Source organism: Microbispora rosea (genome assembly GCF_900156315.1).
Taxonomy (GTDB): domain Bacteria; phylum Actinomycetota; class Actinomycetes; order Streptosporangiales; family Streptosporangiaceae; genus Microbispora; species Microbispora rosea.
Map to the genome: position 1 here is coordinate 1 of NZ_FTNI01000012.1, position 55,655 is coordinate 55,655.

A 55,655-nucleotide genomic window follows, 5' to 3' on the forward strand; every position below is an offset into this window, starting at 1 on the left:
CTGAGTTCAAAGCCGACGCGGTCGCGTTGTACCTGTCGGACCCGACCCGGACGATCACGTCGGTGGCCCGGGATCTGGGGATCAGCCGGGAAACGCTGCGGTTGTGGGTGCGCCAGGCCCAGGCGGCGGGCACCGCGCCGGCGAAGGCGAGGCCGGTGCCGAAGCGCTCGCAGGCCCCGCTACCGTCGGGCGACGTGGAAGAGGAGAACAAGCAGCTCAAGGCTCGGATCCGGGAACTGGAGCTGGAGCGCGACATCCTGCGCCGGGCGGCCAAGTATTTCGCCGGGGAGACCAATTGGTGAGTCGCTTCCAGTTCGTCGCCGACCACGCCGGCGCCTTCGGCGTCAAGCGACTGTGCCGCGTCCTTTCGGTCTCCCGCTCGGGGTTCTACCGCTGGCGGGCCGCCGCGCCCGTGCGGGCGGCCCGCGCCGCCGCGGATGCCGAGCTCGCCGGCCGGATCAGGAAGATCCACGCCGAGTTCGACGGGACCTACGGCAGCCCTCGCAGCACCGCCGAGCTGCGCCAGGGCGGGGCTCGCGTCAATCACAAGCGGGTGGAGCGGGTGATGCGCGATCAGGGCATCGTCGGGCTTCACCTGCGTAAGAAGGTCCGTACCACCGTGCCGCAGCCGGCGGCGCAGAAGGTTCCTGACCTGCTCAAGCGGGACTTCACCGCAACCGAGCCGAACCGGCGCTACGTGGGCGACATCACCTATCTGCCCCTGGCCGAGGACCGGTTCCTGTATTTGGCCACGGTGATCGACCTGCATTCGCGGCGGCTGGCCGGGTGGTCGATCGCCGAGCACATGCGCACCGAGCTGGTGACCGACGCGCTGCGCGCCGCGGCCGCCACGAGGGGCGGCACCCTGACCGGGGCGATCTTCCACAGCGACCACGGGGCGCAATACACCTCTGCCGAGTTCGCCACCGTGTGCCGGCAGCTCGGGGTGCGCCAGTCGATGGGCGCGGTAGGCACCAGCGCGGACAACGCTGCCGCCGAGGCGTTCAACGCCACCTTGAAGCGGGAGACCCTTCAGGGCGCCCGGTGCTGGCCCTCCGTCCGAGCGGCTCGCCTGGCGGTCTTCTCCTGGATCACCCGCTACAACACCCGAAGGAGGCACTCGACCCTGGGCTACCTCAGCCCGATCGACTACGAGCAGCAGCCCGATAAGGTGCTGGCTGCCGCATAACAGTCGGTGTCCACACTTTGGGGGGAACTCCCAACGTCGGCTTCTACATGCTCGTGCCCTACCTCGCCGATCACCTCTCCGGTCACTTGGGCCTGGCGGTGTGGCTGACCGGGCTGCTGCTCGGCCTGCGCAATTTCAGCCAGCAGGGCATGTTCCTGCTCGGCGGCACCTTGTGCGACCGGTACGGCTACAAGCGCCTGATCATGGCCGGATGCGGCCTGCGCACCGTTGGATTCGCCCTGTTCGCCGTCTCGACCTCCGTTCCCGCCCTTATCGTCGCCTCAGTGCTGACCGGGCTCGCCGGAGCCTTGTTCAACCCGGCAGTGCGGGCCTACATCTCCGTCGAGGCCGCAGAGCGGAAGGTCGAGGCCTTCGCCTTGTTCAACGTCTTCTACCAGGCGGGCATCCTCACCGGACCACTGGCCGGAGTCCTGCTGATCTCGGTCGACTTCCGGCTCACCTGCCTTGCGGCCGCCGCAGTCTTCGCCGCGCTGACGGCACTGCAGGCCTGCTGGCTACCCGAACGCCACGGAACGACCGCGAGCTCGACGCGACCCGTGCTCACCGACTGGAAGGAGGTCGCCACCAACCGGCCCTTCGTGACCTTCTCGGACGCGATGTTCGCCTCGTACTCCCTGTCCTACCAGATCTACCTGGCGCTCCCGCTGGAGTTGCACCGGCTCGGTCACGGCCAGGCATCGATCGCGGTGATGTACACCCTCACCGCGCTACTGGCAGTGGCCGGCCAGGTCCGCCTCACCTCCTTCGCCAAGGCCAGGTGGCAGCCGGAACAGGCCATCACGCGCGGCCTGGCCGTCATGGGCATCGCTTTCCTGCCTGCACTGCTCGCCGCGCAGTTCCCGCATATGCCCTGCCGTACGGTGGTGATGACCACGGCTGTGCTCGTGTCCGCCATGGCCCTCACAGCCGGGGGCATGCTGGTCTTCCCGTTCGAGATGGCCATGATCGCAACGCTGGGGCGGCAAGAACTGACCGGCACTTACTACGGGCTCTACAACGCCTTCTCGGGGCTCGGCATTCTCCTGGGCAACCTGGCCAGCGGCTGGGCGATGGACCAGGTACGCGGCGCACCGGCACTACCCTGGCTCCTACTCGTGGCCACTGGGCTCGCCTCCGCGGTGACCATACGGAGGCTGGACCAGACAGGACGGCTCCGAACCAGACCGGCCCCGGTCTGACATTCACTGGCTGACCCGAAGGCCCGGCGTCGAAAGCCGCCGGGCCACACCGGCCTCGCTCCGAGCGGCGTGGTATCGCGTGGAAAAGTTCAGGTGTCTTCGCACGGGAAACGGTTCGCGCGACCGACCTGGCTGGTGGCCTTGCTGCCGATGCTTTCAAGGGCTGCGAGTTCGGCCGGCGTGAGCGCGTCAATGAAGAGGTTGCGAACGGCGACGACGTGCCCGGGTGCGGTCTTGACGACCTTGGCATACCCCGCATTGGTGAGTGTGGCGTTCGTCCGCCGACCGGCCTCCGGGCGGCGGACCCGCCGAAGAAGGCCCTTCTTCTCAAGGCGGGCGGCGACGTGCGAGAGCCGTGACAGGGATGCCGACGCGGCTTGGGCCAGTTCGCTCATCGGGAGGGTGCGGTCCGGCTGTTCCGACAGCAGCGCCAGAACCGTGTACTCGAAGAAGGTCAGCCCGGCGTCGCGCTGTAGCAGAAGCGAGCCAGGATGACACTCAGCAAGGCCGGGCGGCACTCCTGGCGCAAAAGATCACGACTGGGCCCTGGCACGGGCGAGCTGGTGGCGTTGGGGTTAGCCCCCCGGTCTTCGCAACATCGGAACGGCATGCACAATGCCGGCCAACGCTGTAAGGACCGTGGCCACCTGAGCTGGCAGGAGGCCGATTCAGTGATGGTAGGCGTGGACGACGGCGTGTCCCTTGCCCTTGCCGATGATCCACTTATTGATGGGTGTGGTGATGATGAAGGCGATGATCAAGGAGAGCGCCAGGGAAATCCAGAACAGTGCCGACGTCAGCGTGGCTTCCATGGCACCCGGGATCGCCAGCATAACGCCGTTGTCCACGATCTCCATGACGATGATGGACGCAGTATCGGCTGCCAGCGCCAGCTTGATCGATCCACCCCAACCTACCCCGGCCCTACGTAGGGGGAGCAGAGTGAGGAGGTAGCCGAAGAAGAAGGCGAGCACGACTGCCACGGCGATGGACGGGGTGTTGCCCCAGCCGAACGCGGTGGCGATCACCAAGCCCAGGATCTCGCCGATGGCGCAACCGGTCAGGCAGTGCAGCGTGGCCGATGCAGCCACGAGCCAGGATGCCTTCGCGGTGGGCAGGCCATGCTGAGCATGGTTGCTGTGGTCAAAGTGCTTCGCCGGGTGCTGTCCGGCGTGCTCGTGTTTGCTGTGGTCGTGGTGCTGCTGCTCCGTCACGACATCTCCATGGGCAAGTAGGGGAAAGCATTGATTACTTGCCGCAAGTTATACCCCCCTGGGGTATGGCGCAAGTCCCAGGCATCCGTGCCGTCCGGTGCACCCCCCAGCTACGGCGGCACGGTCGCGGTCTCCGCCTTCTCCCACAGCAGGCCCAGCGGACCTGCTCGCACTCGGGATGACGTGCAGCAGGCCCGGCACCACGGTACGAGGAATCATGGCCCTCCGGTCTGCTCGAAGGGAGACAGAGCGCTTTCTTGGCGCTCCCCTCAGGACCTACGGCAGGTGCGCAGTTGCCTGAGGACGGCCTGGGTCTCCGGGGTCGGCTCAAGATCGAGGCTGGCGAGGTGGGCATTGAGGTGCTGAGCGCGCAGGCGTGCCTCATCTCGGCGCCCGAGTCCGGTGAGCAGGCGAATGACGGCCGCTGCGGCGGCCTCGTTGATGGGGTCGAGCGTCAGCGCCTGCTCCATCACTTCCAGAGCCCGCTTGGGTCTGCCGGCCTTCTCGTGGATGCCTCCAAGCTGGAGGAGCGCCCGTACGGAGGCGAGGGTGAGGGGATCTCTGTGGTCGAGGTCGATCCAAAGATATGGTGCCCCGTCGGCGAGATGCCCCCGGCAGACCTCGGCGGCTCTGTCCAGAGCGGCGGCCTTGGCCTCGGAGTCGGTAGCCTTCCGCGCCTCGGCGAGAGCACTCTGGAACTCCCAGAGGGCGACGGCGCTCCGCGCCGCCGCCCACCACTCCGCCGCCGGCCCAACCGCTTCGCGGCCCTTCGGGCGCCTACAGCATTGCGCCGGCCGCTACGCTCCCCTGCTTGAGATACAGGGCCGAATAGGGCTGAGCATGAATGTGCCTCCGGCGGGGGCACTCCGGCCCCGAGGTGATCGCCGAGCAAGAGCACGCGCCGTAGGTGGCGGGGCTGATCGCTGGTGCTGTGACCGGAAACGTTCACCGGGGCGCACAGTTTTCGCGTGGGGGGCGAACCTCAACTTTTGACGGCCTCTGCGATCTGCAGTGCTACCTGGGCGGGTGTTAGGTGCGTGGTGTCGACGACCTCGGCCTCGCCGTGTAGCCACGTGCGGGCCGCCTCGGCGTAGGGCTCAAGGTATCTGAGACGGAAGGGGGAGGGGCGGGGGCCGAGAAGAGTGTCCCCCTCGATGCGCCTGCGGAGAGTGTCTTGGTCAGCGTGGAGGACGAAGTGCCGTACGGGGATGGCATGTTGGATGAGGCCCGTGCTGATCTCGCGCCAGTACTGCTCGACCAGGACAGTCATAGGCATCACCAGAGTGCCGCCGGTGTAGTCGAGTACGAGGCGGGCGGTCTCGACTACGAGTGGCCGCCACGGCGGCCAGTGCTGGAAGTTGTCGGTCGCCGGCAGCCCCGGCGTGATGTCCATGAGTGTCTCGCCTACCTTCTCGGCGTTGAACACCCGTGAATTCGGGATCAGTTGCTGCACGTGTGCAGCGGTCGTCGTCTTGCCTGCGCCGTGGGTGCCGTTGAGCCATACGATCACGGAGCCCGATGCCAGTGCTGTGCGGGCCGTGGGAACGGACGCCGAGAAAACAGGTCCTGCCGTACCCACGGTGAACGTTTCTGGTCACAGCACTAGCGAACTCGGCCCAGCAGGACCGAATGCCACCAGAGACGAGCCTCGCCAAACCGCCAGCCGCCCCGTCCTCTTTGCGCGTGATGACGATGGCGAGCGTTTGCCCGGGGTGATACCGGCTTCCGCAAGTCCCTGAACCTTGAGAAGGGGTTCGACGACCCTCGTCGTCTGGTCGACCAAGGACGCCGGCGCTCTGTCAACCGCGTCGGGGGCCCTGCCTATGTCCGAACCGCGTCCCATCGTGCCGAATCGACTGGACGTGCAGAGCTCGAATCCTGCCAGATCCACTGGCTGCTGGTGACCGGCGTGTTGTTCGCGAGGTCGGCGCTGGCCTGTGTCGTACTGGTGGGCTGGGCGTCAGGAAGCAAGCATCGGAGGGCAGATGTTACGAACCGGAAAACTGATCGTTAATTCGGCGTGCCGCCGGTAAGCATTCGGGCCGCGTGGCCACTAACGGACCGTTCGTCTTTACCCATCCTTGAACGAGGAGACCATGAAGACCACCGTCCGTGCCCTCAGCCTGGTCGGCGTCGCCGTCACCGCGGCCGCCGCACTCGCCGCCCCCGCCTCCGCATCGGCGCGGAGCGGGGACGCCCACCCGGTGTTCGTCCAGACCGACGACCCGCAGGGCAACACGGTCGTCGCCTACGACCGTGGCAGCGACGGCTCCCTCACCCAGGCGGGCACCTACGCGACCGGCGGCCTCGGCGGCGTACTCGACGGCTCCGTCGTCGACCACCTCGCCTCCCAGGGCTCCCTCACCTACGATCAGCAGCACGGCCTGCTGTACGCGGTCAACGCGGGCAGCGACACCGTCACCGTCTTCACCGTCCACGGCGACCGGCTCACCCGCACCCAGGTCGTGTCCTCGGGCGGAAGGTTCCCCGCCAGCGTCACCGTTCACGGAAACCTCGTCTACGTGCTGAACGCCCTGGATGGAGGGTCGATCCAGGGCTACCGCCGGATCGGCGACCGCATCCTGCGCGTTCCCTCCTGGAAACGCAGGCTCGACCTCGACCCCGCCGCCACCCCGCAGTTCACCACCACCCCAGGCCAGGTCGGCTTCACCCCAGACGGCGACCACCTCGTGGTCACCACCAAGGGAAACGGCCACGCCATCAAGGTGTTCGCCGTCGGCCCCCTGGGTCCCTCCGCCAAGCCGGTCACCACCACGGAGGACGGCACGGCCCCGTTCGGCTTCACCTTCGACGACGGCGGCCGCATGGTCGTCGCCCAAGCGGGGCCCAACGCCGTCGCGGCCTACACCCTCAGCCGCACCGGCACGGCGACCCAAATCCAGCAGATCGCCACCGGCCAGGCGGCGACCTGCTGGATCGTGAAGACCGGCCCGTGGCTGTACGCCTCCAACACGGGCAGCGGCACACTCTCCGGGTACCGGGACACCGGAATAGGCACGGTCAAGGCCCTCGGCACCACCGCCACCGACGCCGGCACCGTGGACGCCGCCGCCTCCTCCGACGGCCGCTACCTCTACGTGCAGACCGGCAAGGACGGGAACGTCAACGCCTTCCGCGTCAACTCCGACGGCTCCCTCACCCAGGTCGGCACCGTGACCGTGCCCGGCGCCGTGGGCGGCGAGGGGATCGTCGCGCTCTGAACGGCGCGGCTCCAGTGGTCCAGCACGTGAACCAGGACGCGATCCAGCACGTGATCAGACGCGCCCGCAAGATGTGACGACTCTCGGAAACGCCTCTAGAACCCCGCGGCGGGCGCCCTTCGTAGCCGGGCGTCCGCCGCGTCCACTGTCGTCTCCGCCGTCCGCTCGCGGCCTCGTCCGCGCAGCTCGCCTGGCCGTCGCCGCCGGGCAAGGATCGCGGCAACAAGATCCTCTGGGTTTCGCGGGTGTCCCAGGACGGGGATCCCCTGCTGATCGAGGCGCGCCTGGACGGCTCGGGCTCGCCTGTCACGCGCGAGGTGCCCGGCGGGCCCGGTCCGTCGGGCGTCGACCTGCCGGAGGCGGGCTGCTGGCACGTGACGTTGCGCTGGTCCGGCCACGTCGACACCCTCAGGCTGCGGTACGTCCAACAGTGACGGCGGGGCGGCGGGCGCCACCCGAAGCGGTGCCGCCCGCCGCCCCGCGCCGGGTTGTTACTGCGGGCCGGGCCGGAGCGCGCGGCCGCCGCCGTACGCCTTCACGCGGCAGTCATCCTGGATCTTGGCGATGTCAACGCCGGGTCCAGGAACGCTCTCGTACCGCCAGCCGAGCTTGGCGGGGCCGTCCACCTTGACAACCTGCCTCCGGCGGGGGGCCTCGACTCCGGGCTGCGCCTGGCCGGCAGCCCGAGGACCGCGAGGCCTACAGCGTCTACCTGGGCCAGTTGCCGGCGAGACAGCCGGTGCTGTCACCATGTCGTCGTGTCGTACGAGGAGACCACGCGTCGGGTCCACCGGTTCGCCGGCGGCTTGCGGACCTTCGCGGCCGCCGAGTCCGCCAGCGCCTTCGCCCTCGGCGCCGCCGTGGTGGCGGCACTGGTCTGGTGCACCGCCTCCCCCGAGGGCTATGAGAGGCTGTGGTCGACCCACCTCACCCTCACCCTCGGCGACCACGAGCTCGGAGAGAGCCTGCGGGTCTGGGTCAACAGCGGACTGATGACGATCTTCTTCCTCGTCGTCGGGCTGGAGGCGCGGCGCGAGTTCGACCTGGGCGACCTGCGGGAGCGCCGCCGCTTCCTCCTCCCCTGCGCCGCGGGCCTGGCGGGCATGCTCGTGCCCGCGCTGCTGTATCTGGTGATCCTTCGAGGTCACGACGGTGCCGGCGCCTGGGGCATGGTCATCTCGACCGACACCGCCCTCGCCCTGGGGCTGCTCAGCCTGGTCGGCCGCGGCCTGCCCGAACAGCTCCGCGTCTTCCTGGTGACCGTCTTCGTCGTCGACGATGTGGTCGCGCTGCTGGTCGTCACCCTCGCCTACACCGACCACGTGAACCTCCGCCTGCTGTTCTTCGCCCTCGTAGCGCTGGCCGCCGTGGCCGTGGTCCGACGGTTGGGGTCACGCCCCGTGCTCGTGCCGGTGCTGCTCCTCGCGGTCGCCTGGGTCGGCCTGCTCGAGAGCGGGGTCGACCCGATCATCCTGGGACTCGTCGTGGGGCTGGCCACCTCGGCCTACGCGCCGAGCCGGGGAGACCTCGAGGAGGCGAGCAACCTCTTCCTCGGCTTCCGCGAGCAGCCGACGGCGGAGTTCGCCCTAGCGGCCAACGCCGGCGTGATCCGGAGCCTGTCTCCCAACGCGCTGCTGCAGAGCCGCCTCCTCCCGTGGACCGGCAACATCGTCGTACCGCTGTTCGCCCTCGCCAACGCGGGCATCCCCCTCGATCCCGACTTCCTCGCCTCCGCCTACTCCCACCCGCTCGTCTGGGCGATCGTGGTGGCCTACGTCGTCGGCAAGCCCGTCGGCGTCGTGCTGGTCTCCTGGCTGGTAGAGCGGCTGACCGGCGGCTCGGTCAGGCCCGCGGTCGGGTGGACCGGCGTCTTGGGAAGCGGGACCCTGGCAGGCATCGGCTTCACCGTCTCCTTCATCGTCGCCGCCATGGCCCTGAGCGGCGACCGCCTGGACGAAGCCAAGCTCGGCGTGCTCACGGCGGCCGTGCTGGCGACCGCCGTCTCGGTCGTCGTCTTCGCCCGCACCTCCCGGATGACGGAGGAGCGCCGGGCCCGTGCCCTGCTCGGTCAGGCGGCCCCGTTGCAGGACCTGCGCACCGACGTCGACCCCGAGCACGACCATGTCCGGGGCGCCGCCAGCGCCACCGTCACGCTCGTCGAGTACGGCGACCTGGAGTGCCCCTACTGCGGGCGTGCCGAGCCCATCGTCCGCGAGCTCCTCGCCGACACCGACCTGCGCTACGTCTGGCGGCATCTGCCTCTCACCGACGTCCACCCGTATGCGCAGCTGGCCGCGGAGGCGAGCGAGGCGGCCGGAGCCCAAGGACGCTTCTGGGAGATGCACGACCGGCTCCTGGAGCATCAGGACCGGCTGACGCCGCACGACCTGCTCGAGCATGCCCGAGCACTCGACCTCGACCTCGACCGCTTCCGTGAGGACCTGGTCAACCACCGCCACTCCGCGCGCGTCGCTCGCGACGCGGAGTCAGCGGACCTGTCCGGCGTGGCCGGGACACCGACCTTCTTCATCAACGGCCGGCGCCACCACGGCTCGTACAACCTCGCGACGTTGTCGGCAGCGATCGCCGACGCGCGAGCGCGAGCCCTGATGCGGTAATGAGCGGACCGGCCGCCGAGGATCACTCCAAGCTGATCCAGATCCTCCGTACCGGCAACGGTGAGTCCTAGGCGATAGCCGCACCGGGCTCGCCCACCTTGATGGGCAGCGACCCCTATCGACGAGAACCGGGGGCGACGGCTGCCACAAACCATGCGCACCGCGCCGTAGCCGTGCCGGCTCGTCAACGGTGCGGGTTGCGCTCGGCGTGCTCGCGCCAGGCGGGTCGCTGTTGCTCGGGCCACTGTTGGTGCAAGGCAGGGAACCACAGGCGGGTTCGGGCCAACCTTGTCGCCGCGAATCACCACGTTCGGTGAAAGACACACCGGTATTGACGGTGACGAATGCCAGGTCGACTGCTCGCGAGCCGCCGCGGGCCGGTGGCAGCACGACCACACAGCGTCCCTGGCCGGCTTCGGCCGAAGGAGCGCCAGATCATCACCGAGGAACTACCTCCGACAGCACGGCGACAAACGGCTCACAGATAGTGCCCCTCGAAGCGAGCACCACGTTCTGTCTCCGTGAAGGTCAGCCCTGTGATCACGCCCTCCTCCACGACCCAGCGCACCACGTAGGTTGCCTGGTAGTCCGGGGGCCAGAAAGACACGAACTTCCCGTCGCCAAGCACCCACCAATCGCCCCGACTCGGTCGGCCATGCTCCGTGTAGGTAGTGTGTCCATCCGAGGTGAAGACCTGGGTCGCACCGTCGCCGAACACAAGCGTCCCGGCGGTCAGTGCAGCGGGCATGTGATCAGCGTCGACGAGCTCGTCGTTGCCGACCCGTAGTTCTTTAAGTGCCTCAGGCATAAGATGCGCTCCTTTCACGAGCCCTACGCTTTGCAGCGTGGTCGGTTGGCGGGTTTGCACTGTACGAGGTCAAGATCGCCACCTCTTAGTGCCCGACCTCATCGACGAGAAGCTCCGCCGCAGGGTCAGCCTCAAGCCGCTCGTCGGGGATCGGCCGGCCGCTGCGCAACGAAACTCCGTAGGTACCGGCCCGCAGGCGCTCGCCGGCCCGATCGAGTGCGGCCAACCGTGCGCTGAGTTGCTCGGCTACAGCATCGTCAAGAAGCTCTTGGGCGAGCGGGCTCGCCGAATCGAAGACCGAGGTCCTCGCGTCAGCGGCCGCGTCCAGGTCAGCCGCCCGCGCAGCGGCTGAGTACGTGAGAAGTTCCTTGATGCGTGCACGTTCAGCCTCGATCAACTCATGCGCGCGGTTTGGGTCCATCTGCAACTCCCTGCTGGTGTCGATTGATGATCAGCGTCGGTTGGCGAGACTCCAGCCGGCCGATCTCGCGGGGCGTTCGACACCACGTGTGCGGCACCGCCGCTCATCGGCCTCGTCCTCACTTCCGAGGTAGCGCTCGACCGCTCCGGGCCTTGCTGTCGGCTGGCCCAGGTCATGTCTGCCCCTGGCTCTCTTTCGATTAGTGTCCGGGAGGCCGCATCTCTTTCGTCCGGTGTCTCCGGCTCGCTGCGAGATCACCCGGTGCGGGACTAAATGGACGACTTCGTCCAATACGGCGTAATGTCATCAACCGCCAAGCGGCAGCTCGGAGGTCTCCCGGTGGCTGGCCCCGGCGATGGATCACGTCAACGACCTCGACCAGATGCGTGCGCTGATCACCGGATGGATCGCCACACCTCCGCGACCCGAAGGGCGCCCGAGTGGCCGGTGGGTGATCGAGGAGACCGAGAGCGGGCGCGTCGCCGGCTCGGGGCAGATCCTTCCGCTGCCGCCGGAGGGCGAGGGCCTGGAGCTGGGCTACCAGCTCGCTCCATGGGCGTCGGGTCGGGGGCTGGCGGCCGAGGCAGGTCATGCCCTGGCCCACTATGCGTTCAGCAACGGCGAGGAGGAGGTCTTCGCCGTCGTACGGCCCAAGAACGAGCGGGGCAGCCGCGCCGCCCGCCGCATCGGGATGGAGTGGGTCGGAGAAACGGACAAGTACTACGACCTGCGTCTTCAGGTCTTCCGTCTGCGGAAGGGCGACTTGGACACCTCCGCGCTCGAGCCGGGCCCCGTCGAACGCTGATCCCGGTTCACGCCTGGTCGTTCTCGAGCAAGATGGCCACACCCTGCCCCGAGCCCGCGCACACACCGAGAACGCCGTAGCGAGCGTTTCGCTCGCTTCGTGGACCTCCCACACACCGATCTCGTCGGGAGCGATACCTGCAGCCGTGATGACCTTGGTCATCGCCCACGCCGGCGCGATGCCCTCAGGCCAGGCTCCAGCGCGTGTAGCGCCGAACCGACGATCCCGGCCAACGGCGCAACCCCTAGCTCCGCAACTGTGGCACCGCCGGCGATGATGCCTAGCCAGAGTGCCCAGCCGACGAGAAGCAGTCCCCATCTTGTTGGAGTCGCGGGGTCTGCTCCTGGCCTGGCCGTTTCGGTGATGTCGATTGGAGCGATCTCGGGGTGAGGCATCCGAGGCGGGTGGTCATCACCAGCCGCGCTTCAATCAGCTGGCGTGTCCTTGGCGGGGCAGCTTCCACTGAGGCCGGACGTAGTGGCAGGTGTAGCCGTCGGGATACTTGATCAGGTAGTCCTGGTGCTCAGGCTCTGCCTCCCAGAACGTCCCGGCAGGGGTCACCTCCGTAACGACCTTGCCGGGCCACAGACCGCTGGTCTCGACGTCTTTGATCGTGGCGTTGGCGATGTCGCGCTGTTGCTCGTTCTGGTAGAAGATCGCCGAGCGGTAGCTCGTCCCGACGTCGTTGCCCTGCCTGTTCAGGGTCGTCGGGTCGTGGACCTGGAAGAAGAACTCAAGCAGTTCGCGGTAGGTGACCTTCAGCGGGTCGTAGACGATCTCGACTGCTTCGGCATGGCCGGGATGGTTCCGATAGGTGGGGTGCTCGTTCTCGCCGCCGGTGTAGCCCACCCGGGTCGACAACACCCCGTCCTTCTTGCGCAGCAGGTCCTGCATGCCCCAGAAGCAACCGCCGGCGAGGACCGCGGTCTCGGGCTGGTAGTTCACCCCGCACGTGGTCATGCGACACCTCCGCCGGATGCCGCCGGGCCGGGAGCCGCGTCGAACAGGTGCGCGTACTGGCCATAGCCTTCGGTCTCGAGGTCCTTTGCGGCGATGAATCGCAGCGAGGCGGAGTTGATGCAGTAGCGCATGCCACCCGCATCGGCTGGGCCGTCCGGGAAGAGATGGCCGAGGTGGCTGTCGCCGTGTGCCGAGCGAACCTCTGTCCGGACCATCCCATAGCTGGTGTCGCTGTGCTCTACGACGTTGCCCGGCTCGAGCGGGATGGTGAAACTGGGCCAGCCCGTGTGACTGTCGAACTTGTGGACCGACGCGAACAGCGGTTCGCCTGAGACCACATCGACGTAGATGCCCGGTTCCTTTGAGTCCCAGAACTCGTTTTCGAAGGGCGGCTCGGTGGCGTCGCCCTGGGTGACCGCCCGCTGTCGTGGCGTCAGTCGCTCGACCGCCTCGGGCGTGCGCTCATATGTCTGTGCCATGGTCCCAGCTCCTCGCTGTGAGGTTTGCCTTCTCCTGTTGTCTGCCAAGGAGTCCGTGCTGCTCAGTGCCGGACCTCGCGTGGCCGGGAATCTCTTCGAGGCCTAATTCCGGCCCGCCATGACACCGCCGTCGACGTTGAGGATCGCACCGGTGACCCAGCCGGCATCGTCGGAGAGCAGGTAAGTCACCGCAGAGGCGATGTCCTTGGGCGTTCCCACCCGGCCGAGCGGGTGGAAGCCGTTGAAGCCGGCGAGCGCGGTCTCGAGCTGGTCCTTGGGGATGAACCCCTCGTACAAGGGGGTCGCGACAACGGCAGGCGCCACGGCGTTGACGCGGATCTTGTGCTCCGCGAGCTCCATGGCCAGGTTGTGGGTGAGCGCGTGGAGGGCCGCCTTGCCCATCGAGTAACCGGACGAGGGGGTTACGGCGATGGCTTGGTGGGCCCACATCGAGCCGATGTTGACGATGGCGCCTCCGCCGGCACTGATCATGCCCCGGGTGACGGTCTGGGTGAGGAAGAAGGCTGACCTGGCGAGCTCGAGGTAGGAGTCGTAGTGAGACTCCTCGTAGTCGAGGTAGGGCCTGGGGATGAAGAAGCCGGCTGCGTTCAGCAGGAGGGTGGCGTCAGCATGCTCGGCCGCCAGTATGTCCTGGACCCGCCTGACGTCGTCGCGGTTGGCGAGATCGGCAGTGATGCCCCATGCCTCCCCGTTCTTCGACAAGGTGGTGACGGTGTCGTCCACGCGGGCCTGGTCGCGGCCGATGATGACGGCCGAGCCGCCGGCCGCGACGACGTCTTCAGCACTCTGCCGTCCCATACCGCTGCTGCCGCCGATCGCGATCAGTTTGCGACCCTCGAAAGAACCCATGTTTCTTCACTCCTTCGCGATGCGGCTCATGCCGCCGGTGGCGTCTGAACCAGAGATCCTGCTGGGTACGTCCTAGTGAGTGACAGGCTCGCGGCAGGTCTTACATGTCAGGTCGTCGGAGATCCAGAGGCCAGTCAGCATCCAGCTACGCGACGACCCGGATGACCGGAGACGACCCAGGGAAGAAGCCGGCCAGGCCCTTACGATCAGGCGGGCCCCTGCCCGACGGGACTGCGCAATGCCGACCACACGGCCGCCGAGAACGACACCATCCAGACGATCGCGCCGGTGACTGGGACGGCCCGTCACCTGAGTCGGACACGCGTCCTCGTCGATCAGGCGCCAAGGCGGCCATCGGGTCAGGATCCCGGCGCGGGCGGTACGAACCACCTGTCAGGCCCACTGGGTCCGGTTCAGCCTTTACGCATGTGCTGAATCGGACCCAGCTTGATGCCGGGGGCGGCCGGGAGGAGGTTAAGGGGCTCGATGAGTCAAAACCCGCTGCACGGGTCAGGACCGCACGCCGAGCACGACGGCGTAGTCGCCGCCGGCGTCGCTTTGGCCAGTGCCCTCGCTCTCGGCCCACCAGCCCGCGAGTGCGAACCCCGCGTTGTCGAACTCCCGCTCGAGGGTTGTGCGATCAAACTTTGTGGAGATCTCCGTGCGGATCTGTTCTCCCTCTTCGAACGCGACCGTAGTCCCCAACAGGCCGAGTCGGACCTTCATTGCCTCCCTCGCCTGAAGCCGCATCTCGATCCAGGAGTGCTCCTCATTCCACAGCGCGACGTGATCGAATCGGGCAGGCTCAAAGTCAGCCTCGAGGAGGCGGTTGAGCACGTTGAGCATGTTGAGATTGAACAGGCGGGTAGTTCCAGTCGCATCGTCGTACGCCTCGACGAGTCGCCTTCTGTCCTTCACCAGGTCGACGCCGAGCAGGAGACTCTCTCCGGGCGCCAAAGCGGCAGCCACGTTGTTCAGGAACATGGCCCGGCCCTCCGGGTCCAGGTTGCCGATCGTGCTGCCGAGAAGGGCCAGCAGCCGGTCCCCGTGCTGGGGCAGTGTGTCCAGCGGCTGTTCGAAGTCCCTCACGACTCCATGAATGGGGAGCAGCGGATAGACCTCGCGTAGATCCCCAACGGCCCCAGCCAGAGCGTGAAGGCTGACGTCGACCGGCACGTAGCTCACGTTCGTGCTCAAACGCCGCATCGCGTCGAGGAGGAGAGGGGTCTTCGATGACGACCCCGAACCAAGTTCCACCAACGACGTGAACCTCGGAGCCGTGGCAACGATCTGATCGGCGCGTTGCGACAAGATCCTGCGCTCCAGCCGCGTCGGGTAGTACTCCGGTAGGAGCGTGATGCGCTCGAACAGCTCACTGCCTTGCTGATCGTAGAAGTACTTCGGAGGCAATACCTTCGCAGACGCCAACAGTCCGCGGGAGGCGTCTGCCACCAAGGTCTTTCGTAGCTGCTGCTCGGTGAGGTCGATGTCGATCCGAGTGAGGGTCATGTGCGACTGCATCCTTGGTCACCATTGAACGGGCTGAGCGAACGTCGGGCGCTGACAACGGCCGTCACACACCGCCCACTCCCTCAGCTGTCGAAACAGCTCAGGGGCCATCGGGTGGCGTCCTGTCTGCACGACACCCGAATCGGCAGGGCGATCAGCGGCTGCCGTGTCGCCGTTGACGAACCAGGCGCGGAGACCCTGGTCGTGTCCCGCTCTGCTTAGTGACGCGGGATGCCCGTCCCTTACGTGCGGCCCGACCCCTCGTCCATCTTCTCGATGCCCTGCCACGTAAGACCTCGTGTGGGAGGCGCTACAGACAGACGAGTGAACAGGTCGAAGGGGTGCTCCCACTGATCGTGACTTTGGAAGGAGAGTCGAGAGCGAGATGACTTCGGTGGCTACGGCGATGTTGGAGAGCTACCCGGGCTCGACGATCGAGGTGCGACAAGAGCTCCTCACCAGTTGCATCAGCGCTTGCCTGAAGTGTTCCCTTGCGTGTACAGCCTGCAGTGATGCGTGCATGGCTGAGAGTGACATCTCGGCGCTCGTCAAGTGCATCCGAACCGACCTCGACTGTGCCGACATGTGTGACGCGACCGCCAAGGCGCTGACGCGACAAACAGCGTACGACCTGACGGTGATCCGATCGGTCGTCAGCGCCTGCCTGACCACCGTCATCGCGTGTGCCGAGGAGTGCGAACGCCACGCAGCCCACCACGTGCATTGCGCGATCTGTGCCGATGTTTGTCGGCAGGCCGAAGTGGCCTGCCGAGACCTCTTGGTCGCCCTGGATGCCCGGCAAACGGGATCAACGGTAGGTGCACCGAACTGAAACGGACCACATCACCTGAACCCGGAGACAGGCAAATGACGGACACCCTTGACCCCGCTTCACTTGACCCGGCTTCACTGCTCGGACGGTACGACGAGGTGCGCGCCTACACCGAGCGCCTCGCCGCACCGCTGTCACCGGAGGACCAGACGGTCCAGTCGATGCCCGACGTCTCGCCGACGAAATGGCATCGCGCCCACGTCACCTGGTTCTTCGAGACCTTCCTGCTCGCGGGGAACGAACCCGACTTCGCGCCCTTCCAGGATCAGTACTGGTTCCTGTTCAACAGCTATTACGAAGCGATCGGGCCACGTCATGCCCGCCCGATGCGCGGGGTGATCAGCCGCCCGGGCGCGCACGACGTGGGCGTCTACCGCGGCAACGTCGACGACCGCATGCGCGACCTCCTGAGCTCCCTCGATGAGAACGCGTTGGCGAAGCTCGCGCCCACGATCAACCTCGGCTTCCATCATGAGCAGCAGCACCAGGAGCTGCTGCTCATGGACATCAAGCACGTCCTGTCCCTCAATCCGCTGCAGCCCGTCTACGCCGGCCGGGCCGCCACACCCGGCCACGCGGGCCCGATGGGTTGGGTGGAGTACGACGGTGGCCTGGTGGAGATCGGCCATGCCCCCTCCAGCGACGGCGACTTCAGCTTCGACAACGAGCTGCCCCGCCACCAGCAGTGGCTGGGCCCCTACCGGTTGGCCGACCGGCTGGTCACCAACGGCGAGTGGCTGGAGTTCATGGAGGACGGTGGCTACCGCCGCCCGGAGCTGTGGCTCTCCGACGGGTGGGGCAGAGTCAACGCCGAGGGCTGGGCCGCGCCGTTCTACTGGACCGAGCGCGAGGGGGTCTGGTTCGAGCACACCTTGACCGGCACCCGCCCTGTCGACCCCTCCCTTCCGGTCTGCCATGTGAGCCACTACGAGGCCGATGCCTATGCCACCTGGGCCGGCAAGCGCCTGCCCACCGAGGCGGAGTGGGAGCATGCGGCCCGCCTCGAGGAGGACACCACGACGCCGGGATATGCGCCGAACCTCGCCGACACGGAGACCTGGCACCCGCGGGCCGCCGGGGCACCCAACGGGCGACTTCGCCAGCTCTTCGGCGACTGCTGGGAATGGACCTCCTCCTCCTCCTCCTACCTCCCCTACCCCGGGTTCCACCCCGGGGTCGGGGCCATCGGCGAGTACAACGGAAAGTTCATGTCGAGCCAGATGGTGCTCCGAGGCGGCTGTGCGCTCACCCCGCCGGGTCACGCCCGCGCCTCGTACCGCAACTTCTTCCCACCTGGCGCACGTTGGCCCGTCACCGGTGTACGGCTCGCCGACGATGGATGGAACAGGTGCTGCGAGTGACCTCCCCGAACGCGATTCCTCGACCGCCATCACATGATGGTGACCTCCGCACGGTTGACCTGGTGGTCATCGGTACCGGACCCGGCGGCGAGTCACTCACAGCCCAGGCAGCTCGGGCGGGGCTGGATGTGGTGGCAGTGGAGAAGCACCTGGTCGGCGGTGAGTGCCCGTACTACGGCTGCATCCCATCCAAGATCATGCTCCGTGCCGCGGAGACGCTCGCCGAGGCCAGGCGCGCCGAGGCGATCGCCGGAGATGTCGACGTCAGACCAGACTGGCGCCGAGTTGCGGAGCGTATCTCCACCGAAGCGACCGACGGCTGGTCAGACACGGCCGCGGTTATCCGTCTGCAACAGGCCGGCGCGACGGTGCTCCATGGGCACGGCCGACTAGCCGGTCCTCACCAGGTGGAAGTCGAGCACCCAGACGGCCGCACGACGCGGTATTCGGCGCGCACCGGAATCATCCTCAACCCCGGTACTCGCCCCGCGCTACCTACGATCGACGGTCTCGCAGCGACTCCCTATTGGACCAACCGAGACGCCGTCCAAACCCGTACCCTCCCCCGAAGTCTGATCGTCCTCGGGGGTGGGGCAACGGCCGCCGAGCTCGCCCAGGCGATCGCGCGTTTCGGCGCCGACGTGACCATCGTCGAAACGGGCACTCGCCTCCTGAAGCGCGAAGAGCCGGAGGCCTCTGAGGCACTTCGCATGGCGCTTGAGAATGACGGCATCCGTGTGCTGCTCGGCAGCCACACGATGCGTGTCGATTACGACGATGCCTTCACCGTCAGCCTGCGCGACGGTGCGCTTCTCCACGCCGAGCGACTTCTACTCGCGACGGGACGAACGCCAAATCTCGAGGACATCGGCCTGGAGACGCTGAATCTGGCCCCCGAGTCCGTGCAGGTCGGCGACGACCTCACGATCGGCGACCGGCTCTGGCTGATAGGAGACGCGGCCGGGCAAGGCGCCTACACCCATGTCTCGATGCACCACTCGGAGATCGTGCACCGCCAGATTCTCGGTCTCGCCGGCCAAACAACGGCATCTCCGGTGGTGCCTCGTGTCACCTTCACCGACCCCGAAATCGCCGCTGTCGGATTCACCGAAGACCAAGCCCGGGCCTCGGGCTTAGCCGTCGCCTCCGCTCATGCAGACCTGGGCTCACGCGGATTCACCCATGGCGAGGGTGCCAGGGCCGGTTTCGTCAAGCTGGTCGCCGACACCCAACGGCAGGCCTTGGTCGGTGCTACCGCCGTAGGTCCCTACGCAGGCGAGGTTCTCTCGATGCTCGCACTCGCGGTCCACGCGGAAGTGCCGATCGCGAAACTGAAGTCAATGATCTACGCCTACCCCACTTTCCACCGGGCGGTCTCTGCCGCGCTTACGGACCTGTGATGCCTCCCCATTGACATCAAACCGGGAAACTCCCGATCTCCGTGCAAGGCCGACTGCTTGAAGGAGCACGAAGTGACTTAGCGCGCGGTGGGACCAGTTCCTGACGGTGCTGCGTTGGAGGAGCTGATGTCGCGCTTGAGCATGGTCTCGGGGGACTACTCCGACTCCTGTCGGCGGACGTAGCCGGCGACCGCACCGCCCGCCGAGGAGGTTGCCCCGAAGGTCGTGGACCTTCGGTGGCGTCCCAAAGGACGTCAGGCTGTGTCCATGCCCTCATCATGCCCGACGGGTCCGGCAGTTTGCCGGACCTCAGCTTTGAGAACCGGGCGCAGGGAGGGCAGGGTCACGTTGACTCGGGGAACCGCTTGCTGGGCGTGATCCACCGGGCGGCCGAGGGCGTCGTCTGGCAGTCTGTCGCGTAACGCTCCGTCCCGATGAGCGATCCCCTGACGGTCCCGAGATCCTTGGGTGGCCCGAGCCCGTGCCGATCCGAGGTCGGGTATTCAGCGCCTGGTCTCGTACCTGGTCAGGAGAACGCCGTCGGGAAACGTCCGGGTCTCCACCAGGTTCAGGTTCACCCAGTTGTCCAGGGCCGTGAAGAACGGCGTGCCGCCGCCCACCAGGACCGGGTGGGTGACGATCGCGTACTCGTCGATCAGCCCGGCCCGCATGGCCGCCGCGGCGAGGGTGGCGCCGGCGACGTCCATGGGACCGCCATCCTCGGTCTTGAGCCGGGTGATCTCGGTGACAGCGTCGCCGGTGTCCAGGCGGGCGTTCCAGTCGACCGCGCTGGTCGTCGAGGAGAACACCACCTTCGGCATGTCCCGCCAGCGGCGGGCGTACTCGATCTGCGCCGGTGTGGCGCCAGGCTGCTGGTCGGCGGTCGGCCAGTGGGAGCTCATCGTCTCCCACAGTTTGCGCCCGTACAGCGCCAGGCCCGTCGCCCCCACCCGGTCGGACCACCACTGGAACAGCTCGTCGCTCGGTACGCTCCAGCCGAGGTCGTCGCCAGGCGCGGCGATGTAGCCGTCCAGGCTCAGGTTCATGCCAAAGGTCAGTTTCCGCATGGCGAGAGCCTCCCGTGACACGACCTTCGGGGCAACCTCGGCTGGCTACGTCCGCCGACAGGTCGGGCGGGCGAGCGGCCGACCCAGGCGCGGGAGATCCTGATCAACACGCCGAGCCCACGCGGGGAGAAGGACCGAGATCGAAGAGTGATCGCAAGGTTGAAGAACCGGCAATGGCCGTCAGGGGCACCGGCAGGAATACGGTCACCGCATGGACGAGGCTCACCCTTTGGTCCGCGAGCTCTTCCCAGAACTCATCGCGGACCTGATCGCATGCCTTGAGGAGGCCGGCGAAACCGAGCTTGCGATCGTTGCGTGGGATGTCCGTCTCTACCAGTGGTGCGAGTGCGGGGACGATTTCTGCCAGAGCTTCTACACAGCCCCACCTCCTGATGGGGCCTACGATCCCGGGCACCGTTGCGTACCGCTGATCCCCAAGAAGGGCGACCTGATCCTGGACGTTGTACGCAACCGGATCATGTACGTCGAGGTGTTGTACTACCCCAGTCTCCGCGGCGCAACGAGCCGCAATACGCGCCCGGATCAGGCCCAGGATTGAGTGACGAACTGCGCGTATCACGCCTCAGGTGTGCTAGGTTGGATGTAGTTGCAGTTGTGGTACCCATGATGAACTTGTGTGCACCTGACGGTATGTAGCCTCAGGTGCATTTTTTTGTTTGCCGGTCTTCTCCGGGTGGGCCTCTATCGCGGCAACGCGGAATTCGTGACAGTGCGGATTTCGGCTACACCCATCAAGAGGAGATCAACATGGCTTCTGGCACCGTGAAGTGGTTCAACGCGGAAAAGGGCTTCGGCTTCATTGCGCAGGACGGCGGCGGCGCCGACGTCTTCGCGCACTACTCCAACATCATCTCTCAGGGCGGCTACCGCGAGCTGCATGAGGGTCAGAAGGTGGCCTTCGATGTCACCCAGGGCCAAAAGGGCCCCCAGGCCGAGAACATCGTCGCCGCCTGACACTGACGCACCACGCATCTGGGGCCCGCGCCGTAAGGTGTGGGCCCCAGCGCGTTGCTTTCGTGGTACCCGATGCGCCGTGACGGCCTCGCAACCTGTCTGTTCTTCCGCCGCACACCGGATGGACCACTAATGGCTCCGGTTCGGGCATAAGTCCGCTCCAGCTCTCTGATCGGCATCTCAGCCGCCGTTCTTCTCGGCGAATGCCGACAATTTCGACACACGAGTGCAGGCTGCTTTCCGTCGGCTCGGCTCGTTTTTCTTCGGCTCGTGCCGCCATTCTTACGCCGCTCATCGCGCCGAGAATCCTTGACACGTGCCGCATCGAGGAAGGTTCTGTATGAACCATGCAACTCGCAAGCACGACCGCTACTCTCCCACCCGCACGGGCGGCTCTGCCGACCCCGGCAGGGGCGACCGATTCGGCTCGTCGGTTCTGGGTCGTTCAGGCACCCCCAGGCGTTCCGGTGGTCACGGGCGGCGTCCCGCCGCGCTCCAGGGGGAGTTCGCACTGCCTGTCACCGTCACCCCGGCCCTGCCGGCAGCCGCGACATTCGCTGAACTGAACATGCCGCCCGCGCTGACGAAGATGCTTACCAGCCTGGGTATGAAGGAACCGTTCCCGATCCAGGCGGCCACGCTGCCGAACTCCCTGGCAGGCCGGGATGTCCTGGGGCGGGGGCGTACCGGGTCGGGCAAGACGCTCGCCTTCGGCCTGGCCTTGCTCGTCCGCACCGCCGGGCAACGCGCCGAATCGCGGCAGCCGCTGGCCCTGATCCTCGTTCCCACTCGGGAGCTGGCCCAACAGGTCACCGACGCGCTCGCCCCGTACGCCCGGTCACTGAAGCTGCGGCTGGCCACCGTCGTCGGCGGTATGTCGATCGGCCGGCAGGCCCAAGCGTTGCGCGGTGGTGCCGAGGTCGTCGTCGCGACCCCGGGACGGCTCAGGGATCTCATCGAGCGCGGCGACTGCCGCCTCGATCAGGTCGGCATCACCGTGCTGGACGAGGCCGACCAGATGGCCGACATGGGCTTCATGCCGCAGATCACCCATCTGCTCGACCAGGTGCGCCCCGGGGGCCAGCGGATGCTGTTCTCCGCCACTTTGGACCGTAACGTCGACCTGCTGGTACGCCGCTACCTGGCCGACCCGGTGGTCCATTCGGTTGACCCCTCGGCGGGCACGGTCACCACGATGGAGCACCACGTGCTGCACATTCAAGGCGCCGACAAGCAGGCCACCACTGTGGAGATCGCTGCTCGCGACGGCAGGGTGATCATGTTCCTGGACACCAAGCACGCCGTGGATCGGCTCACCGAAAAGCTACTGGACAGCGGCGTACGCGCCGCCGCGCTGCACGGGGGCAAGTCCCAGCCCCAGCGAACCCGCACCCTCGCCCAGTTCAAGAGCGGCCACATCACGGTGCTGGTGGCGACCAACGTCGCAGCCCGCGGCATCCACGTCGACAACCTCGACCTCGTCGTCAATGTCGACCCGCCGAGCGACCACAAGGACTACCTGCACCGCGGCGGCCGCACCGCCCGCGCCGGCGAGTCCGGCAGCGTCGTCACCCTCGTCCTGCCCAACCAGCGCCGTGCCATGAGCCGCCTGATGGCCGACGCCGGTATCGTCCCGCGGACCAGTCAGGTCCGTTCGGGTGAGGCCGAACTAAGACGTATCACGGGCGCCCAGGCTCCCTCAGGGATCCCCGTGACCATCACCGCACCGGTTGTGAATCGTCGGGTAGGACGCAACGGCCGACGATTCGGGTAGCAGTTGGATGACCGCCCCTTGCGGCGGCCAGGCGCACAGCTCCCACATGCCGGTAACGCGATTGGAGACCAGGCGCAGGGGTGACAAAGCCGCCGGTATCAGTCTCCGGTCGTGCGGGATTCGTTGATGCGCAGCGCCTCGGCGAGCTGGTCTTCCAAGATGATGATCCGGCAGGCGGCTTCCACAGGAGTGCCCCGATCGACGAGTTCCCGGGCGCGCGCAGCCAGTCGCAGTTGGTAGCGGGAGTAGCGTCGGTGGCCGCCGCTGGAGCGTTTCGGCTCGATCAGTTTGGCGGCGCCGAGGGCCCGTAGAAACGACGGGCTGACCCCGAGCATCTCCGCGGCCGTGCCCATGCTGTAGGCGGGGTAGTCCTCATCATCGAACCGGTCTTCGGTGCTGTGTGTGGTCCTGGCAGCAGCGCGCTCGTCACCGGCTGGGTGCGTTTGATCCATAGATTCCTTTCATCATGCGAACAGGGGGCCCCGGCACCTGTAGCGCCGGGGCCCCGAAGAGTTCAACACCATCTACCGGCCATCTGGCCGGCTCACTGTTTTCCGCATCCGCCGTACTGAGCGGCGGGGGTGCGGGGATCGCGGATGCGTGACCGTAGACCACCTTCCCATCTGTGGAGCTGCGGTACCCGAGCGGCGAGACTCAGCCGGCAACGGGCGATCCTGATGGCGTCAAACACTCCCTTCATCTCTTTCCGGACCACTGTCCGGCTTCACCTGCGGCAGCGCATCCTCGATCAGGGCCCCTGACCACTGCGCTGGCCCGTCACGTCCGACCTGCTGCCATCAACTTCCAACTTCATCGTGCTCCGGGCAGTTCATCGTGTTGCCAGTACTTCCGCTGCCCGGCCGAACCGTTCCTTACGATGCGAGAAACACTAGCCCCGACAGCAACAAATGTCTACTGTCGCGAACACAGATTTTCGGTGTCGAGCGCGGCAGCCCTTCCGTGTCCAACGCGGCGGCGATCATCTGCGCGGCCAGGGCGGGTTCGGTGGCGAAGGCGGTCTCGTCCGGCACCCCGGCGGAACGGCACCGGCCCTGGTCGGCCCGCCAGGAGTGTTCGGGCAGGTAGAGGCGGCGATCGACCAATGCCCGCCCGCGCGGGGTGGCATAGGCCAAGAACACGCCGACCTGGCTGTTCGGGCGTGATCACGGTCCGGGGCTTCACGGCAACGGTCGGCGTTCTCACACCCCGGCGGGGGTGGATGTACGTCATCTGATCGTTGAGCGCGGTCGTGAAGATGACGCTGAGCAGGACCTTGGCGTACTTGATGGCCGGCGCCTTGACGCCGTCCTCCTTCAGCTTCGCGATCCATGCCCTGACGTGCTCGGGAAAGGACGTCGACCATTCGCGTGGGGCCGAAGGTCGGCAGGATGTGCCTGTTCAGCCGCAGGAGTGGCAGCGTGTAGTTCATGTGCGTCCCAGCCAGCCAGCCGGCTCACCCCTCGGTGGCGTTACGTGGAGCGGCCATCGCGTCTTGTCGATTTGGGACGGCGGCCCGGGGAGACGGACCGGTGGCAGGACCGACACCGCACCTCAGGCCGACCACACAACGCCGCTGTCCGGATCCCCGGCACCGAGCGCACAGCACGAGATCGGCACCGGGGAGGGACCGCGGATCCGCGGTTACGTCGAGTCGACCGTTAGACGGCCGTACGCGACCACTGCTGGTTGGCGCCGGTGTTGCACGAATACTGCTTGAGGATCACGCCGTCCGCCGTCGATGCGGACGGTACGTCCACGCATTTGCCGCTGTGTCGTGCCCGGAGCTGGAAGTAGCCACCGTTGGCGACCATCTGGAACTGCTGATTGGCGCCGGTGCCACAGGTGTACTGGATGAGCTCGGCACCGTCGGCGGTTGAAGCGCTCACCACATCAAGACACTTCCCGCTGTGGCGGCTGACGATGCGCCAGTAGCCGCTGCCGGCGTCCTGGAACTGCCACTGCTGCCATGGATTGCCGCCGTAGGTGTACTGGTCGACGCGCGCGCCGTTGTCGGTGCTCGCCTGCAGGACGTCCATGGCCTTGCCGCTGTGGCGCACGTTGAGCCTGTAGAACGTCTCCGGCTGCTGCGAAGGCGAAGGTGAAGGTGAAGGGGTGGAGTCGCGGACGGTGTCGCCCCAGCCGTAGCGGACCCGGTCGGCGCCGGATTGGTTGCGGATGGTCAAGGTGAGGTTGGTGCCGCTGCCGCCGAGGGCGTACATCGAGTACCAGTCGTAGCCGATGTTGCCCGGCTTGCCGCCGAGGGCGGGCCAGTAGGTGCCGCCCATCTGGTTGTCACGCATGACCTGGGCCATGGCGCGGAGGTAGCGCACGAAGTTGTCGGTGCTGTTCGGGTCGGCGTAGTTGAGGCCGGTGGACATCGGCGCGCCGAATTCCGTCGCGATCGCGCGGGAGGCGCAGTTGCCCAGAAGCGTCTGGATGTGGCTCCGGAAGGCGTCGTAGGTCATCGCGCTGTAGAAGAAGGCGTAGTAGTGGAAGGACAGCAGCGTCGAGTTGAAGCGGCTGTCGTTGCAGATGTCCCGGAGGTCCTGGCTGAAGCCGGTGCCGCCGATGAGCACCCGGCCGGGCACCGCCGAGGTGTGAGTGCTGAGCCAGTTCGCTGCTACGTTGCGCCACTCCGCCGATGAGTAGCCGTGCGGCTCGTTCATCGGCTCGAAGTAGACGTTGCCGTTCGAGCCGTACGTGTTGGTCACGGTGGACCACATCGCGTTCCATGCGGCGAGGTTCGTGATCCTGCCGCCGGAGGCTGCGCCGTCCTCCCAATAGGCCAGGATGACCTTGAATCCACGGTCGGCGGCGGCGTCGATGGCGCCGCGGTAGGAGTTCCACCAGGTCGTGTTGGCCACAGTGTGGGTGTTGATAGGCAACCGGACGGTGTTGACCCCCATGACGTATTCCATGTGGTCATAGAGCGCGTTGGCCTTGGCCCGTACTGTCGCGTTGCTGTCGGACTGGCTCAGGCCCTGCAGGACGAGCGTGCCAGTGCTGAAGTTGTCACCCAGCACGGCCCAGTTCATGCCTCGGAATTGGCTGGTGGCGGCATTGGCCGACGGCGCGGGAACGAGGGCTGCCACTGCGGCGAGCGCGGTCAGCACAAGGGCGATCAGCAACTGGCGCAACGACCGGACGCTCCACGATGGTCCTGATGAGTAACCATCGGACGCCGTGCTCAGTGCCATGAAAATGTCCCATCACTAGACCTGAATTACTGGGTCGAAATTTCACTAGTCCACAGTGTTAGCGATAACAACACCCACGGAGGCCTCACGCTAGAGAGGAGGCGGGAGTGCGTCAACAGAAAGGGAGACGACGCGCTCGAACCGCTGGTCCGTCATGGGCACCGCTGTAAATTTCAGGCCGACTTCCTGGTCACGCCAACGCCCCGACGGCGCCGATGCGACTCCACCGCACCGGCCGCACGGTGCGGAGACTGCACATGGCCACGGCCACGTGGCAGCACGGCTCCGGGTGATCACTGACCCCCTGGTTACGGCCTCCCCTGCGGCGCGGCGGGCCGGAATCTCGGGGTTTGCCCAGGTCACAGGTTGACATCAATGTCCCGCGAGCAAAATCACAAGATTTTTTGCAGGCGGAAGCGCGCCGTGCCCGGATCGCGACCTTTCCGTGACGACCCTGCAAGCTCTCACAGAAGGCGCCCGCATGCCGGCAGCGAGGACGTTTGCACTGGTCAAAGGTTGGTGACACGAAGCACGACAGGAGCAAACACCGCTCCGGCGGCTCAGGAAACGGAAAACTTGCCGCCCTACCCGGTCACCCAAGCTCTCAAACACCTCCACCTCGAAACGCTCAAAAGGGGCACATGAAGCACTCCGCTACGTTCGAGGGCCATGTTGGCGAAACACATCGCCGGTCCGATGAACGCGCGGAACGGCAAGGTCCGCCCGTTGCTAAAGATTCGCGTGGACAAGCATGGTGACGACAACGGGACGAACGGGAGCGAAGCGTGACGGCCCACCGCTGGACACGTCGGGATTTCTTCAAGAGCTCGGGGCTGACCGTGGCGGCGCTCGCCGGTGCCCCGGCCCTGATCGCCGGCTGCAGCCGCGTCGACAACGGCGGCAGTACCGGCGCCAGCATGGAGGCCGACCCGCTGGCCAAGTTCAAGCAGGCGGGGACGATCAAGGTCGGCATCGCCAATGAGCAGCCGTACGGCTACCGCGACAAGGACGGCACCCTGACCGGCGAGGCTCCTGAAGTGGCCCGCGTGATCTTCAAGGCGCTCGGCGTGGACAAGCTGGAGGCGCAGATCGTCGACTCCTTCGGCTCCCTGATTCCGGGGCTGCAGTCCGGGCAGTACGACTTCATCGCCGCCGGCATGTTCATCACCCCCGAGCGGTGCGCGCAGATCGCCTTCTCCAACCCCGACTACGCCGCGGCCAACGCGTTCCTGGTGGCCAAGGGCAACCCCAAGCAGATCACGAGCTTCGAGGACATCGCCGGAGGCGGCGCCAAGGTCGGCGTGCTCGAAGGCGCCGTCGAGAAGGGGTACGCGGAGAGCGGCGGCGTCAAGGGCGACCAGATCAAGGTCTTCCCCAACCAGAACGCCGCGTTCAAGGGCATCCTCGCCGGCCGGGTGGACGCCGTCGCGCTGACCGCCGTCTCGCTGCGCTGGACCCTCCAGCAGCAGTACGCGGACGAGCCGCTGGAGGTGACCGAGTCGTTCGTCCCGGTCGTCGGCGGCAAGGAGCAGGTCGGCGCCGGTGGATACGGCTTCCGCAAGAACGACACCGCGCTCCTGCAGGCGTTCAACGCCGAGCTGAAGAAGCTGCAGGACGCGAAGGGCATGCTGCCGATCATCGAGAAGTTCGGCTTCACCCAGACCGAGGTCGACAACGCCGCCAAGCTCACCGCACAACAACTGTGCGCGGGTTCCTGACACGAGCATGATCACTATCAATCCGTGCAGCGCGGAGCTGCCCGGCGTCCTTGGCGAGACGATGCCCTTCCTGTGCGACGGGACCCTCATCACGCTGCAGAGCGCCATCGGTGGTTCCGTGCTCGCCATCGCCCTGCCCGTTGGGCTGATGGCGACCTCGCGCCACCGGGGCGTACGGGCCGTCGCCCGCGTCTACATGGAGTTCTTCCGCGGCACGTCGGTGCTGGTGCAGCTGTTCTGGTTGTTCTACGCGATGCCCCTCCTCACCGGCTTCCAGCTGGACAAGATCTTCGCCGGCGTCCTCGCGCTCGGGCTCAACCTCGGCGCGTACGGTTCGGAGGTGGTGCGGGGCGCGGTGCGCGCCGTGCCGCGCGGCCAGCGTGAGGCCGCCGTCGCGCTCAATTTCTCGCCGTTCCAGCGAATGCGGTACGTCGTCCTGCCGCAGGCGTTCGTCGAGATGGTCCCCCCGATGAACAACCTGCTCATCGAGCTGCTCAAGGCGACGTCGCTGCTGTCCGCCATCACCGTGGCCGATCTGGCCTACGAGGGCCGGCTGCTCGTCAACTCCGGCAGTGACCAGCTGATCGTCTTTGCGCTGTTACTGGCGATCTACTTCCTGCTCTCGTACCTGATCACGTTGCTGATGAGGTTCGTCGAGAGGCGGGCCGCCCGAATGGTGGGCCGCGAGAGGCCGCGACGCCGGGCCGCGCGGGCAGCGGAGGCGGCCCGATGATCTGGGACTGGGACTGGACGCTGGAAATCCTCCCGGGTCTCCTGACCCAGGGTCTGCTCGTCACCCTCCAGGCAACGCTCGGCGGGGCGGTGCTCGCCTTCGTCCTGGGGCTCTTCGTGGCGCTGCTGCGCCGCTCGCGCCGGCCGTACATCAGCCGCCCGGTGGGGGCGATCAGCGAGTTCATCCGCGGCACGCCGCTGCTGGTGCAGCTTTTCGTCCTCTACTACGTGATGCCGGACTTCGGGGTCAGGATGACCGCGCTGACGACCGGGATCATCGGGCTCGGCGTGCACTACGCCTCCTACACCTCCGAGGTGTACCGAGCGGGCATCGACGGGGTGCCGAAGGGTCAGTGGGAGGCGGCGATCGCCCTCAACCTGCCGCGCCGCTGGACCTGGATCGGCGTCATCCTCCCGCAGGCCGTGCGCCGGTCGCTGCCCGCCCTGGGCAACTACCTCGTCGCGATATTCAAAGAATCGCCGCAGCTGTCCGTCATCACCGTCGTCGACGTCATCGGACTCGCCCGCGAGCTCGGCTCCGAGCGCTTCCGCTACCTGGAGCCGATGACCGTCGCCGGCCTGTTCTTCCTCCTCATCGCGATCCCCGCGTCGATCCTCATCCGCCGTATGGAGCGCCGCCTTGACACCTGAAACCCAGTCCGCCCGGGCCGAGGAGCCCTTGATGATCCGGTTCGACAAGGTCGGCAAGCGGTTCGGTGACGTGACGGTCCTGCGTGAGCTGGACTTCCACGTCGAACGCGGCGAGCGCGTCACGCTGATCGGCCCGAGCGGGTCGGGCAAGACCACGATCCTGCGCCTGCTGATGACCCTCGAACGGGTCACCTCCGGCACCATCCACGTCGACGGCCAGTGCCTATCTCACATGCGGCGCGGCGACCGGCAGGTGCCCGCGGACGAGCGCCACCTGCGTCAGGTCCGTAAGAAGATCGGCATGGTGTTCCAGCAGTTCAACCTGTTCCCGAACATGAACGTCCTGCGCAACATCACCGAAGCCCCGGTCCGCGCCCTCGGCGTCCCGCGCGAGCAGGCGGAGGAGAAGGCCCGCGAGCTGCTGAAGATGGTCGACCTGGCCGGCAAGGCACACGCACACCCGTCGCAGCTGTCCGGCGGGCAGCAGCAGCGGGTCGCCATCGCGCGGGCCCTCGCGATGGAACCCGAGGTGCTGCTGCTCGACGAGGTCACCTCGGCACTCGATCCCGAACTCGTCTCCGGCGTGCAGAACCTCCTGCGCGACATCGCACACCAGGGCAACCTGACGCTGTTGTGCGTCACCCACGAGATGAACTTCGCCAGAGACATCTCCCATCGGGTCCTCATGTTCGACCAGGGGCAGATCGTCGAGGAGGGGTCGCCCGAGCAGATCTTCACCGAGCCGGCGCAGCAGCGCACCCGCGACTTCCTCCAGGCCGTGCTCAACGCCTGAACCAGCCTGCGGCTACCGCATATGCCGGCCGTACGCCCGCGCCGGCGCGGGTCCGCTGTCGGGGAGCAGGCCACGGGCGGGCCGGGACGGGACAGGCTGTCTCGTCCCGGCCCGCCCGTGGGTCAGGCAAGCAGCGGATGCCAGCCGTCGCGGTAGCGGACGCCACCGCGGCGGAGCCGGACCTCGTCATGCCAGGTTCCCGGCACTGGTTCGGTGCGGATCATTTCGGGCCGATCCACGACGACGCACACGTCCTCGCCGGGCCACCACCAGCCGCAGGAGCGCACCAGTGCGGCCCAGTGGCCGAGATGCTCGAGTTCGTCCGGTCCGTAGGAGGCCAGACCGAGCCGGTGCAGGGCGTCGTAGTAGGCGACCCACGCCGCGTCCTGCTGCCCGTACCAGCACGCCGGCAGGGGCCCGCCGCCGGGGAGCGTGCCACGGATCGGGATGCGGAATCCGTGTGCGAGGCTCCGGTGCAGTGCGGTGCGGATGCCTTGGTGCAGCACCACACCCAGGGGAACGCCGGCGTCGAGCGCCTTCGGCGGTGGCAGTTCGGGCCAGGGCTCGCCCCGTTTACCCCTCCGCACCGGGGACAGCTCAGGGTCGCTGTGGGAGACACCGGCGCTGAGTGCGCCGCGCAACTGAGACTCGATCATGGCCAGATCGCCGGCCAGTGGCGGTGTCCCCCGCGGATGAGGATCCCGGATCCACCCGTAGAGCTGGTCGAGAGTGGGCAGGCCGGCGACAAGCGGGATCGCCTTGTACGGCGAGTCGACCCATTCGAACCGGGGCTTCGGGCGAGAGATTCTCGCGTAGATGGCGGTGAGGCTGTGTTCGACGGTCCGCCGGTCGGCGGGCTGTGTGGACAGACCGTGGTCCAGCCACTCCTGCCGGATCTTGACTGCTTCCTGCCACCGGTCGTGAGCGCTCTTGCTCCGGACGTCGGCCACAGGTTCGGCGGCGGCATAGCGCCGCATGAGCGCGGTCACCGCGCGTGGGCGTCGCCGCCCTTTCGGTTGGAGATCATGCCTCGATGATGGCCTGTGTTGCGCGCTGCGCGCAACCACTCGATCGGGCACCGCTTGCTCCGCAGCGGACGGGGCGATCCCGGCGAGGCGGGGAATGGGGCCGGGGAGCGGGCACCGAAAGCCGCACCCGGTCGACGGCATTCCAGGTGTATTCCGAAATCGATTGCACAGCTTTCACAAGCTGACCTGAAGCTGCCCGCATCGTAAAGTCGGAACATGACTGACGACGAACTGCGGGCGGAACTGCTGAAGCGCATGAAGGTCGATCAGGAAATCCGCGAACCGGCCGAGGAGCCTCTGAACCAGGAGCGCATGGCCCAGTGGAGGAACATCGATCGGGACAACACGGCATGGCTGCGTTCGGTGGTCGTCATGCGCGGCTGGCCGCTCTTGTCCCAGGTAGGAGAGGATGGGGAGCTCGCGGCATGGCTACTCGCCCAGCACGCCGACGCCTCGCCCGAGGTTCAGCGCGAATTCCACCGGGCGCTTTCCGACGCCGTTGCCCGGAACGAGGCGAAGCCCGCCCACCTCGCATACCTCGAGGATCGAGTGCGCGTTAATTCCGGTCGTCCTCAGCTCTATGGAACTCAGTTCTTCAACGATGGCAGCGGCCTCAAACCACACCCGATAGAGGACGCGGATCAACTGGACGACCGGCGCGCCGCAGCGGGCCTGGAGCCGTTCGAGCAGTATGAAGCGCAAATGCGGCGCCTTTACGAGGGCGACGCCTGACGCCGTTCCCGCCGTACCTGCCGGTGTGCCTACAGGGCGTCGGGGCGCCGGCCGATGGGCACAGCGCCGAGGGCGGGCTGTCGCCCGTCGCAGGCGGCATCAGGTGAGGGCGCCGGCGCGGGCCGCTGCGAGGGCGGCCGCCGCGGCCCGATCCGCCGCCGCCTCGTCCAGAGGTTCCCCGGTGTTGAGCAGGGCGTAGTACAGGGGCGCGGAGACCATGGCGATCACCCGGCGCGGATCGGTGCCGGGGGGCAGCTCGCCTCGTTCGATCGCGTCGGTGACGCAGCCGGCCCATTCGTCGATGCGCACGGCGTAGAAGCGGCGCAACGCCTGCGCCGCCTGCTCGTTGCAGAGCGAAGCGGCGATCAGCGCCTTGAACAGCCGCCCCTGGCGGGGATCGGTGAGGGTCTTGAGCACCAGGTGAGCGTTGTCGCGCAGATCCTGGTCGATGTCGCCGTTGCGCGAGCGGGGCAGGGATCGTTCGGCCATGTCCTGGAGGAGGTCGGCCGCGAGCACGCCGGGCGTGCCCCAGCGGCGATAGAGGGTGGTCTTCCCGACTCCCGCGATACGCGCGATCTCGCCGAGGTCGAGCCCGTCGAAGCCCTTCTCGGCCAAGGTGTCGGCGGCGGCTTCGAGGACGGCCTCCCGGACGCGGGCCGTACGTCCGCCTGGCCGGACGGCACCGGGCGGTGGAGTTGCTGCCATGACGGCTCCTTCCCAGAGGCCACTATCGGGACCGCTGTTCCCTTAAGGCGTTACGAGGTGCTAGCGTCCTCTTCAGTTTAACGGGACGGCAGACCCGTTAAGTCGACGCACCGCCTCCGTGTCCGAAGGGATATCCCTGTCATGTCCACTACGAAATGTCCAGCGGCGGCCGCGTCCGCCGCTCACGAGACACCACCGCCGCGCCTGACCGGCCGCTTGAAGGTCATCCTCGCGGTGCTGCTGGTCGCCCAGTTCATGCTGGCCGTCGACTTCTCGATCCTGAACGTGGCGCTGCCCGCGATCGGCGACGACCTCGGATTCTCCCTGGCCGATCTGCAGTGGATCTCCACCGCTTTCGCTCTGTGCGCGGCCGGCTTCACCCTCTTCTTCGGCCGCATCGGCGACCTGATCGGCCGCAAGCGCATCTTCCTCGGCGGCCTCGCACTCCTGGGCGCGGCCTCGCTCGCCGGCGGGCTCGCCCCGAGCCCCGCGGTCCTCATCGTCGCCCGCATCGCCCAGGGGCTCGCCACCGCCGCCGCGACCCCGGCCGGTCTCGCCCTGCTCACCACGTCCTTTTCCGAAGGCCCGCTGCGTCAGAAGGCGCTGGGCCTCAACGGTGCGCTCATGTCCGCCGGGTTCACCGCCGGCGCCGTCCTCGGCGGCGTGCTCACCGACCTGCTGTCCTGGCGCTGGGCCTTCTTCGTCAACGTCCCCGTCGCCCTGGTCGTGCTCCTCGTCGCCCCCGCCGTCATCGCCGAGTCGCACCCGGCCACCCGCCCGAAGATCGATCTGCCCGGCGCGCTGTCGGTCACCCTCGGGCTGCTCGGCGTCGTCTACGGCCTGACCCGGGCCGGCGAACACGGCTGGACCGAGCCCCTCGCCCTGACGGGCCTGCTGGCCGGGGCCGTCCTGCTGGTCGTCTTCTATCTCGTCGAACGCGGGGCCGCCCAGCCCCTGGTCCCGGTTCGCGTACTGCGCAAACGCACCGTGGCCTGGGGAAACGTGCTCGGGCTGCTCGCCTTCGCCACTGAGACGTCCCTGGTGTACCTGCTCACCCTCTACATGCAGAAGACCCTCGGCTTCTCGGCCCTCGCCGCCGGGCTCTCCTTCGCCGTCCTGGGAGCGGGAACCGTGACCGGCGGCGTGCTCGCCCCGAAGGCGATCGCCCGTACGTCCACGGTGGCCGTCCTGATCGGCGGCGGGCTGCTCCAGGCCGGCTTCACCGCCGTCCTGATCTTCCTGGGAGACACGCCGGCCTCGATGGGGCTGCTGCTGCCCGCCACCTTCCTGGGCGGCGTGGGCAACATGCTCGTCATCGTCGGCTTCATGGTCACCGCCACCACCGGCCTCCCCGACCACGAGCAGGGCCTGGCCACCGGCCTGGCGTCGATGTCCCAGCAGGCCGGCATCACCATGGGGACCCCGATCATGTCGGCGATCGCCACCGCCGCGGCCGGGGGCGCGGCGTCCGCCGGGGCGGTCCTGCACGGTGTCACGGCCGCCGTCACCACCGACGCCGCCCTCGTCCTGCTGGGCGTCCTCCTCACCGCGGTCTTCCTGCGCGTACGACGCGATCGCGCGCCGCGCGCCTGACCGATCCTCCCCAGCCTCACCGGAGGGCGAACCGCTCCGCGAACGCGGACATCTCGTCCCGCTGCCGTTCCGGTTCGGTGGACGAGGGGCTGACCACGATGCGAGTCACGCCCTGTGCGGCGTACACCTCGACGCGTTCGGGGGACATGTCGATCGACCCCCAGCGCGTGTATTCCAGCGCATCGGGATCACGACCCGCCTCGGCCGCCGCCGTACGGGCCAGCTCCCACTGGACCGCACGTTCCTGCGGGGTGAGCGCGCCGCCCGGGAAGTAGCCGTCGCCGCGCCGTCCGGCGCGACGCGCGGCGGCCCTGCTCGACCCTCCCACGTGGATCGGCAGGTGGGTGACGCCATAGGGCTTGGGATAGCTGCACACATCGTCGAAACCGAAGAACTCACCGTGGTAGCCGACGCCCTTCTCGGCCCCCTCCCACAGCAGCCGCAGCACGTCGATGGCCTCGTCGGCGCGGCGTCCGCGGGTGCCGAAATCAACCCCCGCCGCTTCGGCCTCGCCGGGCAGGGTGCCCAGCCCCACGGTCAGCAGCCGCATCCGCCCTCTGGACAGCACGTCTATGGTCGCCAGCCGCTTGGCCAGGACCACCGGATGGTGGTAGGGCAGCAGCAGCACGGCCGTGCCGAGCAGAAGACGTCGCGTGGCCGCCGCGACGAAGCCCAGGCAGTCGAGCGGATCGGGGTAGGGCAGCGTCGGCGGGATCTCGTAGGGACCGATCGCGGCACCGGGATACAAGACGATGTGTTCCGGCAGGTACAGCCCCTCGAAGCCGCAGTCCTCGGCATGGCGGGCAAAAGTGACGAGCCTGTCGGGGTCGAGCCCGTCGGCGGTGGAGTAGGCGATCGCGAATCTCATCGGGCTCCTCAGGCCGGTGTTCACGATCACGCTAGAACCTTGTCGCAGGCGTCAAGGCAAGGGCGGGGTCCGTTCAGGCCGGGTAGGCGTGCGTCTCGGTGGCCTTGACGGCGGCCCAGACGTCCTGGCCCGGGATGAGGTCGAGGTCGGCGGCGGCCGACGGGGTGACGTCGGCGAGCAGCGGGATCGGCCCGTGGAGGTGCACGCGGACGTTGTCTCCGTGTCGTTCGATGCCGTCGATGACGGCCCGCCACAGGTTGCGGGGGCTGCCGTCCGGACGGCTCCGATAGAGGGCGACGGCGGACGGCGGGAAGGCGACGAAGGCGGGCCCCGTCAGGCGTTCGACGCTGCTGAAGCGCACGTCGCCCACGACGACGTGGTGGCCGTCGGCCTCCCCCCGGTAGAGGTTGAGGCCGACGAGGCGGGCGACGTAGTCCGTACGCGGATGGCGGGCGATCTCGCTCGGCGTGCCGGTCTGCACGACGGCGCCGTTCTCGATCACCACGAGCCGGTCGGCCAGGACCATCGCGTCGAGCGCGTCGTGGGTGACCAGGATGGTCGCGCCGTCGAAGCCGGCCAGGTGACGGCGCAGTTCGGCGCGGATCTCCAGGCGGGTGTGGGCGTCGAGGGCGGCCAGCGGCTCGTCCAGGAGCAGCAGGCGGGGCCGTACGGCAAGGGCGCGGGCGAGGGCGACGCGCTGCGCCTGGCCTCCGGACAGACGCCCGGGGCGGACGTGGGCGTGGCCGGCGAGGCCGACGCGGTCGAGCAGCTCGGCGGCGACCCGGCGGGCCGCGGCCTTGCCGAGCCCCTGACAACGCGGCCCGAAGGCGACGTTGTCGAGGGCGGACAGGTGCGGGAACAGCAGGTAGTCCTGGAAGACCACGCCGATCCTGCGGCGTTCCGGGGGCAGCCGCTGCACCTCGGCGCCGTCCAGCTCGACGCGCCCGCCGCTCAGGGGGGTGAGCCCGGCGAGGCCGCGCAGCGCGGTCGTCTTGCCCGCGCCGTTGGGGCCGAGCAGCGCCACCACCTCACCGGCCGCGGCGGCGATCCGGACGTCCAGCCGGAAGGCGGGACGTTCGACGACCAGGTGGGCCCGCACGCTCATGTGGCGCCCACCCAGCGGTCGCGCAGCCCGGCCAGCACGATCACCGAGACCGCGAGCAGCACCAGGCTGAGCACGATGGCGGCGTCAGGATCGGTCTCCAGCGCCAGGTAGACGGCCAGCGGCATGGTCTGCGTCCGGCCCGGGAAGTTCCCGGCGAAGGTGATGGTCGCCCCGAACTCGCCGAGCGCGCGGGCCCAGCACAGGACGGCGCCGGCCACCACGCCGGGGGCGACCATGGGCAGGGTGACCCGGCGGAAGACGGTCCAGCGGGAGGCTCCCAGCGTCGCCGCGGCCTCCTCGTAGCGCTGGTCGGCCGCGCGCAGCGCCCCCTCCACGGCGATGACGAGGAACGGCATGGCGACGAACGCCTCCGCGACGACGACTCCCGTGGTGGTGAAGGGCAGGGAGACGCCGAAGGCGTCGTACAGCCACTGCCCGGCGAGCCCGCGGCGGCCGAGCACCAGCAGCAGCGCGACGCCGCCGACGACCGGGGGCAGGACGAGCGGCACGGTGACCAGCGCGCGCAGCAACCGCCTCCCCGGCAGGGTCGTACGGGCCAGCAGCCAGGCGAGCGGCACGCCGAGCAGCAGGCAGACCGCCGTCGCGATGGTCGCGGTCACCAGGGAGAGCCGCAGGGCCTCCAGCACCCGCGGCTCGGCCAGCCGCCCCGGCAGGGTCGCCCACGGGGCGCGGACCAGCAGCCCGGCCAGCGGGAGGACGAGGAAGGCCAGCCCCGCGAGTGCGGGCACCAGCAGCGGCCACGGCATGCGCGCCCGCGGGACTCGCGCTCGTCCGGAGCCGCTCACGGCGCCTGGAAACCGGCCTTGGTCAGCACGTCCCTGCCCTGCTGCGACAGCACGAGATCGACGAACTCCTTGGCCGGATCGGGTGCGGGCGCCTTGGCGAGCGCCGCGATCGGATAGTCGTTGACGGCCTGGGCGGCTTCGGGGAAGTCGATGCCCTTGACCTTCCCGCCGGAGGCGATCACGTCGGTGCGGTAGACGAGCGCCGCGTCGACCTCGCCGAGTCGGATCTTGGTGAGCGTCGCCTTGACGTCCTGCTCCAGGGTGACGGGGGTGACCGTGAGCCCCGCCGCGTCCAGCGCCTTGGTCGCCGCCGCGCCGCAGGGCACCTGCTCGGCGCACAGGGCGACCTTGACCTTCGGGTCGGTCAGGTCCTTGAGCGACCCGACCTTGGCCGGGTTGTCCTCCGGGACGGCGATCTGCAGCGTGTTCCTGACGAACACGGTGGGCGCGGGGGCCAGCCCGGCGTCGGTGACCGTCTTCATCGTGGCCGGGCTCGCGGCGGCGAAGACGTCGGCGGGGGCGCCCTGGGTGATCTGCTGTGCCAGCGTCGCGCTCGACCCGAAGTTGAAGGTGACCTTCGTGCCGGAGTGGGTGCTCTCGAACCGCCTGCCCAGCTCGGTGAACGTCTCGGTCAGGGACGCCGCGGCGAACACCGTCAGCGACTTCCCGGCGCCGGAGGAGGCGGGAGCGGCCGTGTCCGGGGAGGACGAGCCGCACGCCGCCAGGCTCAGCACCGAGACGAGGACGGCGGCCAGGGAGAGACGTCTGAGCACCACAGCTCCTTCTACTGACTCGCGACGCGCACGTGGTCCGGGATCTCGACGACGACGTTGGTGGACTTGACGACGGCCACCGCCATCACCCCCGGTTCCAGGCCGAGCTCGTCGGCCGCCTGGCGGCTCATCAGTGAGACCACCCGGAACGGCCCGGCGGCGATCTCCACCTGGGCCATCACCGCGTCCCTGATCACCTCGGTCACGATCCCGCGTAAGCGGTTGCGCGCCGAGGAGATTCCGGTGCGCTCGTCCGCCTCGGTCTGCGCCCGCGCGAACGCGGCGAGGTCGGTGCCGGCGATCAGGCGGTGGCCGTTCTCGTCGCGGTGCGCGGCGAGCCTGCCTGCGTCGACGAGACGCCGTACGGTGTCGGCGCTGACGCCGAGCACCGCGGCCGCTTCGCTGATCCGGAACGTCGTCACGGGCACCACCTTACGCCGCATTTGCGGATATCGGGAGGGATACTGGCTTGCATAGGCCCTTCTACTTGACAGATCTCCCTCTCATCTGCGAGCTACGGCCAGATAGCGCTCCTCGGTGTCGTGATAGTCGAGCAGGGTCCAGCCGGCGGCGTCCAGCAGGGGACGGAGGTTGTGCTCGGCCCGTACGTCGTCGGGGGTCAGGGTGCGGCCGCGCCGGGCCGCGAGCACCGCACGGCCCACGGGGTGGAACAGCGCCAGCCTCCCGCCGGGGCGGGTCACCCGGGCCAGTTCGGACAGCACGGCCTCCGGCCGGAGAACGTGGGAGATCAGCCCGGAGGCCAGCACGCCGTCCGCGACGCCGTCGCGGAGCGGAAGCCGTCCGACGTCGGCGATCAGCAGCAGGCCGGACTCGCCCCGCCCCCGCTCGCGGGCCGAACGGATCATCTCCGGGGTGACGTCCACGCCCACCACCCGCCCGGCGGCCCCGACGGCGTCCCGCAGCAGGGGGAACGCGCGGCCGGTGCCGCAGCCGGCGTCGAGGGCCAGGCCTCCGGCCGGCAGGGCCATCTCGGCGATCGCGGCGGCGAAGGCCGGGCCGTCGTCGGGATACTTCTCCTCCCAGGTGGCCGCCTTCGCGGCGAAGAACTCCCGGGTCTCGCGCAGGGATCGATCGTTCACGGTCTTCGGCTCCTCAGCGGAAGGAGGTGGATGAACGGATGCAGGAATGCGGCCGTCGGGGATCATAGGGCGTGGCAGGTCCCGGGGCAGGAAGGCGGGCTTATGGACTTCCGCGACGACGTTGATCTCGACGCGTCACAGGTGGAGGAGGGCGGCGGAGGGTTCCCGGGAGGCGGGCTCGCGATCGGCGGAGGCGTCATCGGCGTCGTCGCCCTGGTCGTCGCCCTGGTCCTGGGCGTCAACCCGGCCGACCTTCTCAGCGGTGGAGACTCCTCGTCCGGCGGGTCCACCGGCGCGCGTCCGGCCTCGGATCTGACCGCCCAATGCAAGAAGGGCAGCGACGCGGACCAGTCGGACAAGTGCCGCGTGGTGGGTGTGGTCAACAGCGTCCAGAAATACTGGCGGGACGCCTTCGCCGAGCGGGGCAAGCAGCCGTATCGCAACGCGCGCACCGTCCTGTTCACCAACGCGGTGACCACCGGTTGCGGCCGGGCGAGCTCGGCCGTCGGTCCCTTCTACTGCCCGGCCGACAGCCGGGTCTACCTCGACCTCGGCTTCTTCACGGAGCTGGAGAGCCGGTTCGGCGCCAAGGGCGGGCCCTTCGCCCAGGCGTACGTGATCGGTCACGAGTACGGCCACCACGTGCAGAACCTCCTCGGCACCACCCGGCGGGCCGGCGGCGACAGCCAGGGCGCGGACAGCGCCTCCGTACGGCTGGAGCTTCAGGCCGACTGCTACGCGGGAGTGTGGGCGAAGAACGCGGTCGACACGGGGTTCTACGAGAGCCCGTTCACCAAGGCGGACATCCAGGAGGCCCTGGACGCCGCGGCGGCGGTGGGCGACGACAGGATCCAGGAGCGCACCCAGGGCAGGGTGGACCCCGAGGGGTGGACCCACGGAAGCTCCCGGCAGCGAGTGAAGTGGTTCACTACGGGGTACACGACGGGCTCTCCCGCCCGATGCGACACGTTCTCCGGCGCTATCTGACGTTTTCCCGGCGTACGTGACGCTTACTGAGGTTTTCCCGCCGCGAGCTACTGGCGTTTCCCTTACGACGTGCATTGTGGGGAGACAGTCATCGCGGCGGCGGGGGGCATCCGATGACGCAGGGGCTGCACCAGTTGATGGCGGTGACGGGTTCGTGGGCCTATCTGGTGGTCGGGCTGATGGCCTGCGCGGAGACGGCGGCGCTCATCGGGCTCGTGGTGCCGGGCGAGCTCACTCTGCTGATGGCGGGCTTCCTCGCCTTCACGGGGCAGGTGAGCCTGCCTCTCATGATGGTCGCGGCCGGCGTGGGCGCGGTCGCCGGGGATTCGATCAGCTACCGGATCGGCAGGCGGCTGGGGCCTCGTGTGCGTGACAGCCGGTTGGGCCGCCGGGTGAGCGCGGAGCGATGGGACCGCACCGAGGACTACCTGCGGCGGCGCGGCGGGCCGGCCGTCCTCTTCGGCCGCTGGGTCGGTCTGTTGCGCGCCCTGGTGCCCATGCTGGCCGGCATGGGACGCCTGCCGTACGGGCGCTTCCTCGCCTACGGGGTGCCCGGCGGGCTGGTCTGGGGGGCGGGCACCGTCGGGCTCGGGTACGCCGCGGGAAGCTCGTACGAGCTGGTGGAGCGGATCTCCGGGCGGGTCGGTCTCCTGGTCGCGGGCGGCCTGGTCGCGCTCGCCGCCGCCGCCCTGGGTGTCCACCGGCTGACCCGGCCGCGAACGCCGGTCGCGGCGGAGTATGTCAGGGCCACGTCCTCCGGCCGCCAGGTGAAAAGGTAACCCGCCGCGCCACCCGCCTAACCGCACCGCGCGCCTTTCCGCCGCACCGCACGCCTTTCCGCCGCACCGCACGCCTTTCCACACGCCTTTCCGCCGCCCCGCACACCGCGCCACCCGCCTGCCGCCGCGCCGCACACCTTCGGTGGCACCCCTGGGCGCGCCTCGAAACGGCGGCGGCGTCACGTTCGTGCCCGTATGGTCAGCGACCAGACGCTCCAGGCGAACCACCCGACGGGGATCTCGATCAGGTGGGCGAAGAACCAGAACAGCAGCACCGCCGCCGTGGCCGCCCCGGGCGCGACGCCGAAGCCGATCAGCGCCAGCGCGGTCGCCGACTCGCTGATCCCCGACCCGCCGGGCGTGATGACCGCGGTGGTCAGCACCCGGTTGATCGCGAAGGCCGCGACCGCCTCGGGAACGGCGACCTCGGCGCCGGTCACGCGCAGGCACCCGATGAAAAGAACGCACTGCAGCGCCATGTAGGCGACCATGCCGAGCGTGAGCCGGGGCCAGCGCGTACGAGTGATCTCGATGGTGGAGTGACGCAGGTCGAGCAGGAAGTCACGCAAGCACGGCTTGCGCCTGAGCGGCAGGAACCGGACCATCCGATCCAGGCCCCGCCCCAGCAGGTCGGCCACCGCCTCCCGGCGGAGGGCGACCGACATGGCGACGACCACGCCGATGAGCAACGCGCCGCCGACCCCGGCGGCCACCGCGAGCCGGCGGTCCGGCATGTATCCCGCGCCGAGCAGGCAGACGAGTCCCACGGCGGGGAGCAGGAAGCGGGACAGCAGGTTCCACACCCCCGTCACGACCGCGGAGGCCGCGACCGGCCGCCGTGCGAAGCCCCACCTGGTCATCATGGCGACGGTCATGGCCACGCCCACGGCCCCGCCGAACGGCAGCACGTTGCTGGCACCGCTGCCGACGCAGTTGACCAGCAGCGCCCGGCGCCTGCTCAACCCCGGCAGGGAATCGCTCACGACGTTCGAGTACGCCCACAGCCCGGCCAGCCACACCCCCGTGAGCACCGCCATCGCGCCCCAGCCGACCCGCACCAGGCGCTCGTCGAGCTGCCCCCAGGTGACTCCGGTGAGGTGAGGGAGGAACGAGATGAGCACGGCGGCCAGCGCCAGGGAGATCAGCGACATGACGACCCTGCTCGGGGACGCGCGACCCGTCGCCGCCTCTGCCTGCGCCGCAACAGTCTCCACGCCGGTTCGCCACCTCCACACTGTCCGCTTCATCCGTATTAGCGAGCCAAATGAAGAACAATCCCAAATACGCCTATTTGAGCAAAAGCCGCGTCAAACTTGCGGCAGCATCGATCCGCTCGCGGGCCCTCCGTACGGGGCCGGGCCTGGGAAATCGCGATCACTTGAGTCGGCGATCGTCACCGGCGGCCGGAACCCGGCCACGGTGCTTGATCGTTCAGGTGGGCGGCTGACACCTCATCGACCGTCGACAGGGAGAAACACGTGGTCTTCAAGCGGATGCTGGGCGCTCTCGGGGTGGGCGCCCCCTCGGTGGACACCGTACTGACCACCCCACGAGTCCGGCCGGGCGGCATGCTCACGGGAGAGGTGAGACTGACCGGCGGCGACTTCGACGCCGAGATCGAGGACATCGCTCTCGGCCTGGTGGCCGGAGTGGAGATCGAGCACGGCGACGGCGAGAGCGCGGGGCTCGGGGAGTTCTCCCGCGCCCGGGTGTCCGGTCCGTTCACCCTGCGCCAGGGCGAGAACCGGAGCCTCCCCTTCCAGATCCCGGTGCCGTGGGAGACCCCGATCAGCCAGATCGACGGGCAGCCCCTCACCGGAATGGCGCTCGGCGTACGCACCGAGGTGGCCATCGCGAAGGCCGTCGACAAGGGCGACCTCGACCCGATCGCCGTCGAGCCGCTCCCCTCGCAGTCGCGCGTCCTGGAGGCGTTCCTCCAGCTCGGCTTCGCCTTCAGGTCGGCCGACCTGGAGGCCGGCCACCTGTACGGCATACGCCAGGAACTGCCGTTCTACCAGGAGATCGAGTTCTATCCGCCCCCGCGGCACGCCGGGGTGGTGGGGGAGGTCGAGCTCACCTTCGTGGCCGGTCCCGCGGGTCTGGAGGTGATCCTGGAGGCCGACAAGCGGGCCGGCCGTTACTCCGGCGACGCCGTCGGCCGCTTCCACGTCGGCCACGAGGACGCGGCGCGCATGGACTGGCCCGCGGAGATCGACCGCTGGCTGACCGGGCTCACCGGGCACGGCGCCCCGTACGGTGACCACCACGGTGGCTACGAGCACGGATATGGCCACGGGGACCACGGCCACGGCTATGACCAGGGCCCTGGACACGGCTACGGACACGGCTATGGCCATGGCTATGAGCACGGCAATGCGCACGGCAATGCACACGGCTATGAGCACGGCGGCCACCACGAGCACCGCGGCGGACCCGGCTGGGGCGCGGTGGCCGCGGCCGGAGCCGCCGGGGTCGTCGGCGGCCTGGTGGCGGGCGAGATCATCGAGGAGATCTTCGAGGGCGACGAGGACGAGGGCGGGGACGGCGACTGGTAACCCCCGCCCGGCGCCTCTCCGCCTGCGACGGCGCCGCCGGGCACGTCTCGGATAAGAGGTGAGAATTCGATCGGGATCGGCCGCCGGCGGCGGTCTCCGGAGACGCAGGTGAACCCAAGGGGCCGGGCCGGCGCCCGCTGATCGGCGCGGCGGCGGCGCCCGCGACATTGCCTTCGCTTGGAGTGTCGCCGCCCACACGCGTGATCAGAGGGGTTGTAGCGTGACAGCGGTCACAGTCAGTGACATCACGCAAACAGGAGGTTACGCATGATCCGTCGACTGCTCCTGGCCGGCGCTGCCTGCGCCGCCGGGATCGTCGTCATGGCGCCGATCGCCGCCTCGGCGGAGACGGCAGCCCCGCAGCACGCGGCCGCGACCGCACAGGCCGGCGACTGGGGTCACGGCGGCTGGGGTCACGGCGGGTGGGGTTACCGCTCCGGCCGCCCCTGGCACGGTGGCTACTGGGGCAGCCCCCTCGGCTACTGGAGCCGTCCGCTGGGCTACTGGACCACGCCGGTGGTCACCACACCGGTGGTCACCGCACCGGTGGTCCTGGTGGACAGTCTTGCGGGCGACTGCGCGGCCGCCAACTACAACGCCACTCCCTGCGACGGCTGACCGAGGATCTCGTGAGAGATCCCGCCTGAGGATCGCACCCACCACCCTCGATCGAGCACGGACTCGGCGAGGGATTTAAAAACCCCAGGTTGTCAGCAGATTTTGCTGACAACCTGGGGCCAAAGCCGGCCGCAACCCACAGATCTTCGGATACCGTTCGTAGCCATTCCCTCTCCCTTAGTGATGGCATGACTTCCTTCGATCCGGAGCGCGTGATGAACGGCCACGACAGACCTCGCTCTCCCCGGCGCGCCGGGCGAGCCCCTTACGGCCCCGGCCGCGCGGCACGGCCCAAGCCCCCGCCGTACGCGCCGGCCCCCGGGCGGCACGACGACATCGACGGCGACCTTCATGGCCGATATGAGCCGGAACGCGAGCCCTCCCCCATTTCGAAGGCCGGACGGCATCGCTCCCTGCCACGCCCGACGCTGATCCGTGCAGCGATCCTGACCGGGGCCGCGGTGCTGACCGCGGTGAGCGTCTGGGCGAGCATCGACACCTCCGGTCCAACGCCGGGCTCGCCCCCGCCCGCCGGCACCGTGGCCACGCCGGTTCCCGGCATCACGGTCCAGCCCAGCATCGCTCCGCCGGAACCCGCGCGACCGCCGTCCGAGCACCGTTCCCGCTCGAAGCGGGGCGAGAAGGGCCTGCCGACGGGGGCCCGGCGGCACCACGGCCCCGCTCACCCGTCGAGGCGCACACGGCCTCCTGCCGCCCACCCCCGCCCGCATGAGTCCTGACTTCCTCCGTCTCCCCCTCCGCGCCTTCGGCCGGCCGGCGGGGCCGCACCATCGGTCGGCCCGCAGGGCCGCATCATCGGCCGTCCGCAGGGCCGCCCCCTCCCTCTGACGCCGCCCGCGACCTCCCCGCAGGGCCGGCCCCCTCTCCCGGACGCCGCCCGCGACCTCCCCGCCGGCGGCGCCACATCGTTCTGGCACGTTCCAGACGTTCCAGGGATCACGTCGTCCGCCGGACGAAGGCGCGGGTGACGGCGGTGCCGGTGTCACCCAGGGCGGCGGCCAGTTCCTCGGTGATGAGGGTCTTTTCGACAGCGACCGTTATCTCCTCTGCCGCGTACTCGGCCACGACGAGCTCGTGGCCGAGATCCCCACTTCTTCTGATGCGGACGCGCAGCGCCGGCATCGGGCGCGCGTCGTCGACGGGCTGAAGCAGCTTCAGCGTCGCCGTACCGATCTCGTCCATGGGGACGATCAGCTCGGGAGCGAACTGACTCTCGTCGACGAAGGCGATGATCCTGTTATCGCGAAGTGCGTGGTGGATTACCACCGGCAAGCTATGCAGCAAGTGGGCGCGACGGAATTCCACTGATGGTTGCGACGGTGATGACACGAATCATCCACCATATCCTTTCTGTGCAATCACGTCCCCGATCGTTTCGCTGCTCGATGCCAGGAAAGTTTGACGCATCAGCACCGGCTAAGGCGACCGTGCATCCGGAAAATCACCTTTCCTCCCTTTCCGGCTCGGCCGTGCTATTGATCACCTGCATGAGTTCGTCGGCGAGGCGTGCGCACTGTTCAGTTGTATAACCCGTCGGCACGCGGAAGATCAGGCGTTCTCCAGGGCCGGTCCGGACGTCGGCGATGTCCCATCCGATCCACTGACTGATAGCCAGCGCCTTGACGCTGTCCGGATCCATCTCGAGGCCGGCCGCGAGAGCCTCCAAACGCCACAGATCCGGCATTCGCGACACCCGGCCACTCAGCACGTCGGTGATCCACTGGGCGGTGAGGCTCTGACCTGTGCTCCCGCTGACAGACCTCAGTGCGAGCGTGCGGATGCTCATTCCCTTGTCCGCCACGTAGTCGCGGATGCAGTCGCTCAGGGGGGTGGGGGGCTGGGGTGTCACGCGCTGCGACGGCATTCGGTTGTCAGCTCCTCGACTCTTTCTGGCCGCGATCACCCCCATCATGCCCGCTAGATCCTGACGACAGGGAGCAAACCCCGACGAAGCCAGGGACCAGTTGTGTCAACAAGATGCGTCACCAAAAAGCCGGCCCGCACAAGATTTATTCTTGGAAACCTTCCGTTTTCACGTGCGGCCGCGCCCGGCCGGATTAGAGTGCGACCTGCAGTCGAGACGTCAGCAGAATCTGATGATGAAGTTTCCATCGGAGAGGTTCGCTATGGCGGGAAAGCCGCAGATGCACCTTCGGAGCGTGGCGCTCTTGCGCGCCTTGATGGTCGGTCACAGTCAGAGCGTGGCCGATTTCGCTCGCCGGGCAGCCCTTACCAGACAGTGCATCGACGGTCTGCTCAAGCGAGGCACATGCCGCCGCACCACGGCGGACGCCATCGCGGCAGCAGCGGGGGTGCGGACTCTCGACCTGTTCCGGCCCTCCGTGTCGTCAAAATTCGCTGACAGAAGCGAGGACTCGTGATCGCGTCACGTGTTTCCGATCCGGGGTCACTCCTGATCCCCGGCGGAGGCTCTCGCGGCGAGTCCGGGCCGGAACCGCCTCGACTGCGGTCCTGCGCATTCCGCTTCGCCGTCGCCACACCGCCGGCTTCCGGGATGCGCATTCGATCCGACAGCAGCACACCTCAGGAAAGGAATCGTCTCTTGACGATGAAGAAAGCCCTCCTCACGGGGGCACTCGCCACCGCTGCCCTGGTCACTCCCATGGTGGTGGCCGCCGAAGCCGCGAGCGCGGCGAGCACCGCGCAGCAGGCCTCCAGCAGCGTCTCCCGTCCGGCCGACACCGCCAGGCGCGGTCCGGATCCGCGCGCGGACATCCGCGTGCACCAGTTCGTCCTGAAGGGCAAGACGTACATCCTCCCCAGCTGCCAGTACGTCGTCAACGGCGGGGTCCTCGTCTCGCCGACCTGCGGGGCCGGGCTGACCCGGCCGGTGTACGTCGTGTCCGGCCGCACCTACGCCCTGCCGGGCACCTGGCGCGACCAGATCGTCACCGGCCTGCCCGGCCGCTGGTACGGCCTCCCCGGCTACCAGCTCGGCACCGGCGTCCACGAGTACGTCGTGGGCACCCAGACCTACGTGCTCCCCAGCTGCCAGTCCGTCGTCAACGGCGGGATCTACATCTCGCCGAGCTGCGGGGCGGGGCTGACCACGCCGGTCTACGTCGTCGACGGCCGCTACTACCCGCTGCCCGGCAGCTGGGGCTGCGACGCGTCCCTCGGCCTGCCCGGCCGGTGGTACGGCCTGCCCGGCCGCGGGTACTGGAACCCGGGCCACAACTGGGGCGGCAACCACTGGGGCGGCCACTGGGGCGGCGGCAGCTGGGGCGGCCACGGCGGTCCCGGCGGCGGCACCTGGGGCGGCCACGGCGGTGGCGGCGGCACCTGGGGCGGCCACGGCGGTCCCGGCGGTTCCGGTCCCGGCGGTCCCGGCGGCTCCGGCCACGGCACTCCGGGCGGCGGCACCTGGGGCGGCTCCGGTCACAACGGTCCGGGCGGCAGCTGGGGCGGCTCGGGTCACAACGGTCCGGGTGGCTCCGGCCACAGCGGTCCCGTCGGCTGGCGCAACCGCTAACCGGTCACTTCACGTCGTCGGCGCGGTGAACGGGGACGCGGCGCCGGCGACGACACCACCGGAATGCTCTCGGCGAGTGCGCGCCACCGCCGAGAAAGGCGAGGGACGTGGGGGTTACTAGTGGACGTCCCTCGTCCGATTCGCGGCGTAGGTGCCTTCCGGGTCACCGGATGATCGTTTCCATTCGCGCCCCGCTACCTGGGGCAGGGTCGCGGATGGAGACGCGCCGCGAGAGAGCGGCTGCGACCGGCATCGTCGCAGCCGCTCTCCTTGTTTCGTCTCACCTGTGGACCGTGCTCGCGTCCCGATTCCGTCACCCCGCGACAGGGCCGAGGCATGAGGGCCCGCGGCCGGGCTTCGCCCGGGACGGATGCCGGTGCGGTCTCCGACGAAGGGAAACCCCTCCGATGACTCTGGACTGGTGCATCGAGGTGGCGCTGCTGAGCCTGCTCACGGTCTCGGCCTGGCCACCGCACCGAACGGGCCTGATCTGGCGGCAGCCACGCCTGCTCAGCGACGTCGTCGAAGCCGAGTTCGACCAGCACACCCGCCTGTACGTCGTGACGCACGTCCGCGTCCGAGGATCGACCACCACGCCGCTCGTCGCGGATTGGCACCAGATCGCGACGTACGCCGCACAGTGCTCCGGCGAGATCGGCACCCTTTATGTGTGCGTGCTGCACGGCATGCAGAAGTGGTACTGGCAGTGGGGCCTGATGACCGACGCGCCGGCCGACGCGACCCGCGGCAGGCGGGGCGGGCGCCCGCTACGCGCGAAGCCGTACGGGTGCGGGCGGCGGCTCGACACGGTGCTGGAGGAGTTGACGGAGCGGCGCGCACCTGCGGTCTGCCGATTCCGCCGGCGCCCCCGGACCATCGGGTGGTGAGGGCCCGCGGGGAAGCCGGGCCTCAGGGGCGGCGCCCCCGATTTGCGGACGAGCAGGTCCGGCAGTGATCTACCAGAGGACGGCAGGGTCGCCGAGCAGCCGCGGGGGCCTCGATGACCCACCGGCCGGACCGCTGGAGAACCGGCGCCGCCCCGCCCGGGTGGGCGTCGGCACGGAATGCTCACCGGCGCCGCCACCGGGTGAAGGCGCAAGCATTGGCTCACGCGCCGAGGCGGCGCGGCGACCGCGCATGGGCTCACGCGCCGACGCGGCGCGGCGATCGCGCATGGGCTCACGCGCCGAGGCGGCGCGGCGACCGCGCATAGGCTCAGGCACCGAGCAGCGCGGCGACCGCGCCGGTCGTCGCCGGATGCCGGGCGAGCAGGGCTCGCACCTCGCCGTCGTCCTGCCCGGCGCTCCCCCACTCCGCCGCGCAGCCGAGCAGCGCGGCCATGGCGTCGCACGCCTGCGGATGCCGGGTCAGCAGCGCGGACACCGGACCGCTCGGCGCGGGCGCCGCCCGGGTCCTGCGTACCGGCCCGGCCGGCCGTTCCCAGGGCGGGGTCCAGGCGTCCAGCTCGGGCAGCGCGCCGGGGAAGGTCCGCCCGGCCTCACGGACGAGCACGGGGACCAGCTCCGGCGCGTGCCGGCGCAACGTGGAGATCAGCTTCGGCAGCCACGGCAGCAGGACGGGGTCGGGCAGCCGCGCGAAGGCCTTCGAGAGCGCCTCGACCACGAACGGCGCGAGGCCGGGAACGGGTTCGAGCGCCTGGACGAACCCGCTCACATAGAGCGGATAGGCCGGGACGACGAGCGGGTTGGCCAGCAGCTCGTCGCAGCGGGCGCGCAGCTCCTCCCTGGTGAGCAGGCCAAGCTGCGTCTGCGCCGCCCACAGCAGCGCGACCTTGGCCGGAGCCCGCGGGTGCGCCTGCCGTACGGCCAGTTCGAGCTGGGCCCGGTCGCAGCCCAGCGACAGCGCGAGGCTCTCCAGCGTGAACAGGAAGCCGAGCATCGCGCCGACCTGGCGCACGCCCGTGTCGTCGTCGGCGAAGGCGGTGGGCAGCAGCGTGCAGTAATGGGCGTATCCGGCCGTGACGAAGTCCTCGCACCAGGCGGGCAGCTCCGGTTCGCTCGCCTGGTAGTAGGTCAGCAGCCGCCTGATCCGGCGCAGGACCTCGGGTGCGTCGTCCACCGTGCGCTCGGCGGCCAGCAGCTCGACGGCGCGGGCGCCGAGCTCGCCGGCGAGGCGGCGGCCACCCAGATAGAGGATGGCGTCCTCGACGGCCGCGAGCGCGGCCCCCGCCGTGGCCTGGGGGTCCCAGGCTGTGCGGCGCAGCCGCTGCTCCAGCACCTGTTCGACCGTGACGCCCTCGTAGCCCAGCTCGATGATCTCCCGCTGGTGCCGGCCGAGCGCCACGTCCCAGCTCTCCTGGATCGGCCGCTCGCCGAGGCGGCGCGCGCCCATGATCGGCCGGACCGCGCCGTCCGGCAGCAGGCAACGCAACGTCCACAGCAGATCGGAGCACGGCTCCAGCTCGGGATCCGCCTTGAGGTCGAGCAGCACCCGCTGCTGGGTGCGCCTGGTCAGGTCGAGTCCGAGAGGCTCAAGCCGGTCGTACACGTCGCGGACCAGCGGGGGCAGCGCGTCGTAGCCGACCATTCCGATCTTGTCGCCGCCCAGGAGGATCTCGCACAGGCGGCGGACGTCCCGGCGGCCCGGCACGGAGTCCTTCTCGATGCAGGTGACGGCCGCGTCGGCGAAGTCGTACGGCGTGGGCCTGGCCCGCCCGCGCAACCCCGCCAGCAGGATCGACGTCTCGAACACGGCGATGGCGTCGGCCGTGCTGGCCAGATAGCCGTTGCGGCGGGCCAGCCGCACGATGTCGACGCACCAGCCGCGCAGTTCGTTCTCGTCCAGGCCGTCGAGCGCGGGCGGGCCGGCGAGGAACCCCGACAGCCGGTCGGCCGCCGGCTCGGCAGCGGGCGGCGTGGCCGTGGCGGTCCCTGGTTTGGCGGCTTTGGTGGTTCTGGCGGCCCGCTTGCCTGATCCGTCCTGCTGTCCTGCCAGCCGGTGGGGCGTGAGGCCCCCGCGCTTGACCGCCTTGGCCCAGGTGGCGGCGGCGATGGACACCGAGCCCTGCGCCAGGCCGAACTGCGCCTCGATCGCGGAGTGGCTGGAGGGGATCAGCCCGTAGAGCCAGCCCGTGCCCGTGCGCGGCCCGATCTCGTACGGCGGCGCCTCGGACCGCAGGCCGAACTCGGCGATGGTGCTGACGGCGTGGAAGGCCCCGCATACGTACATGCAGTCGGCGGGGTCGGCGCCCGACGCGGCGAGGTGCTCGCGGATCCGCGTCCACATGTAGCGCTCGCGTTCCTCGTCGACGGCCAGGCGGCCGTCCGCGTCGGGGCGCAGCCGCCGGAACAGGCTGCCGACGAGCGCCATCGCCTGGCGATAGGTGCCGTAGTCGGCCCCGGTCAGCGGCTGCTCGACGTACTGGTCCCACCACTCCGACCAGTGCCGCACCTTCCCGTGGTGCAGCAGGTGCTTTTCCAGCTCGGCGAAGCGCGGCCGCAGGTCGCCGATCTCGACGCCCACGGCGTCACCGTGCAACGCCGCCTCGTCGCCGTGCCCGTCTTCGGCGGATCCCGCCTCCTGCGGAGCGGAGCCGGTTTCCCGCGGAGCGCCGGTTTCCTGCGGGGCCGAGCCGGCCGGACCGTCCGTCTCCCGGGGCAGCCATTGGAAGACGTGATCCACCGAGCGGTCGACCAGCACGATCTCGACGCCGGGGGTGTCGAGCGCGTAGGCGATGGCCTGATACTCCGCCGACGCCTCGGTGACCGGCGCGATCACGCTGAGCGGCCCCGAACCGGGCGGGAACCCGTCGAGCCGGGTGGCGAACGCCTGCAGCGCCACCGGCAGCCGGCAGTTGCGCAGCTCGTCCAGGAGCGGACGCAGGTCCTCGCACAGCTCCAGGTAGACGACCTTGGGCCGCTTGTCGCGCAGCCGCCGGGTCATGGCCAGGGCGGAGGCCGGAGAGTGGTGGCAGACCGGGAAGATCTCCAGCTCCTCGCGCAGCATGCGGTCGACGTCGTCGACCATGCCGGACAGGATGCCTGCCAGGGTCTGGGAAGGCGCCGCGTCCCCGTCACCGGAGAAGGCCGCCGCGGCGTCGAGAAGCTGCTCCCGCAGGGCGTCGAAGGTGCTCATGACAGCGTCGAGATCGCCTGGCGGCCACCGTCGAGGAACCGCGTCCACTCGCCGCCGTCGTGCTTGCTGCGGGGTTCGACCACACCGTGCCAGTACTTGTTCAGGATGGCGAGGTCCTCCGGGGCACGCCTGGCCAGCGAGCCCACCAGAGCGCCGGCCAGCGTCTCGGCGCGCAGCGTGCGGTCGCCGAAGAACTGGCTGTGCAGGATGGCGTCCTCCAGCACGCCGATCTGCTCGGCGGTGGACAGGGCCGACTCCAGCTTCTCGTCCTCGCTGGTGGCCGACGCCGCCGCGGCGCGCAGGTCGGCGAAGCTCTGCAGCAGGATGTCCAGGAGCGCGGGCGGCACGTCCAGCTCGATGCGGTGACGGCGCAGCAGCTCCGTGGTGCGGAAGCGGACGATCTCCGCCTCGCTGGCCTTGCTCGTCACCACCGGGATGCGGACGAAGTTGAACCGCCGCTTCAGCGCGGAGGACAGGTCGTTCACGCCCCGGTCCCGGCTGTTGGCCGTGGCGATGATCGAGAACCCGGGCCTGGCGAACACGGTGTTGTCGTTGTCCAGCTCGGGAATCGAGACGTACTTCTCCGACAGGATCGAGATCAGGGCGTCCTGCACGTCGCTGGTGGAGCGGGTCAGTTCCTCGAACCGGCCGATCATGCCCTGCTCCATGGCCGTCATGATCGGCGAGGGGATCATCGACTCGCGGGACTGACCCTTGGCGATCACCATCGAGACGTTCCACGAATACTTGATGTGGTCCTCGGTGGTGCCCGCCGTTCCCTGCACGACCAGGGTGGAGTCGCGGCAGATGGCGGCGGACAGCAACTCGGCCAGCCAGCTCTTGCCGGTGCCCGGGTCGCCGATCAGCAGCAGGCCGCGGTCGGAGGCGAGCGTCACGATGCTGCGCTCGACGAAGCTCCGGTCGCCGAACCACTTCTGCGGGATCTCGCGGTCCAGGCCGTCGGACCGCTCGCTGCCGAGCACGAACAGCCGGACCATCCGGGGGCTGAGCCGCCAGGAGAACGGCTTGGGGCCGTCGTCGATCGACTCCAGCCAGTCGAGCTCCTCGGCGTACTTCACCTCGGCGGGCGCGCGGAGCATCTCGTTGGTCATGTGGGGGTCTCCTAGGCGAGGAAGTTCTTGAGTTCGAACACGAGCTTGCGGATGTGGCCCGAGATCACCGGAGTGCCCAGGTCCTTGAGCTTCTGCCGGAACCACGGGTTCACGCTCTGGTGACCCGAGCTGTTCACCGAGCCGACCGGGATGAACTTGACCCCGGAGCGGTGCACCGACTGGATGGCGTCGAAAAGCGGCTGCGACCGGTCGAACTCGTAGAAGTCCGAGATCCACACCATCACCGTGTTGCGCGGGTCGGCGATCTTCGGCTGGGCCATGGCCATCGCGACGGGGCCGTCGTTGCCGCCGCCCAGGTTCGTGCGCAGCAGCACCTCGAACGGGTCGTGCACCCACGGCGTGAGGTCGAGCGCCCTCGTGTCGTACGCGATCAGGTGGACGTCCACCTTGGGCAGTCCGGCGAAGATCGACGCGAGGATCGTGCAGTTGACCATGGAGTCGACCATCGACCCCGACTGGTCCACCACGACGATCAACCGGGCCGGGGTGGTCCGGCGGGCGGTGTGCCGGTAGTAGAGCCGGTCGACGTAGAGCCGCTGGTCCTCCGGGTTCCAGTTGGTGAGGTTCTTCCAGATCGTCCGTTCGACGTCCAGGTTGCGGAACACCCGTTTGGGCGGCACCGACCGGTCGATCGTGCCCACGCCGGCCTTCTCGACCTGTGTGCGCAGCACCTCGGCGACCTCGTCGACATACCGGCGGATCAGCGCCTTGGCGTTGGCCAGCGCCACCCCCGACAGGTTGGCCTTGTCGCGCAGCAACTGCTCGACCAGCGACATGCTGGGCGTGAGCTGCCGTGCCAGGGCCGGGTCGGCCAGGACCTCACGCAGCCGCATGCGGCTGACCAGCCCGGCCTCGATGTCGGCCAGCACCTTGGCCAGGTCGCCGCCGAGTCCGGCGTCGATCCCACGGCCGGTCCCGCCGCCGGGGCTCTGCCCGAACCCGGCCGCCGGTCCGGCATCAGACCCGGCATCCGGCCCCGTTCCGGCCGCCGCGCCGGACGCGCCGCCGGGCTCTCCGGCACCCGTGCCCATTCCCGCGCCCGTTCCCGGTCCGGGCGCCGGCCCCGCGCACAGGGCCCGCTTGAGCCAGGCGGCGTCCTGCTGCCAGGTCGCGAGCTGGGTGGCGCTGACGTCACCCGCACCGGTGGCGAAGACGTTGAGCAGCAGCTTCGAGACCAGTGCCGCCCGGCGCACCTCGCCGCCCGGCACGTGCTCGCCCGACGTGAGCAGGGTCTCGAACTCGGCGGCCAGTTCCGGGAAGCGCTGCACCAGCGAGTCGACGGAAACGGCCGGGTCGAGCAGCCCGGCGGGCAGGCCCAGGTCACCGGCGACCGCGACGCTCGCGGTCTCCAGCGCGGGCTGCTCCTCGTGGTCGAACAGCCGGGCGAGCAGCCGCCAGTAGAGCACCTGACGCCGGTTGCGGTCGGCGTTCGTGGAGATGTCGTCGCTCATCGTCGCAGCAACCGTCCGGCTCGTTCCCGCAGCACGGCCTCCGCATCGGCGGCCCTGGCCTCGGCCTTGGCCGCCTTGGGGTCGGTGGGGCCGAGCGCCCAGTCGCCGGTGGCGACCACCACCGCCTCGCGCTTGACCGTCGCCTGCACGGCGAGCGGCTGCAGCGTCCATCGGCCGCCGTCCCACCGGACGAGTCCCACGCACGCCGTCGATGCCGCCACCAGCTTGGGCGTGAGCGGACCGCAGCCGGGCAGCCGTTCCGCGTCCACGGCGAGCATGGCGCCCCCCAGGTCGAAGGAGCCGTCCTTGGTGACCTTGTAGCCCTCCACGAGCACGGGTTCGGCGATCCGCACCGGAGCACGGTCGAGAGGCGGCACCGCCGGGGCGAGCGCGCCGGGCAGGCACAGCCGGGCGGTCGCCAACGGGTCCGCGGGCTTGCTCACGAACGCGCGGTCGTCATGCCACACGAGGTCACCGCTGTCGAGCAGGGGCATGTCCGCGATCTCGATGCTGCGGCGGTCGGCCAGCGCGGCCAGCAGCACCTTGTGGCGCTGCGGCAGCTTCCACAGCGCCGTCCCGACGATGGTGTCGACCTTCGCGGCCGTGACCGAGGTGCGCGCCAGCAAGGGTGTGCCGCCGTCCGCGGGTTCCAGGACGGCGTGCACCTGGAACTGGACGGCGGTGCCGTGCTCGTGCACGTCGACGCCGAGCACCAGCAGCCGTCCGGACACCATGGCGGCGGGCCGGGGCTCGCCGGTCAGCACGCCGTCCTGCGCCAGCAGCAGGGCGCGGGTCCACAGGTCGGCCCAGCGCCGCACCGGCAGGTGCTCCGCGGAGCCGATCGGGCAGGAGGCCCGCAGTTCGGCGGCGAAGCCGTCGAGCAGCACCGCGAGCCTGCGCAGATCCGGCACGGCGAGCAGGGCCTCGATGACCTGGTCCGCCGCGGACACGAGGTCGTGATCGACGCCGCGCCAGCCGGTGATGGCCAGCTCGCGCAGCCAGGAGCGGACGCCGCCGAGCACGTTCCCGACCGGCTGAGCGGCCGGGTGAGCAGCTGACTGGGCGGCTGACTGGGCGGCTGACTGAGCGGCGGAGCCGCCCGCCGTCTCCGGGTCGCCGGGCGCCGGCGGCCACTCCGCCCGCTCCCGGCCGAGGGCCGTGTCCAGGCTGTCGAGCAGGGCGTCGTGCACGGCGCCGGACAAGGCGACCCGGCCGCCCGCCAGGGCCGTCAGATGCTCCTGCGTGATCGAACCGGACACGACCGCGCCGGCGGCCTCCGCCAGCCGGTCGCCGAGAGGCGTGGCGGCGAACGCCGCGGCCAGCGCGGCCACCGCGTCGGCACGATCGTCGGCGAGCCGGGCCAGGCCGTGCACCAGGGCGTCGTCGAAGCCGTCGAGCAGCGCGAGCGCCTCCTCTGCCCCCTGACCGGCGTTTCCCGAGTCGCCGCCGAGCAGGGCGGTCAGCTGTACGGCGAGCATCAGCCCACCGTCCCCGTGGCCGGGAACCAGTGCAGCTCCGGGATCGGCAGGGTCGTGTCGGGCACCTCAAGGTAGGCCAGGTGGCGCAGGAACCGGCTGAACACGACCGCGGCGGGGGCGGGCTCGTGGACGCCGCCCAGGCAGCCGGCCAGATCCGCGCCCTCGGGGACCTCGACCCGCAGGTAACGGGACACCCGATCGACGCCGTACTGGACGACGGCCTCGGCGACCAGGGCCCGCAGGTGTTTGCACGGCGAGCCGTACAGGCCGCCGCAGGGGCGGTTGTTGTTGGTGCTGCAGTTGTAGTTGTGGGTGCCGGCGGCGATGGAGGAGACATAGACCCGGCCGATGTCCGAGCCGCTCGACACCACGCCCTGCAGCCGGCCGTCCGCCAGCTCCACGAAGGGGACCTTCGCCAGCTTGCGCGGCTGGACCGGCGGCACCACCCGCAGCCTGCTGTGTCGTGTCCACACGGCCGCGCCGTTGGGGGAACGGTCTGTCATGATCCGGAACGTAGCCGAGCCGTACGACAAAACAGCCCG

The 55,655-nt window shown here is 69.1% G+C and carries 52 protein-coding genes and 3 pseudogenes; 24 read left to right on the forward strand and 31 right to left on the reverse strand.

Annotated elements, in window-relative coordinates:
• A protein-coding gene (locus BXA11_RS18135) for an IS3 family transposase (RefSeq protein ID WP_143734378.1) occupies positions 1 to 1,189 on the forward strand; the annotation gives its coding sequence in 2 pieces (ribosomal slippage) (positions 1 to 288 and positions 288 to 1,189; 1,190 coding nt annotated over the 2 pieces). This gene is flagged as partial in the annotation.
• A gap of 17 nt (positions 1,190 to 1,206) precedes the next feature.
• Positions 1,207 to 2,388 (forward strand): MFS transporter, encoded by a 1,182-nt coding sequence (locus BXA11_RS18140; protein ID WP_239104865.1) that lies wholly within the window; start codon positions 1,207 to 1,209, stop codon positions 2,386 to 2,388.
• A gap of 89 nt (positions 2,389 to 2,477) precedes the next feature.
• Here the strand turns inward: BXA11_RS18140 and BXA11_RS18145 are convergent, their stop codons facing one another.
• The 4 genes and pseudogenes from BXA11_RS18145 to BXA11_RS18160 form a co-directional block, all read right to left on the reverse strand.
• Positions 2,478 to 2,906, reverse strand: coding sequence for a MarR family winged helix-turn-helix transcriptional regulator (locus BXA11_RS18145; protein ID WP_076436027.1), 429 nt, complete (start codon positions 2,904 to 2,906; stop codon positions 2,478 to 2,480).
• Between the two features lie 150 nt (positions 2,907 to 3,056).
• A complete protein-coding gene (locus BXA11_RS18150; RefSeq protein ID WP_076436029.1) occupies positions 3,057 to 3,602 on the reverse strand; it encodes a DUF4396 domain-containing protein in 546 nt (181 codons plus the stop codon).
• Positions 3,603 to 3,871: 269 nt separating this feature from the next.
• Positions 3,872 to 4,297: pseudogene (locus tag BXA11_RS43215) on the reverse strand (bacterial transcriptional activator domain-containing protein); the annotation flags it as partial.
• A gap of 287 nt (positions 4,298 to 4,584) precedes the next feature.
• Positions 4,585 to 5,112 (reverse strand): AAA family ATPase, encoded by a 528-nt coding sequence (locus BXA11_RS18160; RefSeq protein ID WP_076436033.1) that lies wholly within the window; start codon positions 5,110 to 5,112, stop codon positions 4,585 to 4,587.
• A gap of 586 nt (positions 5,113 to 5,698) precedes the next feature.
• On the opposite strand from BXA11_RS18160, the gene BXA11_RS18165 reads away from it, so the two are divergent.
• A complete protein-coding gene (locus BXA11_RS18165) occupies positions 5,699 to 6,823 on the forward strand; it encodes a lactonase family protein (RefSeq protein ID WP_076436035.1) in 1,125 nt (374 codons plus the stop codon).
• Between the two features lie 245 nt (positions 6,824 to 7,068).
• Complete coding sequence (locus BXA11_RS18170; RefSeq protein ID WP_083744349.1) at positions 7,069 to 7,257, forward strand: hypothetical protein; 189 nt, start codon at positions 7,069 to 7,071, stop codon at positions 7,255 to 7,257.
• 57 nt (positions 7,258 to 7,314) lie between these two features.
• On the opposite strand, the gene BXA11_RS45380 is transcribed toward BXA11_RS18170, so the two are convergent.
• The gene (locus BXA11_RS45380; RefSeq protein WP_275409678.1) at positions 7,315 to 7,449 is read right to left on the reverse strand and encodes a hypothetical protein; all 135 of its coding nucleotides are present in this window, start codon (positions 7,447 to 7,449) and stop codon (positions 7,315 to 7,317) included.
• Between the two features lie 132 nt (positions 7,450 to 7,581).
• On the opposite strand from BXA11_RS45380, the gene BXA11_RS18175 reads away from it, so the two are divergent.
• Entirely contained in the window at positions 7,582 to 9,441 is a 1,860-nt protein-coding gene (locus BXA11_RS18175; protein ID WP_159454804.1) for a Na+/H+ antiporter NhaA, read from the forward strand.
• 478 nt (positions 9,442 to 9,919) lie between these two features.
• Here BXA11_RS18175 and BXA11_RS18180 read toward each other — a convergent pair whose 3' ends face one another.
• Together BXA11_RS18180 and BXA11_RS18185 are read right to left on the reverse strand one after the other, a co-directional pair.
• On the reverse strand, positions 9,920 to 10,249 hold the full coding sequence (locus tag BXA11_RS18180; RefSeq protein WP_076436037.1) for a hypothetical protein: 330 nt from the start codon (positions 10,247 to 10,249) through the stop codon (positions 9,920 to 9,922).
• 85 nt (positions 10,250 to 10,334) lie between these two features.
• A complete protein-coding gene (locus BXA11_RS18185; protein WP_076436039.1) occupies positions 10,335 to 10,670 on the reverse strand; it encodes a TraR/DksA family transcriptional regulator in 336 nt (111 codons plus the stop codon).
• A gap of 337 nt (positions 10,671 to 11,007) precedes the next feature.
• On the opposite strand from BXA11_RS18185, the pseudogene BXA11_RS18190 reads away from it, so the two are divergent.
• Positions 11,008 to 11,475 (forward strand): annotated as a pseudogene (locus BXA11_RS18190) (GNAT family N-acetyltransferase); the annotation flags it as partial.
• Positions 11,476 to 11,904: 429 nt separating this feature from the next.
• Here the strand turns inward: BXA11_RS18190 and msrA are convergent.
• The 4 genes from msrA to egtD form a co-directional block, all read right to left on the reverse strand.
• A complete protein-coding gene (gene msrA, locus BXA11_RS18195; protein WP_076436044.1) occupies positions 11,905 to 12,435 on the reverse strand; it encodes a peptide-methionine (S)-S-oxide reductase MsrA in 531 nt (176 codons plus the stop codon).
• Entirely contained in the window at positions 12,432 to 12,914 is a 483-nt protein-coding gene (msrB, locus tag BXA11_RS18200) for a peptide-methionine (R)-S-oxide reductase MsrB (protein WP_036406305.1), read from the reverse strand. Before msrB ends, msrA begins: the two co-directional genes overlap by 4 nt.
• A gap of 102 nt (positions 12,915 to 13,016) precedes the next feature.
• On the reverse strand, positions 13,017 to 13,784 hold the full coding sequence (locus BXA11_RS18205; protein ID WP_030507814.1) for an SDR family NAD(P)-dependent oxidoreductase: 768 nt from the start codon (positions 13,782 to 13,784) through the stop codon (positions 13,017 to 13,019).
• Between the two features lie 510 nt (positions 13,785 to 14,294).
• The gene (gene egtD, locus BXA11_RS18210; RefSeq protein WP_076436046.1) at positions 14,295 to 15,293 is read right to left on the reverse strand and encodes an L-histidine N(alpha)-methyltransferase; all 999 of its coding nucleotides are present in this window, start codon (positions 15,291 to 15,293) and stop codon (positions 14,295 to 14,297) included.
• Positions 15,294 to 15,699: 406 nt separating this feature from the next.
• Here egtD and BXA11_RS18215 point away from each other — a divergent pair, with 406 nt between their 5' ends.
• Genes BXA11_RS18215 through BXA11_RS18225 form a run of 3 tightly spaced genes read left to right on the forward strand, consistent with a single transcriptional unit; the run spans position 15,700 to position 18,886 of the window.
• Complete coding sequence (locus BXA11_RS18215; protein ID WP_483237919.1) at positions 15,700 to 16,125, forward strand: four-helix bundle copper-binding protein; 426 nt, start codon at positions 15,700 to 15,702, stop codon at positions 16,123 to 16,125.
• A gap of 35 nt (positions 16,126 to 16,160) precedes the next feature.
• A complete protein-coding gene (egtB, locus tag BXA11_RS18220) occupies positions 16,161 to 17,486 on the forward strand; it encodes an ergothioneine biosynthesis protein EgtB (protein WP_076436050.1) in 1,326 nt (441 codons plus the stop codon).
• On the forward strand, positions 17,465 to 18,886 hold the full coding sequence (locus BXA11_RS18225) for a dihydrolipoyl dehydrogenase family protein (protein WP_083744351.1): 1,422 nt from the start codon (positions 17,465 to 17,467) through the stop codon (positions 18,884 to 18,886). Before egtB ends, BXA11_RS18225 begins: the two co-directional genes overlap by 22 nt.
• A gap of 503 nt (positions 18,887 to 19,389) precedes the next feature.
• On the opposite strand, the gene BXA11_RS18230 is transcribed toward BXA11_RS18225, so the two are convergent.
• Entirely contained in the window at positions 19,390 to 19,953 is a 564-nt protein-coding gene (locus BXA11_RS18230) for a dihydrofolate reductase family protein (protein ID WP_076436052.1), read from the reverse strand.
• 211 nt (positions 19,954 to 20,164) lie between these two features.
• Here BXA11_RS18230 and BXA11_RS18235 point away from each other — a divergent pair, with 211 nt between their 5' ends.
• The 3 genes from BXA11_RS18235 to BXA11_RS18245 all read left to right on the forward strand — a co-directional run bounded on the left by BXA11_RS18235 (position 20,165) and on the right by BXA11_RS18245 (position 22,702).
• Positions 20,165 to 20,512: a hypothetical protein gene (locus tag BXA11_RS18235; RefSeq protein WP_083744352.1), complete on the forward strand. Its 348-nt coding sequence runs from the start codon at positions 20,165 to 20,167 to the stop codon at positions 20,510 to 20,512.
• 209 nt (positions 20,513 to 20,721) lie between these two features.
• A complete protein-coding gene (locus tag BXA11_RS18240; RefSeq protein WP_030507808.1) occupies positions 20,722 to 20,928 on the forward strand; it encodes a cold-shock protein in 207 nt (68 codons plus the stop codon).
• Between the two features lie 340 nt (positions 20,929 to 21,268).
• On the forward strand, positions 21,269 to 22,702 hold the full coding sequence (locus BXA11_RS18245; RefSeq protein WP_076436054.1) for a DEAD/DEAH box helicase: 1,434 nt from the start codon (positions 21,269 to 21,271) through the stop codon (positions 22,700 to 22,702).
• Between the two features lie 98 nt (positions 22,703 to 22,800).
• Here BXA11_RS18245 and BXA11_RS18250 read toward each other — a convergent pair whose 3' ends face one another.
• The 3 genes and pseudogenes from BXA11_RS18250 to BXA11_RS18260 form a co-directional block, all read right to left on the reverse strand.
• Complete coding sequence (locus BXA11_RS18250) at positions 22,801 to 23,154, reverse strand: helix-turn-helix domain-containing protein (RefSeq protein WP_076436056.1); 354 nt, start codon at positions 23,152 to 23,154, stop codon at positions 22,801 to 22,803.
• A 507-nt stretch (positions 23,155 to 23,661) separates the two neighbouring features.
• Positions 23,662 to 23,856, reverse strand: a pseudogene (locus tag BXA11_RS18255) (transposase); the annotation flags it as partial.
• Positions 23,857 to 24,360: 504 nt separating this feature from the next.
• Positions 24,361 to 25,899, reverse strand: coding sequence for an RICIN domain-containing protein (locus tag BXA11_RS18260; RefSeq protein WP_076436058.1), 1,539 nt, complete (start codon positions 25,897 to 25,899; stop codon positions 24,361 to 24,363).
• 785 nt (positions 25,900 to 26,684) lie between these two features.
• Between BXA11_RS18260 and ehuB the strand changes: the two genes are divergently transcribed.
• The 4 genes from ehuB to ehuA are packed head-to-tail and all read left to right on the forward strand — an operon-like array spanning position 26,685 to position 29,793.
• Entirely contained in the window at positions 26,685 to 27,617 is a 933-nt protein-coding gene (ehuB, locus tag BXA11_RS18265) for an ectoine/hydroxyectoine ABC transporter substrate-binding protein EhuB (protein ID WP_076436060.1), read from the forward strand.
• Between the two features lie 7 nt (positions 27,618 to 27,624).
• Positions 27,625 to 28,350 carry an ectoine/hydroxyectoine ABC transporter permease subunit EhuC gene (gene ehuC, locus BXA11_RS18270; protein WP_239104867.1) on the forward strand — a complete coding sequence of 242 codons (726 nt, stop codon included), beginning with the start codon at positions 27,625 to 27,627 and terminating at the stop codon, positions 28,348 to 28,350.
• Positions 28,347 to 29,000, forward strand: coding sequence for an ectoine/hydroxyectoine ABC transporter permease subunit EhuD (gene ehuD / locus BXA11_RS18275; protein WP_076436062.1), 654 nt, complete (start codon positions 28,347 to 28,349; stop codon positions 28,998 to 29,000). Before ehuC ends, ehuD begins: the two co-directional genes overlap by 4 nt.
• Before the next feature lie 31 nt (positions 29,001 to 29,031).
• Positions 29,032 to 29,793, forward strand: coding sequence for an ectoine/hydroxyectoine ABC transporter ATP-binding protein EhuA (gene ehuA / locus BXA11_RS18280; protein WP_076436064.1), 762 nt, complete (start codon positions 29,032 to 29,034; stop codon positions 29,791 to 29,793).
• 122 nt (positions 29,794 to 29,915) lie between these two features.
• Here the strand turns inward: ehuA and BXA11_RS18285 are convergent, their stop codons facing one another.
• Entirely contained in the window at positions 29,916 to 30,770 is an 855-nt protein-coding gene (locus tag BXA11_RS18285; RefSeq protein WP_076436322.1) for a DUF6745 domain-containing protein, read from the reverse strand.
• A gap of 267 nt (positions 30,771 to 31,037) precedes the next feature.
• Here BXA11_RS18285 and BXA11_RS18290 point away from each other — a divergent pair, with 267 nt between their 5' ends.
• Positions 31,038 to 31,553, forward strand: coding sequence for a DUF6624 domain-containing protein (locus tag BXA11_RS18290; RefSeq protein ID WP_076436066.1), 516 nt, complete (start codon positions 31,038 to 31,040; stop codon positions 31,551 to 31,553).
• 99 nt (positions 31,554 to 31,652) lie between these two features.
• On the opposite strand, the gene BXA11_RS18295 is transcribed toward BXA11_RS18290, so the two are convergent.
• Positions 31,653 to 32,258: a TetR/AcrR family transcriptional regulator gene (locus BXA11_RS18295; RefSeq protein ID WP_076436069.1), complete on the reverse strand. Its 606-nt coding sequence runs from the start codon at positions 32,256 to 32,258 to the stop codon at positions 31,653 to 31,655.
• Positions 32,259 to 32,399: 141 nt separating this feature from the next.
• Between BXA11_RS18295 and BXA11_RS18300 the strand changes: the two genes are divergently transcribed.
• A complete protein-coding gene (locus tag BXA11_RS18300; RefSeq protein WP_076436072.1) occupies positions 32,400 to 33,851 on the forward strand; it encodes an MFS transporter in 1,452 nt (483 codons plus the stop codon).
• Positions 33,852 to 33,867: 16 nt separating this feature from the next.
• Here the strand turns inward: BXA11_RS18300 and BXA11_RS18305 are convergent, their stop codons facing one another.
• From BXA11_RS18305 to BXA11_RS18330, 6 genes are all read right to left on the reverse strand, one after another.
• Positions 33,868 to 34,719 carry a TIGR03619 family F420-dependent LLM class oxidoreductase gene (locus tag BXA11_RS18305; RefSeq protein ID WP_076436324.1) on the reverse strand — a complete coding sequence of 284 codons (852 nt, stop codon included), beginning with the start codon at positions 34,717 to 34,719 and terminating at the stop codon, positions 33,868 to 33,870.
• Positions 34,720 to 34,792: 73 nt separating this feature from the next.
• A complete protein-coding gene (locus BXA11_RS18310) occupies positions 34,793 to 35,824 on the reverse strand; it encodes an ABC transporter ATP-binding protein (RefSeq protein WP_030507794.1) in 1,032 nt (343 codons plus the stop codon).
• Positions 35,821 to 36,591 carry a molybdate ABC transporter permease subunit gene (gene modB / locus BXA11_RS18315; protein ID WP_083744353.1) on the reverse strand — a complete coding sequence of 257 codons (771 nt, stop codon included), beginning with the start codon at positions 36,589 to 36,591 and terminating at the stop codon, positions 35,821 to 35,823. The genes BXA11_RS18310 and modB overlap by 4 nt, the downstream gene beginning before the upstream one ends.
• Positions 36,592 to 36,626: 35 nt before the next feature.
• Positions 36,627 to 37,403 (reverse strand): molybdate ABC transporter substrate-binding protein, encoded by a 777-nt coding sequence (gene modA / locus BXA11_RS18320; protein WP_204053523.1) that lies wholly within the window; start codon positions 37,401 to 37,403, stop codon positions 36,627 to 36,629.
• Between the two features lie 11 nt (positions 37,404 to 37,414).
• A complete protein-coding gene (locus tag BXA11_RS18325) occupies positions 37,415 to 37,825 on the reverse strand; it encodes a TOBE domain-containing protein (protein WP_076436326.1) in 411 nt (136 codons plus the stop codon).
• Between the two features lie 81 nt (positions 37,826 to 37,906).
• Positions 37,907 to 38,503 carry a class I SAM-dependent methyltransferase gene (locus tag BXA11_RS18330; RefSeq protein ID WP_076436080.1) on the reverse strand — a complete coding sequence of 199 codons (597 nt, stop codon included), beginning with the start codon at positions 38,501 to 38,503 and terminating at the stop codon, positions 37,907 to 37,909.
• Positions 38,504 to 38,605: 102 nt separating this feature from the next.
• Between BXA11_RS18330 and ypfJ the strand changes: the two genes are divergently transcribed.
• Positions 38,606 to 39,490 (forward strand): KPN_02809 family neutral zinc metallopeptidase, encoded by an 885-nt coding sequence (gene ypfJ, locus BXA11_RS18335; RefSeq protein ID WP_076436082.1) that lies wholly within the window; start codon positions 38,606 to 38,608, stop codon positions 39,488 to 39,490.
• 113 nt (positions 39,491 to 39,603) lie between these two features.
• A complete protein-coding gene (locus BXA11_RS18340) occupies positions 39,604 to 40,269 on the forward strand; it encodes a DedA family protein (RefSeq protein WP_083744355.1) in 666 nt (221 codons plus the stop codon).
• A 179-nt stretch (positions 40,270 to 40,448) separates the two neighbouring features.
• On the opposite strand, the gene BXA11_RS18345 is transcribed toward BXA11_RS18340, so the two are convergent.
• Positions 40,449 to 41,483, reverse strand: a complete 1,035-nt coding sequence (locus BXA11_RS18345) for a lysylphosphatidylglycerol synthase transmembrane domain-containing protein (RefSeq protein ID WP_239104868.1) — start codon at positions 41,481 to 41,483, stop codon at positions 40,449 to 40,451.
• A gap of 264 nt (positions 41,484 to 41,747) precedes the next feature.
• Between BXA11_RS18345 and BXA11_RS18350 the strand changes: the two genes are divergently transcribed.
• Together BXA11_RS18350 and BXA11_RS18355 are read left to right on the forward strand one after the other, a co-directional pair.
• Entirely contained in the window at positions 41,748 to 42,824 is a 1,077-nt protein-coding gene (locus BXA11_RS18350; RefSeq protein ID WP_076436086.1) for a sporulation protein, read from the forward strand.
• Between the two features lie 267 nt (positions 42,825 to 43,091).
• Entirely contained in the window at positions 43,092 to 43,442 is a 351-nt protein-coding gene (locus tag BXA11_RS18355; protein ID WP_076436088.1) for a hypothetical protein, read from the forward strand.
• Between the two features lie 957 nt (positions 43,443 to 44,399).
• Here BXA11_RS18355 and BXA11_RS18365 read toward each other — a convergent pair.
• Positions 44,400 to 44,768, reverse strand: coding sequence for a hypothetical protein (locus tag BXA11_RS18365; RefSeq protein WP_076436093.1), 369 nt, complete (start codon positions 44,766 to 44,768; stop codon positions 44,400 to 44,402).
• 136 nt (positions 44,769 to 44,904) lie between these two features.
• The gene (locus tag BXA11_RS18370) at positions 44,905 to 45,327 is read right to left on the reverse strand and encodes a hypothetical protein (RefSeq protein ID WP_030507783.1); all 423 of its coding nucleotides are present in this window, start codon (positions 45,325 to 45,327) and stop codon (positions 44,905 to 44,907) included.
• 705 nt (positions 45,328 to 46,032) lie between these two features.
• On the opposite strand from BXA11_RS18370, the gene BXA11_RS42210 reads away from it, so the two are divergent.
• Positions 46,033 to 46,956 (forward strand): hypothetical protein, encoded by a 924-nt coding sequence (locus BXA11_RS42210; RefSeq protein WP_143734382.1) that lies wholly within the window; start codon positions 46,033 to 46,035, stop codon positions 46,954 to 46,956.
• 407 nt (positions 46,957 to 47,363) lie between these two features.
• Positions 47,364 to 47,843 (forward strand): hypothetical protein, encoded by a 480-nt coding sequence (locus tag BXA11_RS18385; protein ID WP_076436097.1) that lies wholly within the window; start codon positions 47,364 to 47,366, stop codon positions 47,841 to 47,843.
• Positions 47,844 to 48,171: 328 nt separating this feature from the next.
• Here the strand turns inward: BXA11_RS18385 and BXA11_RS18390 are convergent, their stop codons facing one another.
• The 5 genes from BXA11_RS18390 to BXA11_RS18410 are packed head-to-tail and all read right to left on the reverse strand — an operon-like array spanning position 48,172 to position 55,616.
• The gene (locus tag BXA11_RS18390) at positions 48,172 to 51,051 is read right to left on the reverse strand and encodes a DUF5682 family protein (protein ID WP_076436099.1); all 2,880 of its coding nucleotides are present in this window, start codon (positions 51,049 to 51,051) and stop codon (positions 48,172 to 48,174) included.
• A complete protein-coding gene (locus tag BXA11_RS18395) occupies positions 51,048 to 52,163 on the reverse strand; it encodes an ATP-binding protein (protein WP_076436100.1) in 1,116 nt (371 codons plus the stop codon). The genes BXA11_RS18390 and BXA11_RS18395 overlap by 4 nt, the downstream gene beginning before the upstream one ends.
• A gap of 11 nt (positions 52,164 to 52,174) precedes the next feature.
• Entirely contained in the window at positions 52,175 to 53,635 is a 1,461-nt protein-coding gene (locus BXA11_RS18400; RefSeq protein WP_076436102.1) for a VWA domain-containing protein, read from the reverse strand.
• Positions 53,632 to 55,113: a hypothetical protein gene (locus BXA11_RS18405; protein ID WP_076436103.1), complete on the reverse strand. Its 1,482-nt coding sequence runs from the start codon at positions 55,111 to 55,113 to the stop codon at positions 53,632 to 53,634. The genes BXA11_RS18400 and BXA11_RS18405 overlap by 4 nt, the downstream gene beginning before the upstream one ends.
• Positions 55,113 to 55,616: a hypothetical protein gene (locus BXA11_RS18410; protein WP_051761668.1), complete on the reverse strand. Its 504-nt coding sequence runs from the start codon at positions 55,614 to 55,616 to the stop codon at positions 55,113 to 55,115. Before BXA11_RS18410 ends, BXA11_RS18405 begins: the two co-directional genes overlap by 1 nt.
• Positions 55,617 to 55,655 lie beyond the last annotated feature (39 nt).

Bases quoted from the DNA above. Each gene is read 5' to 3' on its own strand.
- BXA11_RS18165 (WP_076436035.1), top strand. From the start codon at position 5,699: ATGAAGACCACCGTCCGTGCCCTCAGCCTGGTCGGCGTCGCCGTCACC.
- BXA11_RS18180 (WP_076436037.1), bottom strand. From the start codon at position 10,249: ATGCCTGAGGCACTTAAAGAACTACGGGTCGGCAACGACGAGCTCGTC.
- BXA11_RS18185 (WP_076436039.1), bottom strand. From the start codon at position 10,670: ATGGACCCAAACCGCGCGCATGAGTTGATCGAGGCTGAACGTGCACGC.
- msrA (WP_076436044.1), bottom strand. From the start codon at position 12,435: ATGACCACGTGCGGGGTGAACTACCAGCCCGAGACCGCGGTCCTCGCC.
- msrB (WP_036406305.1), bottom strand. From the start codon at position 12,914: ATGGCACAGACATATGAGCGCACGCCCGAGGCGGTCGAGCGACTGACG.
- BXA11_RS18205 (WP_030507814.1), bottom strand. From the start codon at position 13,784: ATGGGTTCTTTCGAGGGTCGCAAACTGATCGCGATCGGCGGCAGCAGC.
- egtD (WP_076436046.1), bottom strand. From the start codon at position 15,293: ATGACCCTCACTCGGATCGACATCGACCTCACCGAGCAGCAGCTACGA.
- BXA11_RS18215 (WP_483237919.1), top strand. From the start codon at position 15,700: ATGTTGGAGAGCTACCCGGGCTCGACGATCGAGGTGCGACAAGAGCTC.
- egtB (WP_076436050.1), top strand. From the start codon at position 16,161: ATGACGGACACCCTTGACCCCGCTTCACTTGACCCGGCTTCACTGCTC.
- BXA11_RS18225 (WP_083744351.1), top strand. From the start codon at position 17,465: ATGGAACAGGTGCTGCGAGTGACCTCCCCGAACGCGATTCCTCGACCG.
- BXA11_RS18230 (WP_076436052.1), bottom strand. From the start codon at position 19,953: ATGCGGAAACTGACCTTTGGCATGAACCTGAGCCTGGACGGCTACATC.
- BXA11_RS18235 (WP_083744352.1), top strand. From the start codon at position 20,165: ATGGACGAGGCTCACCCTTTGGTCCGCGAGCTCTTCCCAGAACTCATC.
- BXA11_RS18240 (WP_030507808.1), top strand. From the start codon at position 20,722: ATGGCTTCTGGCACCGTGAAGTGGTTCAACGCGGAAAAGGGCTTCGGC.
- BXA11_RS18245 (WP_076436054.1), top strand. From the start codon at position 21,269: ATGAACCATGCAACTCGCAAGCACGACCGCTACTCTCCCACCCGCACG.
- BXA11_RS18250 (WP_076436056.1), bottom strand. From the start codon at position 23,154: ATGGATCAAACGCACCCAGCCGGTGACGAGCGCGCTGCTGCCAGGACC.
- BXA11_RS18260 (WP_076436058.1), bottom strand. From the start codon at position 25,899: ATGGCACTGAGCACGGCGTCCGATGGTTACTCATCAGGACCATCGTGG.
- ehuC (WP_239104867.1), top strand. From the start codon at position 27,625: ATGATCACTATCAATCCGTGCAGCGCGGAGCTGCCCGGCGTCCTTGGC.
- ehuD (WP_076436062.1), top strand. From the start codon at position 28,347: ATGATCTGGGACTGGGACTGGACGCTGGAAATCCTCCCGGGTCTCCTG.
- ehuA (WP_076436064.1), top strand. From the start codon at position 29,032: ATGATCCGGTTCGACAAGGTCGGCAAGCGGTTCGGTGACGTGACGGTC.
- BXA11_RS18285 (WP_076436322.1), bottom strand. From the start codon at position 30,770: ATGCGGCGCTATGCCGCCGCCGAACCTGTGGCCGACGTCCGGAGCAAG.
- BXA11_RS18290 (WP_076436066.1), top strand. From the start codon at position 31,038: ATGACTGACGACGAACTGCGGGCGGAACTGCTGAAGCGCATGAAGGTC.
- BXA11_RS18295 (WP_076436069.1), bottom strand. From the start codon at position 32,258: ATGGCAGCAACTCCACCGCCCGGTGCCGTCCGGCCAGGCGGACGTACG.
- BXA11_RS18300 (WP_076436072.1), top strand. From the start codon at position 32,400: ATGTCCACTACGAAATGTCCAGCGGCGGCCGCGTCCGCCGCTCACGAG.
- BXA11_RS18305 (WP_076436324.1), bottom strand. From the start codon at position 34,719: ATGAGATTCGCGATCGCCTACTCCACCGCCGACGGGCTCGACCCCGAC.
- BXA11_RS18310 (WP_030507794.1), bottom strand. From the start codon at position 35,824: ATGAGCGTGCGGGCCCACCTGGTCGTCGAACGTCCCGCCTTCCGGCTG.
- modB (WP_083744353.1), bottom strand. From the start codon at position 36,591: ATGCCGTGGCCGCTGCTGGTGCCCGCACTCGCGGGGCTGGCCTTCCTC.
- ypfJ (WP_076436082.1), top strand. From the start codon at position 38,606: ATGGACTTCCGCGACGACGTTGATCTCGACGCGTCACAGGTGGAGGAG.
- BXA11_RS18340 (WP_083744355.1), top strand. From the start codon at position 39,604: ATGACGCAGGGGCTGCACCAGTTGATGGCGGTGACGGGTTCGTGGGCC.
- BXA11_RS18355 (WP_076436088.1), top strand. From the start codon at position 43,092: ATGATCCGTCGACTGCTCCTGGCCGGCGCTGCCTGCGCCGCCGGGATC.
- BXA11_RS18370 (WP_030507783.1), bottom strand. From the start codon at position 45,327: ATGCCGTCGCAGCGCGTGACACCCCAGCCCCCCACCCCCCTGAGCGAC.
- BXA11_RS42210 (WP_143734382.1), top strand. From the start codon at position 46,033: ATGAAGAAAGCCCTCCTCACGGGGGCACTCGCCACCGCTGCCCTGGTC.
- BXA11_RS18385 (WP_076436097.1), top strand. From the start codon at position 47,364: ATGACTCTGGACTGGTGCATCGAGGTGGCGCTGCTGAGCCTGCTCACG.
- BXA11_RS18390 (WP_076436099.1), bottom strand. From the start codon at position 51,051: ATGAGCACCTTCGACGCCCTGCGGGAGCAGCTTCTCGACGCCGCGGCG.
- BXA11_RS18395 (WP_076436100.1), bottom strand. From the start codon at position 52,163: ATGACCAACGAGATGCTCCGCGCGCCCGCCGAGGTGAAGTACGCCGAG.
- BXA11_RS18400 (WP_076436102.1), bottom strand. From the start codon at position 53,635: ATGAGCGACGACATCTCCACGAACGCCGACCGCAACCGGCGTCAGGTG.
- BXA11_RS18405 (WP_076436103.1), bottom strand. From the start codon at position 55,113: ATGCTCGCCGTACAGCTGACCGCCCTGCTCGGCGGCGACTCGGGAAAC.
- BXA11_RS18410 (WP_051761668.1), bottom strand. From the start codon at position 55,616: ATGACAGACCGTTCCCCCAACGGCGCGGCCGTGTGGACACGACACAGC.